At 34.9% G+C, this 57671-nt stretch carries 56 protein-coding genes (2 of these 56 running past the window's edge); 15 read left to right on the top strand and 41 right to left on the bottom strand.

Annotation, left to right across the window (positions count from 1 at the left end; translation table 11 throughout):
• The 7 genes from rpe to J3U23_RS06450 all read right to left on the bottom strand — a co-directional run.
• Positions 1 to 448, bottom strand: partial view of a ribulose-phosphate 3-epimerase gene (gene rpe, locus J3U23_RS06420; RefSeq protein ID WP_267338824.1) — the 5' portion only. It extends 209 nt beyond the left edge of the window; 448 of the gene's 657 nt are visible here — the first part of the coding sequence; its start codon is at positions 446 to 448; its stop codon lies beyond the left edge, outside the window.
• Between the two features lie 28 nt (positions 449 to 476).
• Positions 477 to 1763 carry a PTS transporter subunit IIC gene (locus tag J3U23_RS06425; RefSeq protein WP_416380107.1) on the bottom strand — a complete coding sequence of 429 codons (1287 nt, stop codon included), beginning with the start codon at positions 1761 to 1763 and terminating at the stop codon, positions 477 to 479.
• A gap of 14 nt (positions 1764 to 1777) precedes the next feature.
• Positions 1778 to 2080, bottom strand: a complete 303-nt coding sequence (locus J3U23_RS06430) for a PTS sugar transporter subunit IIB (protein WP_267338825.1) — start codon at positions 2078 to 2080, stop codon at positions 1778 to 1780.
• Between the two features lie 80 nt (positions 2081 to 2160).
• Complete coding sequence (locus J3U23_RS06435; RefSeq protein ID WP_267338826.1) at positions 2161 to 2610, bottom strand: PTS sugar transporter subunit IIA; 450 nt, start codon at positions 2608 to 2610, stop codon at positions 2161 to 2163.
• Between the two features lie 10 nt (positions 2611 to 2620).
• Entirely contained in the window at positions 2621 to 2905 is a 285-nt protein-coding gene (locus tag J3U23_RS06440) for a PTS sugar transporter subunit IIB (RefSeq protein WP_267337083.1), read from the bottom strand.
• The gene (locus J3U23_RS06445; RefSeq protein ID WP_267337082.1) at positions 2902 to 4269 is read right to left on the bottom strand and encodes a PTS galactitol transporter subunit IIC; all 1368 of its coding nucleotides are present in this window, start codon (positions 4267 to 4269) and stop codon (positions 2902 to 2904) included. Before J3U23_RS06445 ends, J3U23_RS06440 begins: the two co-directional genes overlap by 4 nt.
• An 18-nt stretch (positions 4270 to 4287) precedes the next feature.
• Entirely contained in the window at positions 4288 to 4809 is a 522-nt protein-coding gene (locus J3U23_RS06450) for an RpiB/LacA/LacB family sugar-phosphate isomerase (RefSeq protein ID WP_267337081.1), read from the bottom strand.
• 288 nt (positions 4810 to 5097) lie between these two features.
• Here J3U23_RS06450 and J3U23_RS06455 point away from each other — a divergent pair, with 288 nt between their 5' ends.
• Entirely contained in the window at positions 5098 to 5853 is a 756-nt protein-coding gene (locus J3U23_RS06455; RefSeq protein ID WP_267338828.1) for a DeoR/GlpR family DNA-binding transcription regulator, read from the top strand.
• A gap of 158 nt (positions 5854 to 6011) precedes the next feature.
• On the opposite strand, the gene J3U23_RS06460 is transcribed toward J3U23_RS06455, so the two are convergent.
• Both J3U23_RS06460 and J3U23_RS06465 read right to left on the bottom strand, forming a co-directional pair.
• Entirely contained in the window at positions 6012 to 7562 is a 1551-nt protein-coding gene (locus J3U23_RS06460) for a multicopper oxidase family protein (RefSeq protein WP_081299572.1), read from the bottom strand.
• Positions 7563 to 7681: 119 nt separating this feature from the next.
• Complete coding sequence (locus J3U23_RS06465) at positions 7682 to 8050, bottom strand: hypothetical protein (protein WP_065563649.1); 369 nt, start codon at positions 8048 to 8050, stop codon at positions 7682 to 7684.
• 187 nt (positions 8051 to 8237) lie between these two features.
• On the opposite strand from J3U23_RS06465, the gene J3U23_RS06470 reads away from it, so the two are divergent.
• Together J3U23_RS06470 and folA are read left to right on the top strand one after the other, a co-directional pair.
• Complete coding sequence (locus tag J3U23_RS06470; protein ID WP_081299571.1) at positions 8238 to 9353, top strand: MJ1255/VC2487 family glycosyltransferase; 1116 nt, start codon at positions 8238 to 8240, stop codon at positions 9351 to 9353.
• 10 nt (positions 9354 to 9363) lie between these two features.
• Positions 9364 to 9876 (top strand): type 3 dihydrofolate reductase, encoded by a 513-nt coding sequence (gene folA, locus J3U23_RS06475; RefSeq protein ID WP_416380104.1) that lies wholly within the window; start codon positions 9364 to 9366, stop codon positions 9874 to 9876.
• Positions 9877 to 9916: 40 nt separating this feature from the next.
• Here the strand turns inward: folA and relA are convergent, their stop codons facing one another.
• The 11 genes from relA to trmB form a co-directional block, all read right to left on the bottom strand.
• Complete coding sequence (gene relA, locus J3U23_RS06480) at positions 9917 to 12175, bottom strand: GTP diphosphokinase (RefSeq protein WP_065563647.1); 2259 nt, start codon at positions 12173 to 12175, stop codon at positions 9917 to 9919.
• Between the two features lie 5 nt (positions 12176 to 12180).
• Positions 12181 to 13506 (bottom strand): 23S rRNA (uracil(1939)-C(5))-methyltransferase RlmD, encoded by a 1326-nt coding sequence (gene rlmD / locus J3U23_RS06485; RefSeq protein ID WP_267338829.1) that lies wholly within the window; start codon positions 13504 to 13506, stop codon positions 12181 to 12183.
• 15 nt (positions 13507 to 13521) lie between these two features.
• Positions 13522 to 14010, bottom strand: coding sequence for a pantetheine-phosphate adenylyltransferase (gene coaD / locus J3U23_RS06490; protein WP_267338830.1), 489 nt, complete (start codon positions 14008 to 14010; stop codon positions 13522 to 13524).
• A 214-nt stretch (positions 14011 to 14224) separates the two neighbouring features.
• The gene (galM, locus tag J3U23_RS06495; RefSeq protein ID WP_267338831.1) at positions 14225 to 15220 is read right to left on the bottom strand and encodes a galactose-1-epimerase; all 996 of its coding nucleotides are present in this window, start codon (positions 15218 to 15220) and stop codon (positions 14225 to 14227) included.
• Positions 15211 to 16368: a galactokinase gene (gene galK / locus J3U23_RS06500; protein WP_267330441.1), complete on the bottom strand. Its 1158-nt coding sequence runs from the start codon at positions 16366 to 16368 to the stop codon at positions 15211 to 15213. Before galK ends, galM begins: the two co-directional genes overlap by 10 nt.
• Positions 16369 to 17418, bottom strand: a complete 1050-nt coding sequence (galT, locus tag J3U23_RS06505; RefSeq protein WP_065563642.1) for a galactose-1-phosphate uridylyltransferase — start codon at positions 17416 to 17418, stop codon at positions 16369 to 16371.
• Between the two features lie 50 nt (positions 17419 to 17468).
• Positions 17469 to 18485, bottom strand: coding sequence for a UDP-glucose 4-epimerase GalE (gene galE, locus J3U23_RS06510; RefSeq protein WP_065563641.1), 1017 nt, complete (start codon positions 18483 to 18485; stop codon positions 17469 to 17471).
• Positions 18486 to 18521: 36 nt separating this feature from the next.
• On the bottom strand, positions 18522 to 19796 hold the full coding sequence (locus tag J3U23_RS06515) for an MFS transporter (protein ID WP_256122109.1): 1275 nt from the start codon (positions 19794 to 19796) through the stop codon (positions 18522 to 18524).
• 432 nt (positions 19797 to 20228) lie between these two features.
• Positions 20229 to 21389 carry a histidine-type phosphatase gene (locus J3U23_RS06520; RefSeq protein ID WP_267338832.1) on the bottom strand — a complete coding sequence of 387 codons (1161 nt, stop codon included), beginning with the start codon at positions 21387 to 21389 and terminating at the stop codon, positions 20229 to 20231.
• Positions 21386 to 22111: an oxygen-insensitive NADPH nitroreductase gene (nfsA, locus tag J3U23_RS06525; RefSeq protein ID WP_065734698.1), complete on the bottom strand. Its 726-nt coding sequence runs from the start codon at positions 22109 to 22111 to the stop codon at positions 21386 to 21388. The genes J3U23_RS06520 and nfsA overlap by 4 nt, the downstream gene beginning before the upstream one ends.
• A gap of 18 nt (positions 22112 to 22129) precedes the next feature.
• Entirely contained in the window at positions 22130 to 22831 is a 702-nt protein-coding gene (trmB, locus tag J3U23_RS06530) for a tRNA (guanosine(46)-N7)-methyltransferase TrmB (protein ID WP_220225683.1), read from the bottom strand.
• Positions 22832 to 23092: 261 nt separating this feature from the next.
• Between trmB and J3U23_RS06535 the strand changes: the two genes are divergently transcribed.
• Positions 23093 to 24040, top strand: a complete 948-nt coding sequence (locus J3U23_RS06535; protein WP_086319756.1) for a ribose-phosphate pyrophosphokinase — start codon at positions 23093 to 23095, stop codon at positions 24038 to 24040.
• Between the two features lie 72 nt (positions 24041 to 24112).
• Positions 24113 to 24697 carry an aminoacyl-tRNA hydrolase gene (gene pth / locus J3U23_RS06540; RefSeq protein ID WP_065563637.1) on the top strand — a complete coding sequence of 195 codons (585 nt, stop codon included), beginning with the start codon at positions 24113 to 24115 and terminating at the stop codon, positions 24695 to 24697.
• Positions 24698 to 24789: 92 nt separating this feature from the next.
• Here the strand turns inward: pth and J3U23_RS06545 are convergent, their stop codons facing one another.
• The 3 genes from J3U23_RS06545 to J3U23_RS06555 form a co-directional block, all read right to left on the bottom strand.
• The gene (locus J3U23_RS06545; protein ID WP_267330444.1) at positions 24790 to 25239 is read right to left on the bottom strand and encodes a DUF3597 domain-containing protein; all 450 of its coding nucleotides are present in this window, start codon (positions 25237 to 25239) and stop codon (positions 24790 to 24792) included.
• 583 nt (positions 25240 to 25822) lie between these two features.
• On the bottom strand, positions 25823 to 27004 hold the full coding sequence (gene uxuA, locus J3U23_RS06550; protein WP_065734695.1) for a mannonate dehydratase: 1182 nt from the start codon (positions 27002 to 27004) through the stop codon (positions 25823 to 25825).
• Between the two features lie 75 nt (positions 27005 to 27079).
• Positions 27080 to 27841: a GntR family transcriptional regulator gene (locus tag J3U23_RS06555; RefSeq protein WP_267337070.1), complete on the bottom strand. Its 762-nt coding sequence runs from the start codon at positions 27839 to 27841 to the stop codon at positions 27080 to 27082.
• 278 nt (positions 27842 to 28119) lie between these two features.
• On the opposite strand from J3U23_RS06555, the gene J3U23_RS06560 reads away from it, so the two are divergent.
• From J3U23_RS06560 to rpmE, 8 genes are all read left to right on the top strand, one after another.
• Positions 28120 to 29589: a mannitol dehydrogenase family protein gene (locus J3U23_RS06560; RefSeq protein WP_267338833.1), complete on the top strand. Its 1470-nt coding sequence runs from the start codon at positions 28120 to 28122 to the stop codon at positions 29587 to 29589.
• A gap of 16 nt (positions 29590 to 29605) precedes the next feature.
• A complete protein-coding gene (gene uxaC / locus J3U23_RS06565) occupies positions 29606 to 31012 on the top strand; it encodes a glucuronate isomerase (protein WP_065734692.1) in 1407 nt (468 codons plus the stop codon).
• Positions 31013 to 31047: 35 nt separating this feature from the next.
• The gene (locus J3U23_RS06570) at positions 31048 to 32313 is read left to right on the top strand and encodes an MFS transporter (protein WP_065563631.1); all 1266 of its coding nucleotides are present in this window, start codon (positions 31048 to 31050) and stop codon (positions 32311 to 32313) included.
• A gap of 265 nt (positions 32314 to 32578) precedes the next feature.
• Positions 32579 to 33040, top strand: a complete 462-nt coding sequence (locus J3U23_RS06575) for a DUF721 domain-containing protein (protein WP_065734691.1) — start codon at positions 32579 to 32581, stop codon at positions 33038 to 33040.
• Positions 33041 to 33088: 48 nt separating this feature from the next.
• Complete coding sequence (locus tag J3U23_RS06580; protein ID WP_065563629.1) at positions 33089 to 33496, top strand: YhcB family protein; 408 nt, start codon at positions 33089 to 33091, stop codon at positions 33494 to 33496.
• A gap of 78 nt (positions 33497 to 33574) precedes the next feature.
• Positions 33575 to 34948 (top strand): Do family serine endopeptidase, encoded by a 1374-nt coding sequence (locus J3U23_RS06585; protein ID WP_065563750.1) that lies wholly within the window; start codon positions 33575 to 33577, stop codon positions 34946 to 34948.
• Positions 34949 to 35061: 113 nt separating this feature from the next.
• On the top strand, positions 35062 to 36114 hold the full coding sequence (gene degS, locus J3U23_RS06590) for an outer membrane-stress sensor serine endopeptidase DegS (RefSeq protein WP_065563628.1): 1053 nt from the start codon (positions 35062 to 35064) through the stop codon (positions 36112 to 36114).
• A gap of 141 nt (positions 36115 to 36255) precedes the next feature.
• A complete protein-coding gene (gene rpmE / locus J3U23_RS06595) occupies positions 36256 to 36471 on the top strand; it encodes a 50S ribosomal protein L31 (RefSeq protein WP_065563627.1) in 216 nt (71 codons plus the stop codon).
• Positions 36472 to 36544: 73 nt separating this feature from the next.
• Here rpmE and metJ read toward each other — a convergent pair whose 3' ends face one another.
• On the bottom strand, positions 36545 to 36862 hold the full coding sequence (gene metJ, locus J3U23_RS06600) for a met regulon transcriptional regulator MetJ (RefSeq protein ID WP_065563626.1): 318 nt from the start codon (positions 36860 to 36862) through the stop codon (positions 36545 to 36547).
• A 171-nt stretch (positions 36863 to 37033) separates the two neighbouring features.
• Here metJ and metB point away from each other — a divergent pair, with 171 nt between their 5' ends.
• Positions 37034 to 38218 (top strand): cystathionine gamma-synthase, encoded by a 1185-nt coding sequence (gene metB, locus J3U23_RS06605; protein WP_267338834.1) that lies wholly within the window; start codon positions 37034 to 37036, stop codon positions 38216 to 38218.
• Positions 38219 to 38560: 342 nt separating this feature from the next.
• Here the strand turns inward: metB and J3U23_RS06610 are convergent, their stop codons facing one another.
• A complete protein-coding gene (locus tag J3U23_RS06610) occupies positions 38561 to 39964 on the bottom strand; it encodes a glycoside hydrolase family 1 protein (protein ID WP_267331806.1) in 1404 nt (467 codons plus the stop codon).
• A 10-nt stretch (positions 39965 to 39974) separates the two neighbouring features.
• Entirely contained in the window at positions 39975 to 41819 is a 1845-nt protein-coding gene (locus J3U23_RS06615; RefSeq protein WP_267338835.1) for a beta-glucoside-specific PTS transporter subunit IIABC, read from the bottom strand.
• Between the two features lie 256 nt (positions 41820 to 42075).
• Here J3U23_RS06615 and J3U23_RS06620 point away from each other — a divergent pair, with 256 nt between their 5' ends.
• Positions 42076 to 43239 (top strand): MFS transporter, encoded by a 1164-nt coding sequence (locus J3U23_RS06620; RefSeq protein ID WP_267338836.1) that lies wholly within the window; start codon positions 42076 to 42078, stop codon positions 43237 to 43239.
• Positions 43240 to 43298: 59 nt separating this feature from the next.
• On the opposite strand, the gene J3U23_RS12085 is transcribed toward J3U23_RS06620, so the two are convergent.
• The 15 genes from J3U23_RS12085 to J3U23_RS06700 all read right to left on the bottom strand — a co-directional run.
• On the bottom strand, positions 43299 to 46178 hold the full coding sequence (locus tag J3U23_RS12085) for a DNA translocase FtsK 4TM domain-containing protein (protein WP_416380105.1): 2880 nt from the start codon (positions 46176 to 46178) through the stop codon (positions 43299 to 43301).
• A 105-nt stretch (positions 46179 to 46283) separates the two neighbouring features.
• Positions 46284 to 46805, bottom strand: coding sequence for a gamma carbonic anhydrase family protein (locus J3U23_RS06635; protein ID WP_065734685.1), 522 nt, complete (start codon positions 46803 to 46805; stop codon positions 46284 to 46286).
• Positions 46806 to 46807: 2 nt separating this feature from the next.
• Positions 46808 to 48049 carry a Bcr/CflA family multidrug efflux MFS transporter gene (locus J3U23_RS06640; RefSeq protein ID WP_267338837.1) on the bottom strand — a complete coding sequence of 414 codons (1242 nt, stop codon included), beginning with the start codon at positions 48047 to 48049 and terminating at the stop codon, positions 46808 to 46810.
• An 82-nt stretch (positions 48050 to 48131) separates the two neighbouring features.
• Entirely contained in the window at positions 48132 to 48821 is a 690-nt protein-coding gene (rsuA, locus tag J3U23_RS06645) for a 16S rRNA pseudouridine(516) synthase RsuA (protein WP_220225696.1), read from the bottom strand.
• Positions 48822 to 48836: 15 nt separating this feature from the next.
• On the bottom strand, positions 48837 to 49568 hold the full coding sequence (locus tag J3U23_RS06650) for a class I SAM-dependent methyltransferase (protein WP_267338838.1): 732 nt from the start codon (positions 49566 to 49568) through the stop codon (positions 48837 to 48839).
• Complete coding sequence (gene prlC / locus J3U23_RS06655; protein ID WP_267338839.1) at positions 49555 to 51582, bottom strand: oligopeptidase A; 2028 nt, start codon at positions 51580 to 51582, stop codon at positions 49555 to 49557. The genes J3U23_RS06650 and prlC overlap by 14 nt, the downstream gene beginning before the upstream one ends.
• 89 nt (positions 51583 to 51671) lie before the next feature.
• A complete protein-coding gene (locus J3U23_RS06660) occupies positions 51672 to 51929 on the bottom strand; it encodes a BolA family protein (protein ID WP_065734681.1) in 258 nt (85 codons plus the stop codon).
• 76 nt (positions 51930 to 52005) lie between these two features.
• Positions 52006 to 52278 carry an STAS domain-containing protein gene (locus tag J3U23_RS06665; RefSeq protein WP_065563615.1) on the bottom strand — a complete coding sequence of 91 codons (273 nt, stop codon included), beginning with the start codon at positions 52276 to 52278 and terminating at the stop codon, positions 52006 to 52008.
• Between the two features lie 6 nt (positions 52279 to 52284).
• Positions 52285 to 52926 carry a phospholipid-binding protein MlaC gene (gene mlaC / locus J3U23_RS06670; protein ID WP_065563614.1) on the bottom strand — a complete coding sequence of 214 codons (642 nt, stop codon included), beginning with the start codon at positions 52924 to 52926 and terminating at the stop codon, positions 52285 to 52287.
• A 2-nt stretch (positions 52927 to 52928) separates the two neighbouring features.
• Complete coding sequence (mlaD, locus tag J3U23_RS06675) at positions 52929 to 53501, bottom strand: outer membrane lipid asymmetry maintenance protein MlaD (protein WP_065563613.1); 573 nt, start codon at positions 53499 to 53501, stop codon at positions 52929 to 52931.
• 11 nt (positions 53502 to 53512) lie between these two features.
• Positions 53513 to 54292: a lipid asymmetry maintenance ABC transporter permease subunit MlaE gene (gene mlaE / locus J3U23_RS06680; protein ID WP_065734680.1), complete on the bottom strand. Its 780-nt coding sequence runs from the start codon at positions 54290 to 54292 to the stop codon at positions 53513 to 53515.
• The gene (mlaF, locus tag J3U23_RS06685; RefSeq protein ID WP_081299570.1) at positions 54292 to 55110 is read right to left on the bottom strand and encodes a phospholipid ABC transporter ATP-binding protein MlaF; all 819 of its coding nucleotides are present in this window, start codon (positions 55108 to 55110) and stop codon (positions 54292 to 54294) included. Before mlaF ends, mlaE begins: the two co-directional genes overlap by 1 nt.
• Positions 55111 to 55374: 264 nt before the next feature.
• A complete protein-coding gene (locus J3U23_RS06690; protein WP_416380108.1) occupies positions 55375 to 55974 on the bottom strand; it encodes a methionine ABC transporter permease in 600 nt (199 codons plus the stop codon).
• 98 nt (positions 55975 to 56072) lie between these two features.
• Complete coding sequence (locus J3U23_RS06695; RefSeq protein ID WP_267338842.1) at positions 56073 to 57116, bottom strand: methionine ABC transporter ATP-binding protein; 1044 nt, start codon at positions 57114 to 57116, stop codon at positions 56073 to 56075.
• A gap of 13 nt (positions 57117 to 57129) precedes the next feature.
• Positions 57130 to 57671 carry the end of an amidohydrolase gene (locus J3U23_RS06700; protein ID WP_267338843.1) on the bottom strand. It continues 595 nt past the right edge of the window, so only the last 542 of its 1137 coding nucleotides appear in the window; its start codon lies off the right edge, out of view — the gene reads right to left on this strand; it ends in the stop codon at positions 57130 to 57132.

The raw sequence follows: 57671 nt of genomic DNA on the forward strand, positions 1-57671 counted from the left end.
AATGTTGCCCACCTTCACCCGGATTAACGGTCATCAGTAAAATCATGTCAATATCATCTAATAGGTATCTAATATTTTCTTCACTGGTGCCGGGATTAAGAACGATTCCGGATTTTATACCTGCTTTACGGATTTTGTTAAGACAACTGACATGACGGTTAGTTGCTTCTTGATGAATTGTTATAATGTCTGCCCCTGCAGCGATAATACTGTCTAGATGCACTTCTGGATTTTGTACCATAAGGTGGACGTCGAGTGGTAGATGAGTCATCTTTTTCAACGCTTTAATATGATCGGCACCAAAAGCAATGCGTTCAACAAAATGCCCGTCCATGACATCTACATGTAAAAGATCAACCTGATTTGTTTCTAATTCGGCTATTTGCTGTTTTAACATGCCTAAATCAGCAGCAAAAACAGAAGGCGAAAGTTTTAATTTGTTACTCATATTTCATTTCCTTATTTATAAAAATAGTTTAGGAAAAAAGTTCTAATAATCGATGTACTAATGAAACCAATATGCTGCCCGGATTCCAGCCAAAATGACCGCCATCGGTTACTGTTGCATTCGGATTAGAGGTAAAAATATCGAGACCTGCAAACTTCATCATTGCAGTTGCTTCCGGCGCAAAATAGTTAGCGCTAAAGCAGACAAAATACATGCAAATGATTGATAATATTGTGCTACGAAATACGTTCCCCTTACTGGCTAAAACGATCATTGGTGTTAAATAACAGACTTGAGCAAGTAAGCCTAAAGGAAAGAAGGTCATATTAGGTATCATAAAGGCAAAGGCGATAACAAATGGAATTGTGATTGCAGTTACGGTTATACAAGCAGGATCACCTAGCCCTAAAGCAATGTCCATACCTATATAAAATTTTCCGTCACTACCACTGACATGTTTTCTGATAAATGTGCTTGCAGCATTGCCTATTGGTGTGACTCCCTCCATCATTAAACCTACCATTCTAGGAATGAGTATCATGACCGCAGCAAAACCCATACAAATAGTGAGAATAGTAGGGATATTTTGTTGGGTTAATATGCCTAAAAAAGCCCCAACAAAGATACCAATAAAGGTTGGATCCCCAAAGATCCCTAACTTACTTTCGATTTTATCCATATTTATCTCAAGGTTTTTAATAAAAGGGATAAAATCAATCACTTTATTTAACACAACAGCAATTGGATAAATTAAAGCGACAAAAGCTAAGGTGGTACAGGTAGTGCCTTCTAATCCAAAATAGTTTTCCCATTTTGGTGCTACCCATTTTGCACAAAATAAGGTAATCACTGATAAGCCAATTGTGACTAAAACACCAATAACTATATTGTTAAAAAGCGCAATGGCTAAAGCGCCGGGAATCATAAAATGAATAAAGTTCCACACGTCAACATTAATGACATTCACCACTTTTATTTTAATTAACACAATGTTTAAAAGGATAATTAGTGGGATACATAGCACCACAGCAGGAATAGACCAAGCCGCCCCACCAATTGCTGCAAATCCAACATCAATTGTGGTAAAGCCTGAACCAAGCTTTTCATAATAGGCTATAACAGGATTTATGGTTGCCATTAGTAGGTTTAATACCAGCACTAACCCCTGAAAACCAATTCCAACCAATAAACCTGATTTAATTGCCGCACCAATCCTCATGCGGAAAAAAAGCCCTAATAACATTATCACTATGGGGAGTAATACGACTGCGCCTAGTTTTGATACCGTTTCAAAAAAATTTTGTAATAATTCAATCATAATTATGCTCCTTATGCTTTAGATATAATCTCTTGGCATAGTTGCACCAGCTTGATTGTTACTAAATCAACATTAACGCCGGAAATAAGACCAAAAACACTCATATGCGGAATTGTTAGCGTTTTTTTATAGTTAGCAGTTGTAAGGGCTAAATCAAAATCTTGCTGTTTCCCTTCTAATTCTCCTAAAGTACATTTACTAATTTTTGCGGGTATTGCGGCACTTTCTAAAATCTTTTTTACTGCATCTACTGCAACTGTTGATGTTGCAACGCCACTACCGCAGGCAACGATGATATTTATTTGTTTGGACATAATTTGTTCCTTCATTTTTTATTCATTACCCTTTAGGGGATAAATGAAGAATAAAAAGCTGTAATAATTGTTTAAGTCATTCATTTTGTTATTTGTTGACTAATTAATAGTTCTACTTGCTGGCAACTTAAGTTTTGACAGTTTTCAGTAAACTCCTTGTTTTGAAATAACGTAAATAACCGCTGCAATATGGTTAAATGCTGATTGCTAGTCGATAAAGCGAGGTTAAAGATTAATTGGCAAGTGACGTTTAAATCAGAATCTTCCATTTGCTGAAATTCAACCCCTTTCCTTGAACGTACTAAACTGATTGCATCATTTTTTACTAATTGATAATTTGCATGGGGTATGGCAATGCCTATACCATTGCTCATAAGTAATCCGGTGGGATACGATTTTTCCCGATTTATACATGCTGCAATATATTCAATTTGAATATAATCTTTTTCTAATAAGTAAGAGCCTGATGCGTTAATAGCATCTTGATAGGTAACGATGCCTTCATCAAGATCATGAACTAAAATATGCATAGCCCACCTCTTATTTAGTCAGTTCTTGTTTTACGGCTTCAAAGATTGCATCTTCACCGATTCCCGTTAATAAACCGGCACCAACAATCACTTTAGTTGTAATATCCGGATTATCGATTTTGGTGGAAGACACCACTAAATCGTAACTGTTGAATGTATCGGTAGAACATGCCATAAGTGATGATTTATCGACTTGTGCATCAATCTTTTGTTCTTTAAGATAGTCTTGTAAAATTGATACCATGATTGATGATGAAGCAATCCCGTTTCCACAAACAACTAATACTTTTTTCATTTTGATACCTCGCTATTGATAGTTGAATTTTTCTCTTTTTTCTTTAATAGGTAACCTACAGAGAGCAGGATTAAACCAATTAATACATAACCCAGAACGCCTATATGGCTGGTTGCGGCAAATAGCCCTGTGAATGGATTTGCTGACGGATTTAATGAGGTGTACATAACTGATGCATCCGGATTGCTACCAAATTCCTGAAATACTTCATTAGTTGCAGGCGTCATCCATGATGCAATATATAAACCACCACCAAACAGGAAGATAGATGTCACCCAAGTTCGGATAATATTGCCTTTAAATACAGGCACCATACAGGCAATAAAGAACACGAATTGTGATAAATCGCCTAACGGCATCACTTTATTTCCCGGTAAAATAACGGCTAAAATCACAATAACCGGAATGAGTAATAAAGCTGGAGCGATAACGGCGGGATTTCCAACAATCAATGCGGTATCCATACCGACGGTAATATCACGGTTTGGAAATCGTTTAACTAGTTTCTTGCGAGCGACGTTGGATAAAGGGACTAAACCTTCCATCATTATTGATGTCATTCTTGGTAGTAGAAGCATGACTGCTGCCAAATACATGCCAAGTTGAAGGCTGGATATGATTGTATGATATGGACTTTGCCAAGAATAACCACAAAAACCAAGCAAAACGCCAATAATAAAACCAACAATAGTTGGATCACCTAATACGCCAAAGCGTTTTTGGATAGTTTCAGCAGTGATACTGATATTTCTAAAACCAGGTATTCGGTCATAAATCCAATTGAATGGATAAGCAAATATCAGATAAGTATTTGCGACAGGGTGTGAAATGGAAACACCTTCCGGTAAATTATAGAATTTTTCATTATTTTTAGCGCCAAGGTCTGCGGCAATTAATGCCCAAACATGAAATAGTGCGGCTGTTAGTACGCCATATAAAAAACTGCCTGAATAGACGCCAACAATTGCCCCCATTGATGCATTTTGATGTAGATTAAATACATCGACATTGACACAATCGGTGATTTTTAAAATCAACAATAAAACATTGACTGCAACACATAATGGAATAATTATTGGTCCCATACTCGATCCAAATCCCATTACCGCTGTTGCTGCACCGCCAACATCAATTGCGCTCAGTGAAGAGCCGGTACTTTCAGCAAGTCCGGTGACAGCGGGCGCCATTTTATCCAACATAAACTTTATTGTCATACTTAAAGCAATAAAGCCAATACCCACTTTCATGGCTGAGGATATACATTCTGAAATAGGCCGCCCAAGCGCGGCCATTAGTATAAGAAAGATGATAGGGATAAAAATAAAATTACCTAAATCGTTGATAAATTGTGTGATTAATTCCATGTGTTACTCCTTTGATGCTTATTCATCGGCTCTAAAACCCATATTCCAAGCGATATGGGCTGGTTTAACTAATAAGGCATTGTCATTGCGTTCAGCTTGCAATAGGTTTTTTTTCGAATTTTCACGAGCAGTGGCAAAGTCAAAAGGTTCATCAAACCAAGCATCGAGTATCATTTTTGTATATTCCAACCCATTAACACGACATCCCAGTCCAATTATTTGTGCATTATTACTAAGCCTTGCACGTTTAGCAGAATAAGGGTTAGTGACAGCAGTTGCCCGTATTCCCCAATGTTTGTTTGCCTGACAAGTAAATCCAATTCCTGTACCACAAATGTATACACCTAGACGGCAAACATCTTTTTGAATAAGTATCGACATCTCATCTGCCAATTTGGCAAATGTGTTAATCCCATCTTCTTTGACTTTGACAGGGTCATATACCACTTCGGCATTTTTTTCCTCAATGAGATAATTTTTAAGCGCTTGTTTATATTCAAATCCAAGATCGTCGCTAGCAATTGCAATTTTGGTTTTCATTGGTTTTCCTTGTGTTAATTAATTGATAACCAATTTTATAATTGGTTTTTGTTGGCAAGTCAATGTGATCAAGATCACATAATTAATAAGATATTGTTTTTAAATAAAATAAAAACCAATATAAACCAATCTTGCATTTGTTGTTTTATGGCTTTTATTTACTTTTTTTAGAAAATGATGCGATATTAATGAGGCATAAATGCAACATTATTGTAGAATGTCGATAATAATTGAGTATGATTAGTGTTAATATTGCGACCGAAATTTGACACTTAGAGATAGCTAACTATGCAATTAATGAATGAGAGAAGAGAATTAATTTTAGAAGATTTGATTACAGCCGGCACCGTATATGTTAGTGAATTAGCACGCAAATATGATGTAAGTTATGAAACTATTCGAAAAGATCTATCGCAATTAGAAGAAAAAGGCTTTTTAGTGAAATGCCATGGCGGAGCAACGCTAAAGCAAGGTGCGATTGAACATCCATTTCAGATTCGAGAAAAAGAAAATGCCAGTTTAAAAAAGAGTATTGCGCAAAAAGCTTTGAGCTTGCTCCCGGATAATTGTTCGATGATTATTGGCACAGGAAGTACAACATTAGAGCTAGCTAAGCTTTTATGTTTTCGTTCTGGTTATAAGATTTTTACCGATTCTTTGCCTGTTGCTAATACCTTGATTGCCTCAGATAACCAAGTGTTTTTATTTGGCGGTGAACTGCGCAATAAAAGCTCATCGGTATTTGGTGGGTGGGCGCTTTCGATGATCAGTGAAATTCAAGTTGATGTCTGTTTTTTAGGTACTGACGGTTTTGCTAATTTAGCTGGTCCTTCAAGTCCATCTTCATCTGATGCCTGTATTGATAAAGCAATTATTGCCCATGCAGATAAACGCTATATTTTGGGTGACTATACTAAATTTAACCGAAAAAGCCTGTTTAAAATTTGTAATTGGGATGAGATAACCGCTTTAATTACTAACGATGCTGCTGATGTTATTAAAGTAGCCGAATTACAAAAACAGACTAATGTGATTTTATGTTAATCAGATAGTTAATTTTTTTTGGATTAAAAATTTCTAAAGTCATTCATAATTATAAAAAGGAGATTGCATGAGTAAAAATTGCAATCTCCATTGAATTAAATATAGTATTTTCCTCATTTTTTATTAATAATTTTTTGCATCCAATAAAAAATGAATGTTTATTCTTTAACCATTAATTGCCCCATCATACCCAGCGTTTCATGCTCTACAATATGACAGTGATACATACGTAGTCCCGGCATATTTTGCTGAATTTTAATAACAAGCGTTTCGTGCGGGCGTAAGTTAGTGGTATCTTTCAAAGCAACAAACTCGGGTGTAGTTTTAGTGCCATTTAATTCACGAGATTGCACAATAAATTGCGCTCCATGTATATGGAAATTGTGATCCATATGTGAGTTATTAACAATTGTCCACTCTTCAACATCGTGAAGTTTACTTTCCAAGTCGATTCGTGACATATCATGCCGTTTGCCATTAATTAAAAATAGCATACCACCTCGAGGCTCACTTTTATCCATTACTTCAGTATATTCAAGTGATTTTTTGGCGACGGCTTCGCCTAAAGTGGGTACTTGTTTTAGATGCGTTGGTAGAACTGTACTGGCCGTTTGAGTTAACTGGAGCTGTGAAAGAATGATGTTTGGTTCCGGCGGTACATTTCCCATTTTGCCACGATCGTAGCCGATGTTTTGCAGATAAAGACTGGCGGTTTTTTTCGGAACGATAACCACTTCAGCCCGTTCTGCCGGAGTAAGTAATAACGGTTTATTGAGTTGATGCGGCTCGGCAATGAAACCGCCGTCGGTAGCAACTAAAAAGACATCACAATCCGGTATTGATAGATTTAAATATCGGCCAGAACACGCATTCCAGATTCTGACTCTGGTTGCTCCTTCTACTTTTATATTGGGTTGGTAAGCGCCATTGATTAACACAAATTGTCCTTCCCGCCCATTCATCCAGTCGGTCATGGAATTTTCGGCGATTTCGCCGTTTTCAGTTAATTTTAAGTCAGAAAAGAACCAATGTTGCTCCGGTAGCGAAGCAAGCGGATCATTTTTACTGCGCACAATAAAGGTACCGGCTAAACCACGAAAGACTTGTTCTGCAACGGTATTATGTCCATGTGGGTGATACCAATAGGTTCCGGCTGTGCCTTCCGGTATGGTAAATTCATAAACTCTGCTGCCACCTGCCGGAATAGCATCTTGCGGGTTGCCGTCTTGATCTGAAGGAATCAGCAAACCATGCCAATGAACGGTTGTTGGCTGTGAGAGATCATTTTTAACGGTTATTTTAACATGATCGCCTTCAAATACTTCGATTTTCGGACCAGGAATCATGCCATTATATGCCCAAAATTCGGTGGTAATTTCCGGTGTTAAGGCTATTTTAACCGGTTTTAAATGTAGCGTTGCTTCAAATACGCCAGCTTGGGTGCTGGTATTTTTTAAATTAGTTAACTCGGGTAAGTTTTTACCGTGTGGTAGCGCTGTAGTCGATAACAGTTTTTGTGGCATGTTGTTATTCATGTTCATATTCATATTCATATGATCGTGCATGTTGTCCCCCTTATCACAATTATCAGATTTAACATCACAAACCATGTCAGACATTGGTGAATTATCCAATTTGGCTATGGCTTTAGTTGCAATTAAACCACCGACAGCAGCGGTAATATTCATTATAAAATTTCGGCGTTTCATAGTATTCCTATAATTATTTATTACGTTAAACAATAACCTGCATACAACCGTCAAGACTATAAAAAGTGAGATTGTGTTATTGATTTCCAGTACTTATTACTAATATTTAACTGCGTAAATTAGATAAATTTTGGTGGCTTTAACTCAGGAATAAATTCTTTATATTCAGGAATAAATTTAGTAAGTAGATATTGTTCACTATGAATCGGATAATCAAAATTAACAATATAATTAGTTATAATTGTACTGCAAGTGGCACAATGATTAACCGATTTACCAATAAAAGATTTTGTTGATTTAGAAGTCGGCAAATCTGTATTTGCATAATTAAGATTTGCGTTCACCTGAGATGATATTAAATTTGGTGAATGATGATCTGAACAAGGTTTAGATATAATTAGAGAAAAATGCCCAATAGAAGAAAAAAGCAAAAATATTGCCAATATAATTAAAATATAAAATTGCTTCTTGTTAATGATTTGCGACATTATTCATCACACAATTAATCTCCTCGAATCCATTTTACTAAAAATAGCAGCAAATTTATACAGTTTTAACTCTTGATATAAAAATTTGATTTTAATACCAAGGAATTAAAGCTGTTCAAACGTTTAATGATAAATATCACTTACTCATTTATTTGTTATAATCATAAAATAAATAAGCCAAATATAAATGGTTCTGGTATCATATTTGCATAAAAATAATATTCTGATTAAAAACGATATGAAAATTCTTTACGGAGTTCAAGGAACAGGAAATGGCCACATCAGTCGTAGTAGAACTTTAGCGAAAGCTTTAAAAAAGGCTGGTGCTGATGTTGATTACATTTTCAGTGGTCGTGATCCTAAAGATTATTTTGATATGCAGGCCTTTGGCAATTATCGAACATTTAGCGGTCTATCTTTTGCAACACTTAATGGAAAAATTAATTATCGAAAAACTATCCAAAAAATTCGCGCCTTTAGGTTAATTAAAGATGTTCGTGATCTCGATTTATCAAAATATGATTGCATTATTAGTGATTTTGAGCCAGTAAGTGCATGGGCTGCACATTATCAAAATCGAGAATGTTTAGGGATTAGTAACCAATCTGTCTGCCATTACCTTAAGCCAAAAGAATACGGCATGATAGCCAATGTTATTATGAAATATTATGCACCTGTTACAAAACCAATTGGCTTACATTGGTTTCACTTTGGTCATAAACTAATTCCACCAATGATTGATTCATTTGAAACTGTACCAACTGAAGATGGTAAAATTGTTGTGTATTTACCTTTTGAAGATTTAAATGAAATTGCAGAATTAGTTACTCAATTTCCACAATATCAATTTTGTTGTTTCCATCCCGATGTAAAACAAGTTACAGAGCGTAAGAATTTATTATTACAACCGTTAAGCCGAGATAATTTTACGCAAGCTTTGCTTAGTTGTTCTGGGATTATTTCAAATACTGGATTTGCATTAATATCTGAAGCGTTATCTTTAGGGAAGAAGATTCTAACTAAGCCAGTAGCAGGTCAATTTGAACAAGTTTATAATGCTCAATGTTTGCAATCTTTGGATATGGCAACTGTGATGGAAAATCTAAATAGCATGAAGCTTAAATATTGGGTTAGCTTGCCTTCTCCGAAACCAGTTGTTTATCCAGATGTGGCGACCGAGTTAGCTAATTGGATTGTTTCAGGTCAAAAAGAATCATTACTATCTTTAAGTCAAAGACTTTGGCAGCAGACTATATTCCCTGACAATGTGAATGAGCGTATAAAATCCTTAGGGTATGTGTAAAGGAACTAATATGATATTAAGTATTATTGTTGCCATGGCGGATAATCAAGTTATTGGGTTAAATAATCAAATGCCGTGGCATATGCCAGCAGATTTAGCATGGTTTAAAAAAAATACATTAAATAAGCCAGTTATTATGGGGCGAAAAACGTTTGAGTCTATTGGTAGACCATTGCCAAATCGCCATAACATTGTCATTAGTCGTCAAGCTGATAACAAAGCTTCAATAAACTCTGATGTTAGCTGGGTTCAATCGGTTGATGAAGCAATATCGTTGCTTAATGAACAGTCGGTTGAAGAGGCATTTTTTATAGGTGGGGGTAATATATATAGTCAGGTATTACCTTTAGTTAATCGTCTTTACTTAACTCATATTGATGCTCAATTACAAGGTGATACGTATTTTCCAGATTATTCTCAAATATCATGGCGACAAATTCACTCAGAACAACATAAAGCTGATGAAAAAAATCAATATGATTATCAATTTGAGATTCTAGAAAAAACGAACCAATCAAAATAAATGAGTTGCCACCTAGAATTAGTGGCAACTTAATCAATAGCTACCCTTGAAACCGTTTTGCCTCAATTACATCTGGAAGCTGTTTAATTTTGTTTAATACTCTTTCAAGTGAATCTTGATCAAAAATTTGCATATCCATATCAATAGTCGCAATTTGTTGTTTCATTTCAATTCGGCTTGAGACACCTAAAACATTTACTTTCTCGTTAGCCAATATAGTGGTGATATCTCGCAATAAACCACTCCTGTCGTTAGCTATGATTCTAACAACCATTGTATAACTTGAATTGTGATTGCCACTCCATATAGCGCTAGTAATGCGCTCTGGAGCATGATTTTTTAACTCTTGCAATTGTTCACAGTCAGCTCGATGAATAGAAATACCTCGTCCTTGTGTTACAAAGCCAACAATCGGATCGCCAGGAATAGGTCGACAGCAATTAGCAATGGTGTAAAGTAAATTGTCGACACCTTCAATAATAATTTCACCACCTTTTATAGCGGTCGATTTTCCTGTATTTTTAGCTTGAGATGTTGATTTTTGGGTAATTTGTTTTAGAACAGCTTCATCTTCTTCTTCTGCTGTCGGTTTATTAAATTGGGCATTAATGAAGTTAACAAGTTGATTAATCCTAACATCACCACTACCTATCCCAGCAAGTACCTCATCAAAAGAGTGGGCATTGTATTTACTAATAAGAATTTTTTCGACACTTTTTAAGCTAATATTTAATGGCTCTAGCTCGTTTTCTAAAATTTGTTGTCCGGCAGCAATATTTTTATCTCTATCTTGCTTTTTGAACCAAGCTTGTATTTTTGCTCGAGCGCGACTGCTATTAACAAACCCCGTATTAGGATTTAACCAGTCACGACTTGGATTTGGTTGTTTCTGAGTAATAATTTCAACTTGATCACCAGTTTTCAAAATATAAGTGAACGGAACTATACGACCACCCACTTTGGCGCCAATACAACGATGTCCAACATCACTATGAATATGATATGCAAAATCTAAAGGGGTTGAACCAGTTGGTAAATCGACTACATCACCTTTAGGCGTAAATACATAAACCCGGTCATCAAAAATTTGGCTACGGACGGTTTCTTGAATTTCGCCACTTTCGGACATTTCTTGTTGCCATGTTAATAGTTTACGCAACCAAGAAATTCGTTGATCGTAAGCCGTCATCTTATCCGTACTGCCTTCTTTATATTTCCAGTGTGCGGCTACACCTAATTCAGCATCATTGTGCATTTGTTCAGTACGGATTTGAATTTCAATAGTTTTATCTTGTGGACCATAAACAACCGTATGGATCGATTGATAACCATTGGGTTTGGGGTTAGCCACATAGTCATCAAATTCTTTAGCTATATGTTTATAATGGCTATGCACAATACCTAATGCATTGTAGCAATCTTCAATTCGGTCACAAATTATACGCACAGCTCGAATATCATATAATTCTTCAAATTGTAGATGTTTGCGTTCCATTTTTCGCCATATACTATAGATATGTTTTGGACGACCATAAACTTCAGCACGAATATGATCTTTATTCATCATATCCTGTAAATTTTTAACAAATTGATTAATGTATGATTCACGATCCAATCGTTTTTCATGTAACTTATGAGCAATGAAACGATATTGATCTGGATGTAAATAACGGAAACAAAAATCTTCAAGTTCCCATTTTAATTGCCCAATTCCTAATCGATTGGCTAGAGGAGCATAGATATTAAAGCACTCTTTAGCTGCAAGGACTTGATCTTCTTTTGGGGCATTCATTAGATTACGTAAATAAGTAATACGCTCTGCTAATTTTATTACCACACTACGGAAATCATTTACCATAGCCAATAACATACGACGAATACTGTCAATTTGCTCAGTAGTTGCATGTCCATTACGGATGGCTCGTAGTTGCCTGATATCCTTCATTTTGATAACACTGGAAAGGATGTGAATAATGTCGCGATCGAAATTTTCAGGCAGATCTTCACGGCGGATAATTTTAGTATCAAGGAATGGCAGTAAAAGGGCTGTACATAAACTGTTAATGTCCATGTTCAAGGTTGATAAAATCTCAACCATCTCAATTGCATTTTGGAAGCAGTAGGTTTGTTCAGGCGCACCAGCACTGTGTTCAAAACAAAAATCCCAGATATCCTTAAACTTTTGATAGGATTCAAAATTGGTTAATAAAAGTTCATGTTTAGCCCATTGTTCAACATCAAACTGTGTTAGAGTATAATGCTCGTCATTTTGTTGATGGGCGCCTCTAATTGATACCATAATTATTACCCTGATCTGGTTAACATCAACATTGATTCAATATGCTTAGTTTGTGGAAACATATCCAAAATAGCAATCTTTGCAATATTGTATCCTTCCTCAATAAAGAGTTTGCAGTCCCTAGCTAATGTAGCAGGATTACATGAAATATAAACTATTTTTGATGGTGATAATTTAACAATTTCTGCTGTAGCATTATAAGCGCCTGCTCTTGCAGGATCTAATAATACTTTGTCAAATACTGTTTGATTCCATATCGAAAATTGTTGTTTATCTTCTAAATTACAGGTAAAAAATTGGGTTTTAGCCTGAATTTTATCTTGATTTAAGTTGGCATTAAGTTTAGCTTTTTCGACTAATTCCTCTACGCCTTCAACACCGGTAATAGATTGGCAATATTTTGCTATAGGTAATGAAAAGTTGCCCATGCCGCAAAATAGATCAAGTATTTTGTCATTTGATGATATATCTAACCATTCAAGTGCTTTATTTACCATCTTTCGATTAATCTGGTTATTTACCTGAATAAAATCGAGTGGGCTAAAGGTTAGTTTTAATTGATCGATAAGGTAGTAATGTTCTTTATTGCCAAAAACATGAACCAGATTATCACCATGTAAATAGAGTGATATGTTATGAATTTCAGCAAACTGTTTTAATAAATGACTATCTTGCTCAGTCAATAGCTCAGTATGCCTTAACACTGTAATTATTCCACTATCAACTGCAATTAATTCAATATGGCCAAGTGCTTTTTTCTGTTTGATTTGTCTTAAGCAAGATTGTAATGGAATGAGTAAATCATCTAGCTGTTCAACTAATACTGGGCAGTGGTCAATATTTATAATTTTGTTCGATTCGGATTGTCTGAAACCTATAAGTAATTCACCTTTGAAGAAATTAATTGATAATCGAGCACGTCTACGATAATGATAGGGTTGATCAGCAATGATATTAGGTGCGTTATCTTCCAACAAAGCCCCAGTTTCTTTTTGTATTAGCTTAATTAGTGCTTCATATTTTGCTTGTTGTTGTAGATCTGGAGAAATATGTTGTAATTCACAGCCACCACATTGGGTAAAATACTTACATTGTGGTTTAACCCGATATTGACTGTAATTATGGTACTTTATTACTTTGGCTTTAGCGTAATTTTTTTTATCTTCGGTTAATTGAATATCGACGGTCTCGTCCGGCAAGGCTGATTTAATAAAGATTGTTTTACCTTTATGATTTGCTACCCCTTGTCCAAAGGCATCTAATTTTGTAACTGTAACTGTCAGTTTTTGAGAGGCTAGTTTTTTTTTCGGAGGAGTATAAAAATTGACCATATTAATAAATCGATATTATGTTAACCGTTTCAATAACTCTTTTTTAACATGAAAGGGTACTAAATTGGATATATCACCACCATGGTAAGCAACGTCTTTAACGATGGTAGATGAAATAAATCCCATTGCAATTGAAGGCATTAAAAAGATGGTGTCTAAATCTGGTTTTAATGCTCGATTCATTTCTGCGAGTTGTCTTTCATATTCAAAATCATGAGTTGTTCTCACACCTCTAACAATAACTGTTGCTCCGTGTTTCTGGGCAAAGTCAGCCATAAGATTATTAAAGCCAATCACTTCAACATTCAGTAAATGTTCCACTGGTGTTGAGGCTAAGTTAACTCTTTCTTCTAAAGTAAATAGCGTTTTTTTATTAGGGCTTTCCGCTATTGCGACAATCAAACGAGGAAAAAGTTGTGATGCACGGGTAATCAGATCAATGTGACCATTAGTAATTGGATCGAATGTTCCCGGAAAAATAGCCGTGAGATTTTTACTTTTCATTTATCTTATCCATTAGCGAATAGGAGAATATGATACCTAATTTTGACTTGGATTGTTAGTTTAACCGTACAAAATCTTCGTTTTTTATGTTCAAAAACCCCGTTCCTCAACTTTTTTTATTATCATAAATCTATTTGAGGTATGGTTAAACTTGTAGAATTTTTATTATTGATGAAGTTATTTATTTTTCATCAATAATAAAAAGAGAAATTTATCAGCTTATAAAAAACTGATAGGTAATTTGGTGATGGTAAGTTTGTCCCGGTTCTAAGAAGCAGCTTGGTTGTGGCCATGTCAAATGATGAGGGCTATCGGGTAAAAACTGAGCTTCTAATGCTACTCCTGCAAAATTAGCATATTTACCATTGTGACGATTTGGGGTGTTGGCTAAAAAGTTACCAGTATAGACTTGTAGGGCAGGATAAGACGTTGTTACGTCCATTGTCACTTTTTTGTCTGACGATATAAGTTGAGCTGCAATTGGTTTTGATTTATCTAATAAGTAAGCATGGTCATAACCGCCTGTGATTTTTCGTGCTGGGCTAGTTAGCAAATTATCGGATAGAACTCGTAACTGTCTTAAATCCATATCGTCTTGAGTAACATCAAGCAAATCATTGCATGGAATACCATTGGCATCGACAGGTAAGTAATAGTTAGCATTTACTTTTAAACTGTGTGCAAGTATATCGTTAGTTTCACCATCTAAATTAAAATAGGCATGGTTAGTTAAGTTAACTGGCGTACATTTTGTTGTGCTCGCATTATATTCGACGATGACTTGATTATCGTCAGTTAATGTATAACTAGCGGTAACTTTAAGTTCGCCAGGAAAGCCTTGGTCACCATCTGGAGAAATTAATCCAAATGTAACTTGTTGTTCCGATTGTGATTCAATTTTCCATATTTTTTTATCAAAGCCTGATTTGCCACCATGTAACTGATTAACGCCTTGATTGGCAATAAGCTGATAATGTTTTCCTGCTATATCTATTTCAGCATTTGCAATGCGATTGGCATATCGTCCAACAGTAGCACCTAAATATGCATCTTGTTGTTCGTATTGTTCGAATGATTGGCAACCAAGTATTAGTTCTCGGTTTTCTCCTTCAACTTGCATGGTACAAGAAAGCCAAGTTGCGCCCCAATTGGACAATTTAATTTTCATGCCTTGGCTATTTTTAAGGGTGATAATTTGTTTTACAGACATAATTTATGAGCCCCTTCACTTGGCTGACAGATATAAAAATCTTCCTTAATATTAAATTTCTTATGATAGTTTTGGCTAACCACATCTTTTACCTCATCAACTTTGTTCTTAGGAACTAAGGCAACAACACAACCACCAAAACCACCACCCGTCATCCGTACACCACCTTCATTTCCAATAACGTCTTGTATAATTTTAACCAGGTAGTCTATTGCAGGTACTGTGATTTCAAAATCATCGCGCATCGAATTGTGGCTTTCAGCCATTAATTTTGAGAGTAATGGATAATCTTCATTAGCAAGCGCATAAGCGGCTTTAAGTGTACGTTCATTTTCGGTAATGACATGATGAGCACGTTTAAATACTAGCGGATCGAGTGAGGATTTGATCTGTAGTAAATCAACCAATGATGCATCACGAAGGGCATTTACACCTAGCGCTTTGGCTGCGGCTTCGCATTGCTTACGACGAGTATTATATTCGCTATCAACTAATCCACGTTTAATGTTGGAATTAATGATTACAACTGCTAGATCTTTGGGGATAGAAATAGGTAATGCTTCTAATGATCGACAATCAATTAATAAAGCATGTTGTGCTTGGCCAAGCGCGGATATTAATTGATCCATTATGCCACAGTTGCAACCAACATATTTGTTTTCTGCCTCTTGACCGATTAAGGCTATTTTTTTGCCATCAAAAGGTAGATCGTAAAGCACCTGAAACATTTTACCAATTGCAACTTCAAGTGAAGCGGATGAACTTAATCCTGCACCTTGTGGCACGTTACCACTGATAGCTAAATCAACACCTCTAATATCCTCTGAATATTTTACGATATATTGAATTACACCCCGGACATAATTCGCCCATTGGTAATTTGGATGTTTTTCAATTGAAGGATTAAGTAAAAATTGATCCTGTTCATTATTATAATCAACCGCTATTACCCTAATTAAGTTGTCAGAACGTTTGTGACAGCTAATTACAGTTTCATAATTGATGGCACAAGGTAATACAAAACCATCATTGTAATCTGTGTGCTCGCCTATCAAGTTTACTCTGCCCGGTGCTTGTACAATGGTATCGGGTTTATAACCAAATTGATCCTCAAATGCTTGCGCGGTTTTATTGATTAATGCTTTCATTTATTTATCCTTCTTATCTTTATAATGCACATCACTAACGTTGCGCAGTCTTTCGGCTGCTTGCTCTGGCGTTAAATCTCTTTGTACTTCAGCTAACATTTCATAACCTACCATGAATTTTTTTACGGTAGCTGAACGTAATAGCGGAGGATAAAAATGGGCGTGTACTTGCCAATAATCAGTATTTCCTTCCACAAACGGTGCACCATGCCATCCCATAGAGTAGGGGAAAGAGCAATTGAATAAATTATCATAATGACAGGTCAGTTTTTTTAATGCTAAGGCCAAATCTTTTTGCTCAGATTGGTTAAGCATTGTTAATCTAGCAATATGTTTCTTTGGCAATAGTAGGGTTTCAAATGGCCAAATAGCCCAAAAAGGAACGACGGCTAACCAATGTTCTGTTTCTACCACAATGCGTTCTTTATTGGTCAACTCTTTTTCTACATAGTCTACTAATAAATTTCGTCCATTTTTTTGAAAATAGTTGCGCATATTGAGATCTTCTCGCGCTATTTCATTAGGGATAAAACTATTAGCCCAAACTTGTCCGTGCGGATGAGGGTTTGAACAGCCCATTGCTGCCCCTTTGTTTTCAAAAACTTGTACCCAAGGGTACTTTTTTCCTAGCTCTTGTTGCTGGGTGATCCAAGTTTTTATCACCGTTTCAATTGCAGGTAAATCAAGTTCAGGTAGAGTTTTACTGTGATCTGGTGAAAAACAGATAACTCGGCTTGTTCCTCTGGCACTTTGGATTTGAAATAGAGGATCGTTACTATCGGGTGAATTAGGCGTATCTTCCATTAATGCAGCAAAATCATTCGTGAAAACGTACGTTCCAGTGTAGTTAGGATTTATATCGCCAGTGACACGTTTATTGCCCGGACATAAATAACAATTAGGATCATAATGGGGTTTCTGTTCTTCATTTAAGGTTTCTTGTTGACCTTGCCAAGGGCGTTTTGCTCTGTGGGGCGAAACTAACACCCATTGTGCGGTCAATGGGTTATATCGGCGATGAGGATGATCAACTGGGTTAAAAATATCCATATTTGCCTCTTTAATTATAGTTTTACTGCGATTTTGGTGTAAACATTACTTTAATCAGGATAACCTTGCGGATTCTTTGATTGCCAATTCCATGAATCTTTTACCATATCATCAAGGGTTAACTTTGTTTTCCAACCTAATTGTTGTTCAGCTTTTTTCGCGTCAGCCCAAAATGCAGGTAGATCACCGGCTCGCCTTGGTGCGAAATGCCAATTAAGTGATTTTCCTGATGCCTTTTCAAAGGCTTTAATCACTTGCAGTACACTGAAGCCTACACCAGAACCTAAATTATAGATATGAACTCCAGCTTTATTTCTATCAGTTTTAAGTGCTGCAATATGACCATCTGCTAAATCCACAACGTGAATAAAGTCACGCACACATGTGCCATCAACTGTTGGGTAATCATTACCAAATACTGATAGCGATTCTCGTTTGCCTATTGCAACTTGGGTAATGAAAGGCATCAGATTATTGGGCACGCCAAGCGGATCTTCTCCCATTAAACCGCTAGGATGAGCACCTACAGGATTGAAATATCGCAGTAAAGTTAAGGACCAATCAGGTTCAGCAATAGCTAAATCCATCATACATTGTTCAACCATAAGCTTACTTTTTCCATACGGGCTAGTTGGTAAACCTTGTGGTAATGTTTCGACGTAAGGAACTGGCGCTAGCTCACCATATACGGTAGCTGAAGAACTAAAGACTAATTGTTTAACGCCAGCATCACGCATTGCTTTCATTAAAACAATACTGCCATAAACATTATTTTCATAGTATTCAAGTGGTTTATATACTGATTCACCAACGGCTTTCAATCCTGCAAAATGAATAACAGCTTTAATATCGTGTTCTTTAAAAATTCTTGCAAGCAAATTTCCATCACAAACATCACCATGATAGAAATCGACTGATTTTCCTGTGATGGTTTTTATTCTTTCTAATACTGAGGCTTTACTATTAAATAAATTATCAATAATAATAGGAGTATAGCCAGCAAGAATTAATTGAACACAAGTGTGACTGCCTATATACCCACAACCACCTGTTACTAATATTTTCATTTTGATACCTTAATTTTTTGAATTGTTATTATTTAACTATTCTTCAATTTCAACGTTGCTTTTCTTTTTGAAAAGATCCAAAGGTCCACGTCCTGATAAGGTGAAAGCAGAAATAAGTGTAAAACTTAATGCAATTAAGCCAAGCACTAAATATGCCCCTTCAAATCCAATTTTAACATACATTAAACCAGCAAAGGTGGACATAAACATTATAGATAATTGTTTTGCAAAACAAAAAGCAATTAAGTAAACCGTTGCTGATAATCGAATTGGGAAATGTTTTGTAATATATTTAAATGCACCAACTAACAATAAAGGTGCTTCGAACATATGTAAGGTTTTTAAAATAATAACTTCAACTGCGCTACTAGCAAATGCTGAACCTGTAATACGAATTGACATAATTGCACCAGCAACGAGTAAAGTATTTTTGCTTCCGATTTTCATGACAATAATTGGAGCAAAAAACATTACAGTCGCATTTAAAAATTCACCCAGTGTTGTGACGTAGCCAAATGCTTCACGACCAACTTGTTCACTTGAGAAAAATGAGGTGAAGAAGTTAGCAAATTGCTGATCAAATACATCATAAGTACAAGCCACACCAATAATGTAGAGCATAAAATACCAAGTTTTAGGCATTTTTAGTAAATTAACCGCAAGTTTTAAATTAAATGGTTCAGGTTTATTTAGTCCCATTTGGTCGACAACATCTGTGGTTGCTGTTTTAGCTGGATCGGCTATTTTGACTAAAATAAGTAACACTAAGGCAAAGCCAGAACATAACCAAAAAACAGCATTAATATCCTTAGAAATCATGATTCCAACAAATGAAGCACAAATCGCCCAGCCGAAGCAACCAAACATACGGCAACGACCAAATTCAAATCCACTACGTCTACTGATTTTTTCAACCAATGCTTCAATTGCAGGAGCACCACCACTAAAGACCATACCAAGATATAAGCCGCCTGCAGTAGCCCCTAGAGTAACATTTAGTTTAAGTAAAGGACCTAATATAAATATAAAGAATGGTCCAAATAAAACTAAAAGGAAGGTGATAATCCAAAGAAGGTGTTTTCTTAAACCTAACTTATCGGATATCAACCCAAATAACGGCTGAAAGAATAGTGCAAATAATGAGATAAATGAGAAAACATATCCAGTATCCGCTTGATCTAAACCTATCATTTTTAACCAAACTGGGAAAAATGGAAAGTAAGCTCCCATAATGAAAAAATAAAGAAAAAAGTAGAGGCTAAATACCCAATAATTTTTGTTATGCATTGCAGATTTAATTTTCTGATTCATAGTGAATTTCCTTTGCTAAGCTTTAAATGATTACCTAATCATTCAGAAATCGTTTATTTAAGAAATAAACTAAAAGCTATAAATTGCTCAGGATAATAACATTAAAAAAATGCAAAAAAAGTGATCTAGTTAACATTTTGTGAAATCGATTACATTTTTATTAAATTATTTTGGATTAGTTAAATAACATTCAAATAAGTTATATCAAAATTCAATATGTGCCTAATTGAAATAGTAATTCATAGTATTTTAATTAAGTTTTAAGTAACAAATTTTATACAATGAATAGATGCTTATGAAAATTATTATCTATTTTGTGGTATCGATTACATTTTGAGGCGAAATTAAAATAACAATTTTAAATGTGTCTGATATTTATAGATTGCCTAATGATTTGAAACTTAAAGTCATATCGGCAATCTAATCTGAATTTTATTGAAACTCTTTTAGCCTATTTTCAAAATGTTGCCATGGGTAGAATCCATCACTGTTTTGTTCTGCATTAAGCAACTTAAGTTGATAATGTTGTGGTGGATTATTAATATCAATAGCTTCACCAGTAAATAGCTGATCAAAACTTTGGTAGACATATTCAGCTTTGAAGAAGTATTCACCTGATGGTAGATGGCGGTAACGTTGAAATATAACCATTCCGCCAATTGGTGTATTTTCAAATTGATTAGGCAGTTGATATTCAGCAAAATCCAAAGCACCGAGCAGTGCAGCAATAGTACTATCATGACCAACCAATAAATTGACTTTATGAGATTGACTGTGTATTAAATCATCTATCTTATTGATTAATAATTTACTAATACTTCGTGCAATCGTTTTAGAGTGAAAAACTAAGTTAATATAGTGGTTACGAATTTGTATTATTTGTTGCCATTGTTCTTGGCTGGTTATTCTTCCCCAAGCAATTTGTTCTTTAGGAAATGCAGAGTAATACTGTAATAAAAAAGCATCAACGGCACAGATTCCAATTGCTAATGGTCCATGTAATTCGGGTTCTTCATTTTTCACAAAATGAAGCTCATAAGGAATATCAGCAAAATCACATTTAAGTTCAGAATATAATTGCGAATTTTTATAATCTAATATATCCGACACGATTTGATAAGCCGGCGCTAAATTTTTGAAAATTGATGCTGCTTTGTCTGCATCATTAATATCTTTTAAGACTTTTTGTTTAATTTCTGGGGAGTCATCTTGTACACTTGGATCAAAAATAGGATCCATTTTTTCGATGGTATATTTGTGATGAACAGGTATGTCATAACCAGCATAAGCACCGCCAACTAAGAATTGAGCCGTAGCTACTGTTCTTTGAAGGCTATTTGCATAAACATATATATCAGGATTCTCTGGTGAGAGCTTAATATTTTGTTGCTCTAGCCATTGTGATAGATAATGTCCAAAAAACGTTTCTAAAACGGCGCCTCGTGTTGTTAGATAACCATAAGCATGATCCCAAATTGGCCATTTAAAAGGGCTTGATTTTTCTAAGAACGCTATCGTGTTTTCTAATGGAGTACGTATGCCATGGCGACTTAGTATAACGACTTTGTCTAACTGATATTGAGTGTTGTTCATTTAGTTATCCATCCTTGTTCATGCAAATAAGTTAAAATGAAATCTCTTTGCCCTTTGATAATTGTTTCAGCAATTTTATCACTCCAACCACTTGCTTTTTGATTTGTCTGTCGATGACTATAGTATTCACTCATTTGAGTATCGTATTTTGCTAATAGTTGATCATCTATTGGTTGATAGTAATTTTCAAAAAACACTAATTCTTTCGGTAATCTTGGTTTTATTTCTGGATTTTGATCAGGATGACCGATACAAAGCCCAAATAAAGGAAGGACATATTTAGGTAATGCTAGTAATTCGGTAACTTTCGAAATATTATTGCGTAATCCACCAATGAAAACTGTCCCTAAACCTAATGACTGTGCTGCAATAACGGCGTTTTGCGCCATAAGTGCCGTATCGATACAGCCAACTAAAAGCTGCTCAGCTTTTTCAAGTGGAATAGTTGAATCAATTTGAAAGTGGCGATTAAAATCGGCACAGAATACCCAAAATTCAGGAGCTTGATTAATATAACTTTGCTCTCCTGAATAATGTGCTAGCTTTGAACGATTATCGCTGTCTGTAATTCGGATAATTGTGGTGCATTGTAGAAAATTAGAGCTCGGAGCCGATTGTGCCGCTTGAAAAATTGATTCCAACTGTTCATTAGTCAGTGGTGTTGATTTGTAAGACCGAATTGAGCGGCGCTGACAAATTAAATCGATTGTTTCATTTTGCATATTGGCTCCTAGGCACCATTATTTTTTTATAAATTGCAAATCCCAAACACCATGCCCTAGATTTTGCCCACGTTTTTCAAACTTGGTAATAGGTCTGTCATCAGGTCTCGGGATATAGTCATTTGTTGTAGATAAATTTTTAAACCCATCAGCTTGACTTAATACTTCAAGCATATGCTCAGCATAATGTTGCCAGTCAGTAGCTAAATGTAATACACCATTAACTTTTAATTTTTCATGAATTAATTTAACAAATTCAGGTTGAATAATTCTGCGTTTATTGTGCCTTGCTTTATGCCAAGGGTCAGGGAAGAAAATTTGAACTTTATCTAATGATTCATTAGGTATCATATTTTCTAATACTTCAACTGCATCATGACACATTACTTTTAAATTGGTTAATTTATTTTCTTCGATTGCCATTAAGCAAGCGCCTACGCCAGGTCGATGGACTTCAATACCTATAAAATTTTTGTCTGGTGAGGATTTTGCCATCTCAATCAATGATGCACCCATACCGAAACCGATTTCTAGAACCAGCGGTTTGTCATTTTCGAAAGTGATTTGTGAGTGTGCATTATATTCAATGCCATATATAGGCCATAAATGAGTTAAAGCCTGTTGCTGCCCTTTAGTTAAGCGGCCTTGTCTCAATACAAAACTACGTATTGTTCGTTTAGATTCTGTCTCTTGATTATTCGTTTTTAATTGTTCACTCATTGTGTGTCTGCTGTTAGTATTAAATGATTTATCAAGGTAATTATTCACCTTTGTGGTACAGTATTTTAACCGATTTTTAATCTACTTCAAAAAAACATCATATTAACTTATATTTCTATATATTATTGTGATAGATATAAAATATTTGTAATAATTTTTTATAATGTAGTTGAGGATGATCTGTAAATGATTATATAATTATCACTCCGATTTAACCGATTACGTTTTATGTAATCATGATTACATGCTTGAGGATTTCTCGTGCCTGATATGAAGCTTTTTGCTGGTAACGCCACACCCGAACTAGCAAAACGTATAGCTAATCGTCTTTATACTTCTCTTGGTGATATTATTGTTAGCCGTTTTAGTGATGGTGAAGTCAATGTCCAAATTAATGAAAATGTCCGTGGTGAAGATGTTTTTATTATCCAATCAACTTGTGCGCCTACAAATGACAATTTAATGGAATTATTAGTAATGATTGATGCGATGCGTCGAGCATCTGCCGGTCGTATTACTGCTGTTATTCCTTATTTTGGTTATGCAAGACAAGATCGTCGAGTGCGTTCAGCCCGTGTACCTATTACAGCTAAAGTTGTTGCAGACTTTTTATCAACTGTTGGTGTAGATAGGGTTTTAACGGTTGATCTTCATGCTGAACAAATTCAAGGCTTTTTTGATGTACCTGTTGATAACGTATTTGGTAGCCCTGTAATTTTAGAAGATATGTTACAACGTGATTTTGAACGCCCAATCGTGGTATCACCAGATATTGGTGGTGTTGTTCGTGCACGTGCAATTGCAAAACTTTTAAATGATACTGACATGGCCATTATTGATAAACGTCGTCAACGTGCAAATGAAGCAGAAGTGATGAATATTATTGGTGATGTAGCCGACAGAGATTGTATTTTAGTTGATGATATGATTGATACTGCCGGAACACTTTGTAAAGCGGCTGATGCATTGAAAGCTCGTGGTGCAAAACGTGTTTTCGCTTATGCAACTCACCCTATTTTCTCAGGAAAAGCGGTAAGTAACATTAAAGATTCTGCCATTGATGAAATTGTAGTTTGTGACACAATTCCATTAACAGCAGAAGTGAAAGCATTGAAAAATGTACGCCAACTTACATTATCAGGTATGCTTGCTGAAGCAATTCGACGTATTAGTAACGAAGAATCAATTTCAGCAATGTTCCATCAATAATCTTTTTTTCTGAATTAGATAAATGCCCCTTCTAGGGGCTTTTTTGCTAATAATAATTGACGACAGACTATTATGACAACAATTAAACTTATTGTAGGTTTAGCTAATCCAGGTAACGAATATGCTGCAACTCGCCATAATGCAGGTGCTTGGTATGTAGATCTTCTTGCTGAACGTTATAACCAACCGCTAAAAATTGATCCTAAATTTTTTGGATATAGCTCACGGATTAATATTCATGGTCATGATGTCCGTTTGTTAGTACCAACTACCTTTATGAATTTAAGTGGTAAAGCTGTTCAAGCAATGGCTTCTTTTTATCAAATTCAGCCTGATGAGATATTAGTTGCTCATGATGAGTTAGATCTTAATCCAGGTATTGCTAAATTAAAATTTGGTGGTAGTCATGGCGGTCATAATGGATTGAAAGATATTGCAAATAAACTTGGCAATAATTTGAATTTTTATCGGTTAAGAATTGGTATTGGACACCCTGGTGATAAGAATAAAGTAGTTGGTTATGTATTAAATAAACCATCTAAACCAGAACAAGATTTAATTGATAAAGCAATCGATGAATCAGTATATTGCACAGATATCTTACTGAAAGATGGAGTAGAAAGTGCAATGAATCGTTTGCATTCATTCAAAGCTTAAATTTGCTAAGATTAATATTTTCTGTATTCAACTAAATTAAAAAAAATCCACCTGATTAACAGGTGGATGACAAATCACGTATTCATTCCAGACTAAGAAAATAAGTGAGTAACGTTACCACCTTTTTCAGCAATTTTCTTCATAACTTCTTTAATCAACCATGTATTCATTGCTGCTGTATCGTCTGTACTACCGGTATAATTAAGTTCAGTTGCTAATTTTTTACGTGCATCTAAACTGTTATCAATACCTAATAATTTCAATAAATCAACAATTGATGTCTTCCAGTTAAGTTTTTCAGGAAATTTTTTAGCTAAATTATCTAAAATTGACATCACATCGATTTCAGAAATCGGATTTTTATTTTCTGATGTATTTTGTTGATTTTGGTCTGTATTACTATCTGTGTTGTTACTTGATGTGTTGCCTTTAACGGTGTCAGTGATTTTATCAACTTGCTCTTTCACTGCATCTTTTGCATGACCTACAGCGGCTTGTGCGCTTGGAAATATTTTAGAAAAAATATTATTTAAGATACCCATTTTACACCCCTTATGTTTAAACTGCTTATTGAAAAACTGCTTAACGATATAGATGTAGAAAATATCCCCTAAAGTATAGCTGTTAAATATAAATTGTGTCAAAGCAACAATGAATCAATAGCATTTTTTGTAATAATGCTATTAGGGTTTTAGAAATATATTTTTATTCAATAGCTCATATTTTCAAATTAATTAAAGCTATCGACAATCAAAAAACTTATTATACCAATTTGAGAAAGTATTGTGATATACATCACAAATTCAATAAATAATTCAATACAGCGACTAAAAATAATAGTAGTATTTGGTTCACCAATTATTGGTTATATTTTATTTGAATAAATAATTGGATAGACAGTAAAATTTCTTTCTTTAATATGATGTTTTTTAAGCAGTGCTTATTCGGCTATCTTTTTGGTGTTGCTTTAAATAAAAAATATCGATAATAAATATTTAAAATCATGATTTAAATTAAAGACATTCTAACTATATAAGAACAATAGCGTGTATATCACGCTATTTTTATGTTCAAATTAAAAAAAGCCCAATATTATGGGCTTCTCTAGTCAAAGGCGATTAGTCTTTATTCAAAAAATGCACGTCTAATCGCATATTCAACGCCGCGAATTTCCGCTAAACCTCTTAAGCGTCCTATTGCAGAATAACCTGGATTGGTTTTCTTTTTAAGATCGTCAAGCATTTGGTGACCATGATCAGGACGAACTGGTATTAAACGTTTGATTCCCGCTTTTTTACGTCGTTCTTCTTCAGCAATAAGCACTTTAATTACGCCATACATATCAACATCACCTGCTAAGTGATCACCTTCGTGGAAAGATAATGGATTATCTTCACGAACTGTTGCGCGCAAATGAATAAAGTGAACTCTATCAGCAAATTTTTCAGCCATTGTAACTAAATCATTATCGCTACGAACTCCATAAGAACCAGTACAGAAGCAGAATCCATTATGAATGCTATCAACTGTTTCTTTTATCCACTGCATATCTTCAATAGTTGAAACAATGCGTGGTAAACCTAAAATAGGTCTAGGAGGATCATCAGGATGAACTGTCAGAACAACGCCAACTTCTTCGGCGACTGGAACGATAGCTTTCAAGAAATAAGCATAATTCTCACGTAATTTAGCTTTATCAATACCGTCATATGTTGCAAGATGTGCTCGAAATTGATCTAGTGAGTAACCTTCTTCGGCGCCTGGTAACCCAGCGATAATATTTCCAACAAGTTTATCTTTATCGGCTTGCGTCATATTTTCAAAATATTTTTTTGCTGAAATCTGATCTTCTTGTGAATAATCTTTTTCGGCATTAGGTCGCTTTAAAATATGAATATCAAATGCAGCAAAAGCAATTTGATCGAAACGTAGAGCTCTTGAACCGTCAGATAATTCATAACCTAGATCGGTGCGAGTCCAGTCTAATACTGGCATAAAATTGTAACAAACAGTATCAATACCACAAGCGGCTAAATTACGAATTGATTGTTGATAATTGGCAATATGTTGTTCAACGTTGCCAGAATGGGTTTTAATTTCTTCGTGAACAGGAATACTTTCAACAACTGACCAAGTTAGACCTTTGTCTTCAATCATTTTTTTTCGTTTTTTAATTTCGTCGATTGTCCAGATTTCACCATTGGGAATATGATGTAAAGCTGTAACAATTCCTGTTGCCCCTGATTGTCTAATATCGTCCAATGATACAGGGTCGTTAGGTCCAAACCAACGCATTGTTTGTTCCATTTAAATTCTCCTCAAAGATACTTCATTTACAAAATTATTCTAAAATGAAGATCCATAAACAATGCATATTTGTTTCTATTGGTTAACGATAGTGACCGGTATAGAGTCAAATAAATAACCATCAAAATTTGGATCTTCACTGTCAGAAACAGTCATTAATGTTTGTTTAACATTTTCTAAGTGCTGCCACATAGCATGGCGTGCAGCCATTGCATCTTTCAACTGTAATGCCTGTAGAATTTTTTCATGATCATATAACCATTTTTTTCGATAACTATGATCGGTTATTCTACTTTGTAGTTGGTCCCACATTTTACTTGATGAACGTTTTGTCCATAGATCTTCTAATAACCGCTCAAGTATTGAGTTCTTTGTGGCTCGAGCTATTGCAATATGAAACATTTCATCAGCACTATAGTCATCAAGCACATCTTGTTCTAAAATTTGACGTTCTTGTTCTAATATAGCTCTTAACTCTACAATATCAGCTTTTACAATTTGTGAGGCAGCAAAAGCAGCAATATTACTTTCAATTAATTGTCTCGCTTGTAATAATTCAAAAGGACCAAAATCCTCTTCTTCTATTTCCCTGTCTTTTTCAGACAAGAACTCGCTTGGTAAACCAATTACATAAACACCAGAGCCTTTTTTTACTTCAACTAATTTTTCAAGCTCTAACATAATTAATGCTTCTCGAACTACCGTTCTGCTAACATCAAAGGTCTCAGCAATATCTCTTTCTGGTGGTAGACGGTCACCAATTTTAAAAGTTCCACTTTTTAATAACAATTTTAACTCATTACCAATTTCTTGATAGAGTCGATTGCCTCTTGGCATAATCTTTAATCCTCAGAATACTATTAAGTTTATTGAAGATAATTATACGCTAATTATTAAACTCCTCTAAGTTAATAATAAAAGAAATCCATTACATCTTTAAATTGGTTTACCAATATTGTCGGCCATTATAAAGATTTTAGCAAACATCCCTATAAAATAAACCAAAAAATGTGACGTGAATCACAAAAATTGAAAAATAAAGATGAAAATTTTGTCAACAAATGAAAATATGTCTAACCAATAAATATTGCAGTTAGTTAATTACGGTGTATAAAATGTTGAATTTATTAGAAATACCACAATCAATCAAAAATAAACCTTTGTACAATAGGGAGAAAATGACCGCTCGTATTGTACATATAGGTTTTGGTGCATTTCACAGAGCACATCAGGCACTATTTACTGATCGTTTATTGAATAAAGGTAATAGTGATTGGGCTATCTGCGAGGTAAATATTGTTGGTGGTGAAGAGTTAATCAATGATATTAGAAAACAAGATCATCTATATACAGTGCTTGAAAAAGGCGCGACATCTAAACAAGCCTATATTATTGGAAGTGTAAAAGAATCATTATTAGCACCAACAGACGGTATTGAAACAATTTTAGAAAAAATGGCTGATCCTATTGTCGAAATTGTTTCATTAACCGTAACTGAAAAAGGTTACTGTATGTTGCCTGGTGGGACTGGTTTGGATTTGAATAATGAATTAATCAAAGCAGATTTAGCTTCTCCAAGTAAACCTATGTCAGCGCCAGGTGTTATTGTTGAAGCTTTATATAGAAGAATGCAAAGAGGATTGAAATCGTTTACGGCTTTATCATGTGACAACATGCCAGAAAATGGTTTAGTTTTGAGGAAAGCTATTTTAGATTTAGCGAATGCACGCGATCTTGAGCTGGCTAAATGGATTGAAAATAATACAACTTTCCCTTGTACGATGGTTGACCGTATTGTTCCTGCTGCAACATCTGAAACCTTAGAAGAAATTCAAGATGTATTAGGTGGAATGTATGATCCGTGTGGTATTGCTTGTGAGCCATTTATTCAATGGGTTATTGAAGATAATTTTGTGACTTCTCGACCTAATTGGAACGAAGCTGGTGCTGAATTTGTTGATAATGTAGTGCCATATGAAGAAATGAAACTTCGAATGCTAAATGGTAGCCATTCATTTTTAGCCTATTTAGGTTATTTAGCTGGTTATGAGCATATCAATGATTGTATGAATGACGAAAATTATAAAAAAGCGACTTTATCGTTAATGATGCAACAGCAAGCACCAACCTTAAATGTTCCACCGCACGTTAATTTACAACAATATGCTGAAAAACTTATTGAAAGATTTAGTAACCCATCCCTAAAACATAGAACATGGCAAATCGCTATGGATGGTACACAAAAACTACCGCAACGCATACTTGATTCTATCCGTTGGCATATTAAACATAATTCTGATTTTTCATTACTAGCTTTAGGGGTAGCTGGTTGGATGCGATATGTTGGTGGTATTGATGACCATAAACAAGTAATCGATATTCGCGATCCAATGGTTGATGAGTTGAAAAAACTTGTTGCTGAGAGTGATGATGGGGTAGAAAGAGTTAACTCGTTATTAAGTTTAGAAGCTGTTTTTGGATCAGATTTACCCGCCAATTCATTATTCAGAGAAAAAATAACAGAACATTATCTTTCTTTAATGAAAAAAGGTGCCAAACAGACTATTAAGGATTTAGCTTTATAAATTGGAAAGAAAAACAATGAAAAAATTCTTAGATGATAACTTTTTGTTACAAACTGATGCGGCACAAAAGCTTTATTTTGATTACGCTGAAGATCAACCTATATACGATTATCATTGCCATTTACCACCAAAAGATATCGCTGAAAATAAAAATTTCCGTAATTTAGCTGAAATTTGGTTAGCTGGTGATCATTACAAATGGCGAGTGTTACGGACAGCTGGAATTGATGAAAAATATATCACAGGTGATGCATCTGACTATGAAAAATATCTTACTTGGGCAAAAGTTGTTCCTTTAACGCTTGGAAACCCGATTTACCATTGGACTCATCTGGAGTTAAAAAGACCATTTGGTATAAAAAATATTCTTCTTAACGAAAAAACAGCTGATAAAATTTGGTCTGAGGCTAATGATAAATTAGCGACTGCTGAATTCTCAACCAGAGGTATTTTGACACAAATGAATGTCAAAGCAGTAGGAACAACTGATGACCCTATTGATTCACTTGAATATCACAAACAAATCGCTTTAGATGCTTCATTTAAAACTAAAGTAAGACCAAGTTGGCGACCAGACAGAGTTTTTAAAATAGAACTAACAGGCTTTGTTGATTATATTGTTGAATTAGGAAAAGTAACTGATATCGAAATTAATAGTTTTGAAAAATTACTTTGTGCGTTAACCAAACGATTAGATCATTTTGAACAACATGGTTGTGAAGCTGCAGATCATGGCATCGAAATTCTCCGTTATGCTGATATTCCTTCGGAAAAACAGCTTGATCAAATAATAGCAAAACGTCTTGCTAATCAGTCCCTTTCTGAACTGGAAATTGCACAATTTAGTACGGCAGTACTTGTTTGGTTAGGTAAGCAATATCATAAACGTAATTGGGTTATGCAATTACATTTAGGAGCTTTGCGTAATAATAATCAACGAATGTTTAAAATGCTTGGTCCTGATGCTGGGTTTGACTCGATTGGTGATAGACCCATCGCCGAACCACTTTCTTCATTATTAGGTATTTTGGACTTAACTGATGAACTGCCTAAAACTATTTTGTATTGTCTAAACCCTCGTGATAATGAGGTCTTAGCGACTATGGCTGGTAACTTTCAAGGTTCAAATATTGCAGGAAAAATTCAATTTGGTTCGGGCTGGTGGTTCAATGACCAAAAAGATGGAATGGAACGTCAGATAATGCAACTTTCTCAAATGGGATTATTAAGTCAATTTGTCGGTATGTTAACTGATTCCCGTAGTTTTTTATCATTTACAAGACATGAATATTTTAGACGAATTCTTTGTAATATGGTGGGGAATTGGATGGAAAATGGAGAAATTCCTGAAGATTTTGAATTAGTTGGCAACATGATTAGAAATATTTGTTTTAACAATGCAAATCATTATTTTTCTAAATAATACGAATTAACAATAAATAAGATGAAGGAAATAAAATGAGAACAATTCCAAAATTTCGGTGGTACATGATTTTACTTGTCTGTGCTATTACAATAATCAATTATCTTGATCGAACGGCATTAGGGGTTGCCGCGCCGACAATTTTAGAAACCACAGGTATTACTAAAGAGCAATATTCTTGGATTGTTAGCGCATTCCAGTTAGCGTATACAATAGGTCAACCTATCATGGGCTTTTTTATTGATACTATAGGTCTAAGACTTGGGTTTGCTATCTGTGCGGTAATTTGGGGATTAGCAACCATGGGTCATGCATTGACAGGTACATGGCAAGGTTTAGCTTTCATGCGCGGTGTAATGGGCTTTAGTGAAGCATCAGCTATCCCAGCAGGAATAAAAACTGCCTCTATATGGTTCCCTGCAAAAGAAAGAGGGATCGCATCAGGTGTGTTTAATATGGGGACATCTTTTGGTGCTATGTTAGCTCCCCCTCTAATCGCTTGGTGTATTTTATTCCAAGGTTGGGAATTTGCTTTCGTTGTTTCTGGTTCGTTAGCATTAATTGCTGCTCTTGCTTGGTTTATTTTTTATCGTGACCCTAAAGATTCAAAAATATTGTCTCCTGAAGAAAGAGAATATATTGAAGCAGGTCAAGAAAAATATTTAGACAATGATAAAGAAAAAGTATCTTTAAAAACGATCCTTACTCAGCGTAATTTCTGGGGTATTGGTATTGCACGTTTTCTTGCAGATCCAGCTTGGGGGACAATCAATTTTTGGGTGCCAATTTTCTTCGTTGAAACATTACACTTTAGTTTAAAAGAAATTGCTATGTTTGTTTGGCTACCGTTTTTGATGGCTGATCTAGGCTGTTTAGCAAGTGGTTTTGTTGCGAAGTTTTTTAATGACCGTGGAATATCATTAATCAATTCAAGATTGATCACCTTTACCATCGGCGCTGTGTTAATGATGACCATTGGTTTTGTTAGTATTGTTGAAAACCCATACTTAGCGGTATTTTTAATCAGCCTTGGTGGTTTTTCACATCAATTGTTATCTACTGTTGCATCAACTTTAGGCGGCGATTTATTTAAGAAAAATCAGGTTGCTACAGCAGTTGGGATGGCCGGTGCTTGTGCTTGGACAGGTCAATTAATATTTAACCTTTTCATTGGTGCATTTGTAGGCATAATTGGTTTTGGTCCTTTCTTTATTGCATTAGCTTTCTTTGATGTAATCGGTGCAATTGTGCTTTGGACATTTATTCGCGAGAACCAAGTTAATCAAAGTACCACTAATTAATCATAACTAGATAACTAACAAATAATTAATAATAACTAACATAGGTAGGATCAAAATTTTTGATTCTACCTATTTTTTTGAAATTGATTAATTATTTTAATTAGCCTTATTATTTATTTCATTTTTAATAGTTCAAATAATGTGTAAATATTATTTTTTTACACGACTTTTTTGAATAGATCAGGTAAATTATTGAGTATTGAGTTATTTATATTATAAATAGATTTGTTTTAATTTTAGCAAGAACTAAGGATGAGCCTAATTCATGCGTGATAATGAGCCAAAAATGTTGACCAGCCTTTTGTCACAAGGGGCTCTATTATCCCAAATAAAAGAAAGAACATTAGCACTGAGTCAATTAACGAAGGTTATTGATGAATTGCTTCCAGCACCGTTGAATCAGCAATATAGAGTTGCAAATTATCGTCAAGGTATTCTTATTCTTGAGGTTAGTTCAGCTAACTGGTTAACAAGAATAAAATACGAACAAAGTAATTTGATTTCAGGTATACGTCAAAAAATCTTACCTTCGTTATCCTCTATTCAATATAAGATTAATCCCACTATTGCGACAAATAACTCACAATTAGTTAATTTTTCAAATAAGAATGCTAAAATTAATAATGTGATTACGATTCAAACAGCAATATATTTAAATGCTTTGGCTGAGCAAGCACCTGAAAAACTAAAAAAACAATTGATAAAACTTGCTAACCATGCAAAATAAGCTAAACAATATTTAGAAATAATAAATGAGAAGATACAGGAGTGAAATATGGATAAAAGTATGATGACCTATATTATCATCGGCCTAATAATTGGTTTTATTGTGGGTATAATTTTCATCAATTTTGTTTCTCAAAAAGGACGTAAATATGCCAAAGTTAAACGCGAATTGGAACAAGCCCAAGAAGAATTAGCATCTCAAAAACAGATGATGGTTAAACATTTTTCTCATAGTGCTGAAATATTGGATAATATGGCCAAAGATTTTCGTCGCTTATATCAACATATTGCTGAAACCTCTGGGCAATTTGTAACTTCTGATGATATGCCTATGATTGATTTAGAAGCCGTCAATAATGATATCAGTGTCAAAAATGAATTAACACTTGAAAAGCAGCCTAAAGACTATTCAGATAATCCTTCAGGATTATTCAAAAATGATGAAGTGAAATCTTAATTAATTTTCAACATTTCTTAGTTTTATTAGGCTATTTATGTTTTAAATATCAAATTTCTTAAATAAGAGAGTTTTATGATGAGTCATTCTTTACGAAAACCAAAAAAATTATTAAGTATAATTGCATTAAGTTTAGGTTTAAGTTTAGCTACATTATCTAATGCCAATGCGGCATTCCCATTTTTACCAACGGATAATAACCAACAACAACCATCGTTGGCACCAATGTTGGAAACCGTTTTACCTTCGGTAGTAAGTATTAAAGTTGAAGGCACTGCTCAAATGCAAAATAATATGCCGGAAGAATTTAGACGATTTTTCGGCTATCCGGATAGTCAATCTAGGCCTTTCTCGGGATTAGGTTCTGGTGTCATTATTGATGCTGAAAAAGGTTATATTGTTACCAATAATCATGTAATTGATAGCGCCGATAAAATTACGGTAGTAATAAATGACGGTCATGAATATCAAGCAAAACTAATTGGTAAAGATCCACAAAGTGATATTGCTTTATTAAAAGTGGATAATGCAAAAAAATTAACCTCAATCAAACTTGCTGACTCAGATAAAACGCGAGTTGGTGATTACGTTGTTGCGATTGGTAATCCATTCGGTATCGGTCAAACTGTTACTTCAGGTATCATTTCTGCGTTAGCTCGTAGTGGGTTAAGTATGGATGGCTTTGAAAATTTCATTCAAACTGACGCGTCAATTAACCAAGGTAATTCCGGTGGTGCTTTAGTTAACTTAAATGGTGAACTAGTTGGGATAAACACTGCTATTATTGCGCCAAGTGGGGGTAATGTAGGAATTGGTTTCGCTATACCTAGTAATATGGTTAGAAGTTTGACTTCTCAACTTATTGAGTATGGTGAAGTTAAACGAGGTGTTTTAGGTATAAAAGGTAATGAATTAACATCAGATATTGCTAAAGCTTTTGACCTTGAAGTACAAAAAGGTGCTTTTGTTAGTGAAGTTATAGATGATTCTGCTGCAAAAGAAGCAGGAATTAAATCTGGTGATGTCATCATTTCTATGGACGGTAAACCGGTTGATAGTTTTGCAGAGTTACGCGCAAAAATCGCGACAACTGGAGCTGGTCGTACAGTTAAATTAGGTTTGATTCGAGATGGCAAAGAGATTTCTGTTGAGGTTAAATTGAAAAACGGTGATGCATCCAGTACCGAAGCAAAATCTTTACATCCAGCACTTGAAGGTGCAACACTTGTTAATGGTGATATAAAAGGACAAAAAGGTGTATTAATTGAGAGTATTGTTAAAAACTCTCCTGCTTCACGTTTAAGTTTACAAGAAGGTGATCTTATCACAGGGGTCAATAAGTCTAGAGTTAATAGTATTTCTGAACTACGTAAAGTGATTGATAGCAATCCTTCTGCAATCGCTTTAAATATTGTCCGAGGAGATAGCCGTCTATATCTTATCTTACGCTAAGTAATTATATAGCTAAAAATCGTCGATGCTTTGCATCGACGAAAACTTCATTTTAACCATCGGTTAGATATGATAGAATCCTATCAACTATTCTCATCTTTATAATAATAATTATGCTTAAAAAGTTTCTTTGGCCAATATTAATTGGTGGTGTGTTAGCGATAGTATTACTCATTATTTTCCCTTCTTTAAGAAATGGAACGCAATCAGATTTTTCGAGATCTATTTTTAATGAAGAACCTATGAGTTATTCTGACGCGGTTAAGATTGCTGCTCCAGCAGTAGTAAATATCTACAGTCGATCGATTAATTCTGTTCCAAAACAATCACAAGATGGCCCAATTACACCGCTAGGTTCTGGTGTAATTATGAGTGAGTATGGCTATATCATTACCAATTATCATGTTGTTGATGGAGCTGAACAAATTATTGTTGCCTTGCAAGATGGTCGAATTTTTGAAGCATTACCTGTAGGTTCCGATAAGTTGGTTGATATTGCTGTGCTTAAAATAGAGGCAACTAATATCCCGGTCATACCTATTAATTCTAAACGAGACCCAAAAATTGGTGATGTTGTTTTAGCTATTGGTAATCCATACAACATCGGTCAAACGATTACCCAAGGTATTATTAGTGCGACAGGGCGTGACGGATTAAGCCCATATCGTCGACAAAACTTTATTCAAACTGATGCATCAATTAATCATGGTAATTCAGGTGGAGCTTTAGTAAATACTAAAGGTGAGTTGGTAGGCATTAATACATTAACATTTGCTAAAAATCTCGGTAATGATGTTCCTGAAGGAATTGGTTTTGCCATCCCAACAGCATTAGCCGTTAAAATAATGGATAAATTAATTCAAGATGGGAAAGTAATTCGAGGTTATATTGGCATTGATGGGTTAGAATTCGCCCCAACGCAAAATCCTAGTGATTTACCGAAGGTATTAGGTATATTAGTTACCAATGCTGAAGGACCTTCATTACAGGCCGGCGTTGAAGCAAATGATATATTAATTATGGTTGATAATAAACCAGTAAAATCCATAGTAGAAACTATGGATCAAATTGCAGAGTTGAAACCAGGAACAATCGTCCCCATATTAGTTTTGCGAAATGGAGAAAAGATTGAACTTCAAGTAACTATCGGGCAATTACCGGTTTAGATTGGTCGATTATTACTTGATTATCTTTCATATAGGACGTATAATTCGCACCCTTATCATGTTATTTAACACTCGTATGGTGTATAGATTTTGCGATTAAGCCATTTATATAGCGATACGAACAAACTTTAGAGGTTTATTATGAAAGAAGGTATCCATCCAGAATACACTGCAATTACAGCAACTTGTTCTTGTGGTAACACAATTAAAACTCATTCAACTATTGGTCATGATATTCATCTTGACGTATGTGGTGAATGTCACCCGTTTTATACTGGTAAACAACGTGATGTTGCAACTGGCGGACGTGTTGATAAATTCAAACAACGTTTTGCAATGGTTGGCGGTAAAAAATAGTTTTACTAAACTAACGTTGTCAAAAAGGCGCTTTAAGCGCCTTTTTTGTATCTACTATTCTATTTTAATTCAATCATTCGTCGATTAAATCCGGATCGATGCCTAAATCTCTCATCATTTTTTGTGCTTGTTGTGGAATGCCATCATCACGATCTTTCTGAAGATCTTCATCACAAGGCAGTGGTTGACCAGTATAAGCGTGTAAAAAGGCTTCACATAATAATTCACTATTCGTTGCATGACGTAAGTTATTGACTTGTCGCCTTGTTCGCTCATCAGTTAATATTTTAAGTACTTTCAACGGAATTGAGACTGTAATTTTTTTTACTTGTTCACTTTTTTTACCATGTTCAGCATAAGGGCTGATATAATCGCCGTTCCATTCCATCATATTTTTCACCAAATCACATCACAAATAATGTGGGTAATTTTAGCGTTTTTTTTATTTAGCTGCAATCTATACACCAAGATAGTTAGACGTCTAGACATGTTGACGTCTTTTTTTATTGTGCTATTCTTATACAATTATTAGATATATAAAATGCTTGGTAGGAAGGTTGTTATGGCTAGTGATTCTAAAAATCTAAGACAAGGTACTAATTTTAGCCAAGGCACGATAGCTGTTCGTGGTGGAATTAATACAGATGATCAATTTGGTAGCGTAGTTCCTGTTATTACGCCTTCAACATGTTATCGTTATGAAGAGTTTGCAACACCGAGGAAGTTTGATTATGGTCGCAAATCCAATCCAAGTAGACGATTAGTCGAAGAAACCGTTGCTAAATTAGAAGATGGGGCGGATGCTATTTTAACTAATTGCGGTATGTCAGCAATACATCTAATTAGCGTTGCCTTACTTAGTCCAAATGATGTTGTTGTTGCGCCTCATGACTGTTATGGTGGTAGTTATCGATTATTTAATAGCTTGAGTCAAAAAGGCTATTTTAAAACAAAATTTGTTGACCAATCTGATTCTGTTGCTTTGAAAGAAGCACTTAGCTTAAAACCTAAATTAGTCTTAATTGAATCACCAAGTAACCCTTTGTTACGAGTTGTCGATATAGAAGCGATCACTCGACAAGCTCATGAGGTTGGTGCTTTGGTTTTAGTCGATAACACTTTTATGACACCAATTTTACAAAAACCATTGGAGCTTGGTGCTGATATTGTTAGCCATTCTTGTACTAAGTTTTTAAATGGCCATTCAGATTTACTCGCTGGAATATTGGTGTTTAAAGATCAACAATTAGCAACGGATGTACTATGGTGGGCCAATAATATCGGAACATCTACTTCGTCATTTGATAGTTATTTGTTATTGCGTGGTTTAAGAACGCTAGCAGCAAGAGTTAAATTACAGCAAGAAAATGCGCAAAAAGTGGTAGAATTTTTAGCAAATCACCCTAAAATTGCAAAAGTTTTTCACCCATCATTACCTTCAAATCTTGGACATGATATTGCGAAAAGACAACAAAAAGGTTTTGGTTCACTGCTAAGTTTTGAATTAGCCGGTGATGCTAATGTTATGCCGAAATTTTTAAATGCACTCAATATATTTACATTAGCCCAATCACTTGGTGGTGTGGAAAGTTTAATCTGTCATCCTGCAACTATGACTCATTCAGGAATTAGTGCTGAAGCACGTAAAACCGCAGGTATATCCGATCAATTATTACGTATTTCGGTTGGTCTTGAAGATATCAGTGATCTTCTTAATGATTTAGAACAAGCACTAGCTCAAATCTAAATTTTATCTGCTGATCAATAGGATTGAGAAATAATTGATTTTATCAATCCTATTTTCCTTTACTTTCATAATAATGCACTATTTTACTTTTTGACTAACTAAAGTGGTTAAATTAGTGTTTATATTTGCCTCAAAAACCCCGTTCCTCAACTCAAAAATTCAATATCACTCCATATCTATAAATCATCTAATTTACATTAAAACTGAATTATTATCAGGCTAATACAGTGATGTAGTTCATATTTGAAGTTATGACAAAAGATTAGGCAAACAGTCATTTCCAGTATAGCTGTTTGTTTCAACAACTATCATGATGGGCTTTTTTAAAGCCCATCCCTGTTTTTAATCTTTAATACCATTATCTTTGATAACTTGCTGATACCAATAAAAACTATCTTTTTTAATTCGATTAAGTGTTTTTAAGTCATGATCATCTCGATCAACATAAACAAAGCCATAACGTTTTTTGAAACCTTGATGAGAACTTAGTAAATCAATTACTGACCATGGACAATATCCAAATAGTTCAACCCCATCTTCAATTGCATCATGACAAGCTAATATGTGCGATTTGATATAATCAATTCGATAATCATCATGTACTTTATTGTCAGCAGTTAATGTATCTGGAGTACCTAATCCATTTTCAGTAATAATTAATGGTAAATGATATTGACGATAATATTCATTTAATACTAGTCTTAACCCCATCGGGTCAATTTGTGCGCCATAAGTAGATGCGGTTAAATTTGGGTTTTTCTCAATTTTGAAATAACCATATAGATCGAAATCAATATCTTTTTCTTTAGTGCCAAATGGATGAGCATCATCTTCCGGTAAATAGCTTGCGACTAATGTTCGATAGTAATTTACGGCAATAAAATCAGGTTTAGCTTTTTTTAATATTTCGGCATCTTCTGGTTGTGTAATAGGGTAGATACCACAACGTTGCAAATAATGTTTGTAGTATCCCGGATAATCACCAAAACAGTACATATCTAGGGCATAATTAGTTTTAAAATTATCATTCATTTTAGCTGCCCAAACATCCATTGGTTTATTACTTGCAGGATAGGTCATGGTGGATGATACCGCTGGTCCTACTTTGCTTCCAGTAATTAGTTCATGACAATCATTTGTTGCCATCGCATGAGCAACAAACATGTGATAATCCATTTGAGCTCTCACTTTTTCTGTGTCGGCTGGTGCGACTTTGTACATGTTCATTCGTTCATTAACACGAATCATCAAATTTTGTTCATTATTGATTTGCCAGTTTTTTACCCGATCACCAAATGCTTTATAGCAGACCTGAGCATAGCGTCTAAATGCATCGACACAACGGCGGTCTTGCCAACCATTATATTTATCAACTAAGGCAAATGGTAAATCAAAGTGATAAAGAGTAATAAATGGAATGATATTATTTTTGATTAATTCGTTAATTACTCGATTATAAAAATCAATTCCAGCTTGATTTATTTCACCGTCCCCATCAGGAATAATACGTGCCCATGATATTGAAAAACGATAAGTTTTTAATCCCAATTCTTTAAACAAAGCAATATCACTCTCTACATGATGATAGAAATCACTGGCAACTTTGCTATCGGCTTGCACTGCAGAGCGTTGAAATGAGTTATAATCAGCAACGGTCATCCCTTTTCCATCAGCATCCCATCCACCTTCAATTTGAAAGGCAGAAGATGATGCTCCCCACCAAAAATCCTTAGCAAAAGCTTTCATATATTAACCTCTAAACTTGAATAAATAATAAATTGTCTTTTTTACTGACGTGATCTTTTTGACAATATTCTATATTTTTATATTGATCTGAATTAGCAACAATAATCGAAGTCGTTAAATCGAATTCTTTTATTTTATCAATATCAAATGAAACTATTTTGGTTCCTTTTGTAATGTGTTGACCTGCTTGTACATAGGATTGAAAATATTTACCTTGTAATTTAACGGTATCAATTCCAATGTGAATCAACAGTTCAATACCATTATCTAATGTTAGACCAATAGCATGTAAAGTAGGGTAGAGTACTGATACTGTACAATCCGCTGGTGCAACTATTTCTCCTACCTTAGGATAAACCGCGATCCCTTTGCCCATCGCTCCTGAAGCAAATACTTCATCTTTGACTTGATTTAAGGCAATGACCTCACCCTCAACAGGCGATAGAATAGTTGTATCATTGGTTAATGGAGTTTGAATTGTTTTTGATTCTTTTTCGTTTGGTATGTCATTAAATCCAACAATCATTGTCATAATGCATGAACCAAAAAATGCAAAGCCTATACCAATTAAATAGCATAAGAATGCTTTTGTACCTGCTTCCGCATAAACAGGTATTGTTAATACCCCTTGGTTGGCAAAGGCTGTACCATAAGATCCTCCCCAACCCATTAATCCTCCAGCAAGTGCACCACACACAACTGCACAAATCATTGGTTTTTTCAATCTTAAGTTAGCGCCATAAATCGCTGGTTCGGTAATGCCGAACAAGGCTGTGATTGTTGCCGATGCGGCAACGGTTTTTAAATTTTTATTTTTGGTTTTGAAAAATACACCTAATGCGGCTCCAGCTTGTGAAAAGTTCGCCGCTCCAGCGAAAGCAAGTAAGTTCTGGCGTCCAGTTTGAGCTACGTCATTAATGCCGATTGGTACAATAGCACGATGTGCGCCAAAGATGACTAAAATACACCATACACCACCAATAAATGCTCCTAATAATATAGGGCTAACGCCCATAATGTAGTAATAGATCCAGTTTATAAATTCGCCAATATAGATGCCAATAGGACCGAAAATAAGTAAAGTAGCTGGTATCATGATAAGTAATGAAAAAGTTGGCACCATGATAATTTTTAATACTTCAGGGATAATATATTCCAAAAATCTTTGTACATAACTTAAAATAAATACCGCTAATATAATTGGGATAACGCTAGACGTGTAACTTGCTTTGGTTAATTCAATGGTAAACAGAGTGACTTCAGTTTTACTAGCCATTAAATTGACAATTGATGGATAACATAATGTTGCACCAATTATCATCGATATAAATTCATGAGCTTTAAATACTTTAGCAGCGGTATAGCCAAGTATTATTGGCATGAAGTAGAAAACTGCATCTGATGCAGCATGTAAAATCGTGTAGGTGTTATAAGTTTTGATATCAGTTTGATAGTAATAATTACCTATCATAACCGCTATAGCTAAAATTCCCTTTAACATACCTGATGCTGCAATAGCTGGGATGATTGGTGTAAAAATAGCTGCAAAAGCATTAAGTATTTTTACCCCTAATGAAACTTTAGGTTCCGTTTGATTACTTTGTTCTAACTCGCCAATTAGAGGGAGGAGTTGCTCATAAATTTTGGTGACTTTATTGCCTAATACTACTTGGTATTGTCCACTACTTTCAACAACGGAAATCACACCTTCTGTCTGTAATAATTTTTCGCGATTAGCTTTTTTACTGTCATTTAATTGAAACCGTAAGCGAGTAAAGCAGTGTGTTAAGTTGATAATATTCTCTTTACCGCCTACTAATTCAAGTATTTGCTGTGCAATTTTTTGATAGTCCATTATTTTCTCCATTACTTAAAGAATGGTTATTCATTGATAAAAAAGCTTAATACACTAAAAAAAATCATTATTATATAAATCATAAAGTTAAGATGTTTGTATTATGAATTTAGTAAGATCAATTTTTATCACTTTTTAATTCACTTCAAGCTAGCATAGTTTAAAAAATTAGACAAGTTTGTCATAATTATTGCTAAATAATTTATTTAGATATATTTTTAGAACAAAAAATTATCAGTATTAAAATTGTGGATAAATGAAGTCAGCCAAGAAGAAGTCTTATTTATTGTTGTGTATTGTGTTTTTTTTCTGGTATGCACAATATATCTATATTCCTTATCAAACCCCTTATCTTGCGGCGATAAATATATCGACTACTATGATCGGAATGGTGGTTAGTGCTTATGGATTTTCGCAATTATTCTTAAGATTGCCGGTTGGTTTATTAGCCAATGTAAAAGAGAAACATAAAATTTTTATTGTATTAGGCACCTTTTTTGCTGGAATTGCATCGGTAATTCGTATTATTGAACCGAATGGAGCTGGTTTTCTCGTTGGTAATATAATTTCAGGTTTCGCCAGTGCAATGTGGATCTCTTTTATGGTGCTTTTTTTAGGTTTTTATCCCAAATCTAAAAAAGGGTATGCAACTAGTTTAATTATAATGGTTAATAATCTAGGTGTGTTTTTAGCCTTTTTAACAAGTACATTATTGTATGATTATATTCATATGGTAGGAATTTGTGTGCTTAGTTGCTTTAGCGGGTTATTGGCTTTTATTTTAGCAATAAAGCTAAAATATCCGGAAAAGATCCATCATGATTTTAACTATCATCTTTTGTTTAGCGCATTATGTAATCGAAAATTATTGTTTTTCTCATTTCTTGCTTTAATTCAGCAAGGGATTCAAATGTCTACCACAATGTCTTTTACTAATCAGATATTGAGTGATTTGGGTGGAAGTGCTTCTTTAATTGGCATTTCTTCAATTGTCTATATGTTATCTTCAGTTCTATTTGCTAAATTGGGGGCGACTAAGTGGATTAATCTGATGAGAATTTCAAGCTGGGTAATTTTATCTTTTCTATTACTAGCACTTTATTGTATTTTAGTACCTCAGGTCTCTTCTGTTTATATTATTCTTCTATTGCAAATTATCCCAGGTATAGGGACGGGTATACTATTTTCGTTTTTAAATTTTGAAGCGATGATAGATGTGCCATCGTATGCCCGTTCTGCTGCCATGGGATTATTTCAAGCTATTTATGCACTAGGTATGACGCTATTTCCAATTGTTGTTGGAATAATTAGTTTGAAATGGTCGATGATAATCGCCTATTTTGCCTTAGCCGGTATAGCAATAATAGGCGCAATTTTATCAATGATTTACTGGTTAAAATTTAGAAAGCAGACCACTTAAAATTTTATATAGTGACACACTATCTTATTAGTTAAATGGTTTTACTATTGAAATTTAGCCTAATAATCATTAGGTGATGCTTGTGCAAGTACTTCGCGATTACCATTATGACTTGGCGCACTTATAATGCCTTCAACTTCCATTTGTTCTACTATTCGTGCAGCGCGATTGTAACCAATTCTAAATTTGCGTTGGACGCTAGATATTGATGCTCGACGGGTTTCAACCACAAATGCTACTACTTGATCGAAAAGTGGATCGAGTTCTTCGTCGGTCATATCGAAGCTATTACCTTCATTATCATCAGTTGAAACTGTTACATTTTCGATATATTTAGGTGTGCCACGCGCTTTCCAATCTTGCACAACTGCATGAACCTCTTCATCACGAACAAATGCGCCATGAACACGTATAGGAATTGAGCTGTTTGGTGCTAAATAGAGCATGTCACCCATACCTAGAAGTGATTCAGCCCCCATTTGATCTAAGATTGTACGTGAATCAATCTTGCTTGAAACAGTAAATGCTATTCGAGTTGGTATGTTGGCTTTGATTAAACCAGTAATAACATCAACTGATGGGCGTTGGGTTGCAAGCACTAAGTGGATGCCAGCCGCTCGAGCTTTTTGTGCAAGTCGTGCAATGAGCTCTTCGACTTTTTTTCCAACGGCCATAATTAAGTCGGCGAATTCATCCACCATAACCACAATATATGGAAGTTTTTCAAGCGTTGGCATTTCAAGATCCATACTATCAGTGGGTTTCCAAAGAGGATCTGGAATTGGTCGTCCCATTTCTTCGGCAAGTTTGATTTTTTCGTTAAAACCAGCAATGTTACGAACGCCCAATGCTGACATCAATCGATAGCGACGCTCCATTTCATTAACACACCAGTTAAGAGCATTAGCCGCATCTTTCATATCAGTTACTACTTGAGTCAATAGATGAGGAATCCCTTCATAGATAGATAGTTCTAACATTTTAGGATCAATCATTATAAACCTAACATCTTCAGGTTGTGATTTGTATAAAATGCTTAATATCATGGCATTAACACCTACTGATTTACCTGAACCGGTCGTTCCTGCAACCAATAAATGTGGCATTTTAGCTAAATCTGCAACCACTGATTGTCCTGCGATATCTTTTCCTAATACAATTGTTAAAGGAGATTGTGCATTTTTAAATTGTGGACTATCTAATACTTCTCTGAAATAAACAGTTTGTCGATTTTTATTTGGTAATTCAATTCCGACATACGGTTTACCTGGAATAACCTCGACCACCCGTACTGAAGGCATTGATAATGAGCGAGCTAAATCTCGGTCAAGTGTCGAAATTCTTGCTGCCTTAATGCCTGGTGCAAGTTCAATTTCGAAGCGAGTAATAACGGGGCCAGGTAAATAATCGACAACTCTAGCTTTTACTCGATAATCAGAGAGGCTTTTTTCGATTTGTTCTGACATTGCATTTAACGCCGCGTGGTCAACTTCAATTCGAGTTGTTGGTGGTGGCGTTAATAAATTTAACGAAGGTAACGGCGTTGTTGGTTTTGGTAAAGGCTTATCATTGCGTTTTAGCAAAGGATGAATAAGGCTTTCTTCCTCATCCTCATCCATAACTTCTTTTATTTCATTATTAGTTTGTTGTTCATTTGATTCGTTTACTACCTCATTTTGATATATGTCATCAATGAGAGGGTTTTCTTCTTTAAGAAGTGATATATCAACATCTTCGGGTATCTCAAATTCGGCTGGAATATCATTAGTATTATGATATTCAGGTGTAATACTTGGTGATGTTTCCGCTAAAGGTTCGATTACAATTGGATCAACTGAATCTTGAGATGCAATATGATTTAGATTAATTTTTGGCTCATTATGCTCCATAGTGAATAAAGGTTTACTTGGTGCATCGGCAATAGCGTATTTATCTTCTTCAAAAGGTTCTAAGACCTCACGACTATTAATTTCTCCATCAGATTCTGTTGAACTCATATCACTCGTGGTGCTTTCATTCATATTTTTCAAAATAGTTTCCATTCGCGCTAAAATCGCGTCAGGATCCATTTCTTTTTTAGATATATCTTTAGTCGGTTGGTTGGTTTCGTTAGGAGATGTATTTGCCTCAATAGATTGCAATAATTGAGCAGCAGTTTTTATAAATACTTCATCATCTTTTAATGAAATAGCTTTAGTTGTACTAATATCTGATTCTGTCGCCAATTTGGTTGAGTCAATATTATCGCTAGTATCAACATCAATAGGTAGATCAAACTGTGGCTGTTTTTCTGTTGTTAATTTGTCTTCTTCATTCGAATCAGCTGGTTGTGAAACTTTATCCGGAGTAAATAACCATTTTATTGGTGACAAGATGAACATAACTAAAGCACCAATTTTTTCAAACAGATAAAGCCAAGAGAAACCAGTTAAAAGCGTAATACATGCTAGTGTTGTTGCAAGCAAAGCTAGAGAGGTAGCTAAGCTACTCATAACAGGTAGAAGGCTTTCAATTACTATCGAACCTAAATAACCACCTGCTTGGAATTGTTCTGGATCGCGAATATTAAGAGCAAAAAAACCACAACAACTAAGTACAAAAGCTAAAATGCCGATAATTCGGAAAGAAACACTAAAATAGTTAATAGGATCATTGGCATGGCGGTAAAAATAACCCATTAATTGTAAACAAAAAAAGATAATAATAACCGGTAAACTATAGGCGATTAATCCAAAAAACTGAAATAAGATATCAGAAATATATGCACCAATATAACCGCCTAAGTTGCTAATAGGATAGTGCCAAGCTGTACGTGACCAGCCAGGATCTGATGGGTTGTAAGTAAACAGTGATAAAAATAAGTAAACAGACAGGCCTATTAATGATAATAGAATTAATTGTGCAACAATCTGTCTTCTTGTAATTTTAGATTTTTTCAAACACGTACCTAAAAACTATCTTAATTAAAAATTTTGAGTATTTTATCATAAATTGAACCTACTCATAGCGTGAAAGGTGTATAAAAACTAATTTATTAGCAACTATTAATTCGATAGCGTTAAGGTTTGATTAAATCTTTTTGCATTCAACACGTAATGTTGAGCATTTTTAATATTTGCTTGAATTTCTTCATCTGTGAGTTTACGAATAATTTTAGCTGGAGATCCCATAATCAAACAACCTTCCTCATAAGGCAGACTATGTGTAACTAGTGAGTTAGCACCTACTAGGCAGTTTTTGGCAATTCTAGCATTGTTTAAAATAGTACTTCCCATACCAATTAAACTATTATCCTCAATATTACAACTATGCAAAATAACATTATGGCCAACGGTGACATTCTCACCAACAATACAGGGAATGTCAGTTTCTGTATGAATAGTACTGTTATCTTGAACATTACTATTTTTACCAATATGAATCGTTGCGATATCACCTCGCAAAACTGCGTTAAACCATATAGATACGCCTTCTTCTAAAATAACATCACCAATGATGTCTGCTGATTTAGCAATAAAACACTTAGAATTAATTTGTGGTTTTAGATTTTCTAATTGATAAATCATGGTTAATTCCTTTTTATATTTTTGACACTCAAAAACAATCCGGCCGCAAAAAAGTTACAGATAACCATTGAGCCAACCATAAGCCATTCTGTTAAATTATTCGTAACAGTTGCTGTATTATGAGTTGAAACGAGTGTTGAAAGTAAGACTCCGATAGCGCCAGCGACGGCAAAGCGGATGGTGCCTGCAAGCGAGGAGGCTGTGCCTGCTATATGAGAATAATAATCGAGTATTACAGCCATGCAATTACCACCTATGGTTGTAATACAACCGATATAACCAGCAATACATGCCACTAAAAAGACAAAACCTAAGTCAAATATACTCACTGTAGCCATACCTATGGCTGTTATAAATTGGAGGAGTAAGCCTAACTGAATCATCTTAATAGAACCAACCCGTTTTACAATACGGCTATTGAGTGTATTCATTGAAACCATGACCATAACATTAATAGCAAAGTAATAGCCGAAATTGGTTGATGCAACACCATGTAAGTTCATATAGACAAATGGTCCTAAACTTAGAAATGAAAATAATCCGGCTCCGGAAAATGCACCAATCATCATGTAAGTAAACACTTGTCTATGTCTAAATAGAGCAATGAAGTTACTTAAAATTCGAATTATACTGAATTTATCACGTTTGGATTTGGCTAATGTCTCAGGGATATTGATTGTTACTAATGCAAAACAAATAATCGCCATTAAGCAAAGTGCATAGAAGTTAGCTTGCCAATCGAACCAATAAAGAATAAAACCACCAATAATCGGTGCGAGTAATGGGGCAACATTCGATATCAATGTTACAAAAGACATCATTTTAGAAAAATCATCACGATCGCGATAGATATCTTTCATTAATGCATTAATAACAATAGTGGTTGCTGATGCTGCTATTCCATGAAAAAATCGGGCTGTGATTAACTGATTTATATTAGCAGCAAGACCACAACATAATGCTGCAATTATGAAAATAATTAGTCCAGCAGTTAAAACTTTTCTTCGTCCGTAACTATCGGTGAGTGGACCAAACAAAAGCTGACCTAATGAAAATCCTAATAAATAGAAACTGATTGTCAACTGCACAGTTGAATCGGCGACATTAAATTTGTTCGCAATAGTTGGCATACTTGGTAAATACATATCAATAGATAATGGCATTAACATTGAAATGAAACCAAGAATAAAGATAAGTGCTTGTTTAGAAACTTTAATTTCTACTTGTGGTTCTTGTGTTTGCACGTTGTCATTCCTTTGGATACAAAGTTACTAAGTTTTAACTATAAAACCTAGTAAAAGAAAACATTAGTTAAGAATCAAACGGCTAATTAAACGAATTGATCTCATCTTGAGTAAGAGGGCGGTATTCGCCCTCAGGTATATCAAGAATAATATTGCCAATCTGTTTACGATGCAACTGGGTGACATGGTTATTTACAGCTGCAAACATTCGTTTCACTTGGTGATATCGGCCTTCACTTATTGTAAGTTCTGCATGGTAATCATCAAGGATAACTAATTTAGCTGGTTGAGTAAGTGTTTTTTCACTTTTTAGCTGAATACCTTGTTTAAATATCTCAATAAGATCATTATTAAGAGGTTGCTCAACGGTTACTTGATAAACTTTTTCACAATGATGTTTAGGAGAAGTAATGCGATGTGACCACTTACCATCATCGGTTAATAAAACTAGCCCAGTGGTGTCTAAATCCAGTCGACCTGCTGAATGCAGCTTTTCAGACATAGGTTCATCAATAAAATAGAGGATAGTTGGGTGATCAGGATCATCAGTAGAACAAACATAACCTTGTGGTTTATTGAGCATGAAGTAACGATTTTCGGTAATAGGTATAATTTCGAAACCATCATATTCTACAATTTGATCATCTGAGATATGGTAAGCACCTGATTTTACAACAGCTCCATTAACAGTTACCTTTTGGGCTTTCAGTTCTTTATTGACTATTGTTCGGCTTACCCCTAGATGGTGAGCTAGAAATTTATCCAGTCGCATATTCAAATACTATTCCTATAAACATGGTGTGTAAATATCAAAACGATGATTTTTAGTTTTAATTTCCGCCGTTGGTTTTTGATTGGCTAAAAATGGTGCATAATCAGGTCGTTTAACCACAACGCGTTTTTTAGCTAATCGTCTTGCGGGTTCAAGTAGGCTTTCTGCATCGAGATCGTTACCAACTAATTGTTGAAAAATGCGCATCTCTTTTTTCACTAATGCACTTTTTTGTCGGTGCGGAAACATCGGATCAAGATAAACAACGTCAGGTTTTTCTTGATGTGAATTGAGCCCAAGTAAACTTGAATTATAAATTAAATGTAACAGCTTTTGTAATTGCTGACCAATGATTGGATCTTGATAAGCACGATTAAGCCCATCTTCTAACAAGGCAGCAACAACAGGATGTCGCTCAAACATAGTAACATGGCAACCAATAGAAGCTAATACGAATGAATCTCGTCCTAATCCAGCTGTTGCATCAATAATAGTGGGTAAATAATTACCTTTAACGCCAACAGCTTTAGCTATCGCTTCACCACGACCACCACCAAATTGACGACGATGAGCCATCGCACCAGACACAAAATTAACCGCGATTGCACCTAATTTAGGTTCATCAGTTTTTTGTAACTCAAGTTGATTGTTTTGATTAACGAGAGTAAATGGAAGATCAGGATGCTCGAATAGCCACTGCTCAGCTAACTTTTTGAGCTGAGCAGTGTTAACTTTAGTGGATACCATAGTGACGAAGTAATGCCTCAAGTTGCGGTTCACGACCACGGAAATTTTTGAATAATGTCATTGGTTCATCACTGCCACCTTGAGATAATATATTGTCAAGGAAAGCATTACCTGTATTTGCATTGAAGATACCTTCTTCTTCAAAGCGAGAAAACGCATCAGCAGATAAAACTTCAGCCCATAGATAACTGTAATAACCTGCGGCATAACCTCCTGCAAAAATATGACTAAATGCGTGAGGGAATCGTCCCCAATCTACGGTTGGTACTACTGCAACTTGTTCTCTGACTTGTTTTAAAGTTTCTAAAATATCAGGTGTTTTTTCGCTATGTAATTTAAAATCAAATAAACCGAATTCTAACTGACGCAGAATAAATAATGCAGCTTGGAAGTTTTTGCTATCAAGCATTTTTTCTAGCATTTCTTGTGGTAATGGTTCGCCTGTTTGATAATGACCTGAAATAAATTCTAAAGCTTCAGGCTGCCAGCACCAATTTTCTAAGAATTGACTCGGTAATTCAACGGCATCCCATGGAACACCATTAATACCAGCCACTGATGACACATCAATTTCAGTTAACATATGATGTAGTCCATGACCAAATTCATGGAATAATGTGGTTACCTCATTATGAGTAAATAATGCTGGTTTATCACCGATTGGTCGATTGAAATTACATGTTAAATAGGCAACAGGTTTTTGGATATGGCCATCAGCAAAACGCATTTTACCAATACAATCATCCATCCAAGCACCACCGCGTTTATGTTCACGAGCATATAAATCAAGATAAAAGCTACCTTTTAATTCACCATTGGCATTATATAAATCATAAAATTTTACCTCAGGTGCCCAAACTTCAACATCATGACGCTGTTTTGCAGTAATGCCAAAAATACGACGAACGACTTCAAATAATCCACTAATAACTCGCTCCTCTGGAAAATATGGACGAAGTTCTTCATCATTTATGGTATAAAGATGTTGTTTTTGTTTTTCGCTGTAATAAGCGATATCCCATGGTTTGATATCACTTGCACCAAAATATTCATAAGCATATCTTTTAAGTTCGGCTAATTCTTTTTCACCTTGAGGTTTAGCTTTGGTTGCTAAATCTGTTAAAAATGCGGTAACTTGCGTTACAGTTTCAGCCATTTTAGTTGCTAATGACTTATCGGCATATGTGTCAAAACCAAGTAACTGAGCAAGTTCAGCTCGAAGCGATATAATTTGTTTAATGATTTCTGTATTATCCCACTTACCGGCATTAGGTCCTTGGTCAGACGCTCGAGTATTGTATGCTTGATAGAGTTCAAATCGTAAATCTCGATTATCGCAATAAGTCATTACCGGTAAATAACTTGGAATATCGAGCGTTAATAACCAACCATCTTGCTCTTTTGCCTTAGCTTGCTCTTTAGCTGCGGCTAAGGCACTTTCAGGCATTCCGGATAAATCTTCAATATTCGTGATTAATTTTGACCAGCCCATAGTGGCATCTAATACATTATTACTATATTGAGATGATAATTCTGAAAGTTTGGCAACAATTTCACCATAACGTTTTTGCTTATCATCCGCCAATCCAATACCCGATAATTCAAAATCCCGCAATGCATTGTTGATTACTTTTTTTTGTGCTTTGCTTAAATTTTCGAAGTGTTTGCTATCTTTAAGTTGTTTATAGGCATTATATAGTGGTTTATGTTGTCCTACCCAAGTACTGTATTGAGATAGCAAAGGTAAGCAAGCTTCATATGCTTCACGTAGTTCAGGGCTGTTTTTCACTGAATTAAGATGACTAACCGGTGACCATGCTCGGCTAAATTTTTCATCCATTTCATCAATGGGTTGAACAAGATTATCCCAAGTGTATTCACTATTTTGTTCAAGCACAGATTTAATCGTTTTACGACAATTGTTTAATGTCTCTTTAATCGCTGGTAAAACATGCTCAGGTTTGATTTGTGAAAATAGGGGTAATGATGAATTACTTAATAGTGGGTTAGTCATTCTGGAATACCTTATGCAATGATTATGTTTATTTATAAAACATGTGGCTAAAAAAACTTTATTCAAGTTTTTATGTTCATGGAGGGTAATTATAAACCCATTAATTTTCGCTCACGTTGCCATTCAGTCGGTGTATAGGTTTTGATTGATAATGCATGGATTCGATTATCATTAATAAATTCCGCTAATGGTGCATAAATAGCTTGTTGTTTTTTTACACGGCTTAATTCAGCAAACATTTCACCAACGGCAATAACTTGAAAATGGCTGCCGTCGTTTGTCATTACATGCACATCGTCGAGGTTAAGTGAATTTTTTAATTTAGCTATAATTTCTTGTTTATCCATTATTTAAACTCAGTATTAACTATTTTATAAAAAAAGTTGAGGAACGGGGTTTTTGAGCTCTCAAATTGCATCATTTTTAATGATTAATCACTGTTTGCAAATCATAAAGCTCAATTAGTGTTTGTAATTGTGGGCTGATCCCAGTCAATTTTACATTATATTGATTACAAAAATAGACAAGCGTCGCGAGTCCAGAAGAGTCAACCCGTGTTACTTTAGATACATCAATATGGCTTACATTGCTTAATAGTGTATCTTGAGCAATCCATAAATCATTTAAAGAGTGAAAATCAAGTTCACCGATTAAATTAAGTGCATTTTGTTGTTTTTCTGCTTGGATTCGCGACATAATGAACTAACCTTTTTGTTTAGCGTTTGGATCAATTTTGCGATTGGATAGATCATTTAATTGTTTGGTTAATGCATCTATTCCATTTTGGCGAAGAATAGCTGCCCATTCGTTTTGTTTAGTTGTAACCATGCTTACTCCTTCAGCTGTTAAGTCATAAGCTTTCCATTCACCTGTTACTGTATTTTTTCGCCATTGGAAATCGATACGAATAGGTTGTTGATTTTTATCTGGCTGATTTAAAAGCACGCGAATTGAAATAAGTGATTTGTTAGTTAAATCTTTTGGTGCTTCAACTTGGTAAGTTTGACCGTTGTACATAGAAAGTGCTTGAGCAAAAGCTTGAACTAAATAGTTTTCAAAAGCTTTGAAATAAGCTGTTCGTTGTGCGTCAGTTGCTGATTTATAAGCATCACCTAAAATTAATGCGCCTGCATATTTAACTTGGACATAAGGCAATAAATCCGCTCTTACAATATCTTTAAGTTTATTTGGATTTGACTTAATTGATGCTGATTGAGCTTTCATCGTACTAAATATTTTGTCAGCAGCAACTTGCATATCGTTATAAGGATCGTTTGCAAATGCTGAAGAACTTATTACTAATGCAAGTACTAAAAAAAGGGCTTGTTTAAATTTGGTTAACATAGTTACTCCTTACTATCATTGGTATCTTGTTTTTTATCTGATGATCCGCCAGTGCTATATAAAAATTGTCCAATCAAGTCTTCGATCACCATGGCTGGTTTTGTATTGTTAATGACATAACCATCTATAAGATAAGCTGGTTTATTATTACTATTACTCGTTGTTGTAGTGGTATCAGAATCTAATGAATCAAGTTCATGTTCAATGCTTTGATCTAATCCAAAATTGATATCAATAAATTGTTCACCTAATAGGCCAGAAGTTTTGATTGAAAGTGAGCTAGAACTTGGAATTCTATTGTATTGAGCATCTAAATCCATAGTGACATAAGGTTTATACGTTGCACCTTTTTCTGATTTAAGACTAATATTACTTACACGACCAATCACTACACCGCCAATTTTAATTGGTGATCTTACTTTTAATCCACCAATGTTATCAAATACAGCATAAACACGGTAGGAGTTATGACGAGCGAAAGACGTTGGATCGGTAACCCTAAAACATAAAAATAGCACTGAGCAGATAACCAGCACCATAAATAACCCTACTGTAATTTCAACTTTACGACTCATGTTTAATGACCTCAATTACTAAACATTAATGCGGTTAAAATAAAATCTAACCCCAAAATAACTAATGATGAATAGACAACGGTGTTCGTTGTTGCCCGACTGATTCCTTCTGATGTTGGCACACAATCATAGCCATTAAATAGAGCAATCCAAGTACTAGCGATTGCAAATGCAAAGCTTTTAATAAAACAATTGCCTAAATCGTGCCACCAATCGACATTACTTTGAATGGATGACCAAAAAAATCCTGCATCAATACCTTTCCAATCAACACCTACTAATACACCACCTAAAATGCCAACAGCGACAAAAATTGCTGTTAGAAACGGCATACAAAAAAATCCAGCCCAAAATCTTGGCGCGATAATTCGTCTTAATGGGTCGATCGCCATCATTTCCATGCTTGATAATTGTTCGGTGGCCTTCATTAGACCAATTTCAGCGGTTAACGCTGAGCCGGCACGGCCTGCAAATAGTAATCCTGCAACTACAGGTCCAAGTTCTCTCAACAGCGCAAGTGCGACTAGCATTCCTAAACTGGCTTCAGCACCAAAGGTGGTTAAAATAAAGTAACCTTGTAGTGCTAGTACCATTCCTATGAAAAGACCTGATACAATAATAATTGATAGCGATTGTACACCGACAAAGTAAAATTGTTTAACAAGTAATGGGAATTGTTTGCCAAATTGAGGTTTACCGATAAGTGCACCAAATAGCATTACGCCTGAGCGACCTAGCATCGCGATAATATTGATTATTGATCGCCCAAGTTTTGCAATTAAGTTTAACATTAGTTTGCACCTCTACTTAGGTCTAATTTGTAATCATCCGCAGGATAATGAAATGGTACTGGGCCATCGGCTAATCCTTCAAGGAATTGTTTTACTCGTAAATCATCATTATTTCGTAATTCTTCAGATGTACCGCCAGCAATAATATGTTGTTCAGCAACAATATAAGCATAATCAGCAATACTTAATACTTCACTAACATCATGACTAACAACAATACAGGTTAATCCAAGTGATTGGTTAATTTCAGATATAAGTTTGACAATTACGCCCATGGATATAGGATCTTGCCCAGCAAAAGGTTCATCAAACATGATTAAATCAGGATCGAGTGCTATTGCTCTGGCTAATGCTGCCCGCCGTGCCATTCCACCAGATAGTTCTGAAGGCATCATATTAGCTGCACCACGAAGTCCTACTGATTGTAATTTCATTAATACCAAATTATGTAAAATAGGTTTTGGTAAATTAAAATGTTCTCTTAATGGATAAGCAACATTATCAAATACTGATAAATCAGTAAATAGAGCCCCAGATTGGAATAACATACTCATTCTTTTACGGACTTCATATAACCTTGAACGAGTCATACTAGGTATATCTTCACCATCAAATAGAATTTGACCTGATTGTGGCTTAAGTTGCCCGCCAATCAGTCTTAATAGTGTAGTTTTACCTATTCCCGATGGCCCCATAATTGCGGTAACTTTGCCTTTGGGAACCGTCAAGTTCATATTTTTATAAATTGGACGAGTCCCACGATAAAATGACATATCGTGTATTTCGACCAGATTTTGTTGTAATGTGTTGGTCACAATGAGTTCCTACACTACCATAATTAAATGTCGGTTATTTTACTTGATTATCACAAATAAACAAATGTATTAACCAAGTAGCTGATTTAGTGATGGTAATCATAAAATATGCTGAATTTATTTGTTCGTCATTTTATGCTAAAACTTTTTTAATATTTTAACTATATGAGAATATTGAATTATATTTATTGATTTTTTGTGGTAAATAGTGGCGTTTTGAAATAAACGCCAGTATAAAGTGTTGCAATAGGGTTTAATTACTTGGGATCATTCGTGTCTTGCCTTGCGTGCCAAATAATTACCAATGCTTTGTACAATTTGTATTGCAATAACTAAGATCACAACACAGATATAAATGACGGTATCATCAAAACGTTGATAACCTTGCGAATAGGCGACATCTCCAATCCCACCTGCGCCAATAGCCCCTGCCATTGCTGTTGCCCCAATCAAACCAATTGTGGCGGTAGTGAAAGTTAAAATCAATGAACTAAATGCTTCAGGTAGCATAAAGTGCCAAATAATTTGTACTGGCGTTGCGCCCATCGATTCAGCTGCTTCAATAATACCATTTTTTACCTCTAATAATGAGTTTTCAACAAGCCGAGCAATATAAGGAGCAACATAAAAAGTTAAGGGCACAATTGCAGCTGTCGTACCGATTGATGTGCGAACTATAAAGTAAGTAAATGAATGAAGTGAAAAGAGTAAAATAATAAAAGGTAATGAGCGAACAAAATTAATAATTGGGTTAATAATCTGATAAACCCGTTTATTTTCGAGTAAACCAGATGGTCGGGTGGTGACTAAGCAGATCGCTAATGGAACGCCGATTAATGCGCCTAATATTAATGAAAAAACAACCATATATAATGTGTCTAATGATGCTTGTGCATATTGCTCAACGGTTACTCTGGTTAGAAAATTAGTATTTATATAATTGATAAAATCGTTGACTATTTCCATTAGTTGTTCTCCCAATGTTTGATTTCTGTAACGTTAACCCCATTTTCGCGAAGAAATTGCACTGATTGTTCGATATTATTATCACTTCCTTTTAATTGAACAAACATACTGCCTAATACCGTTTTTTCGATTTCAGACATATGGGCAAATAAAATATTCACTACTACTTTCTGCTGTAAGATCAATGCATTCATAACTGGCTCTGAGGCCGAACGACCTAAAAATTCAAGCTTAAACAACTTAATATTATGTTTATCACCCTCAATTTTTAACAGATTTTCAACAACACCTTCAGGGATTTGGTCATTAATAACTGAACTAACAAATTTTTGTGTGGTTTTATGCGTTGGATGACCAAAGACATCAAGTACATTGCCATGTTCGATAATTTTACCTTTTTCCATAACTGCTACTTTGTGACATATTTGCTGTATTACATGCATTTCATGGGTAATTAGAACGACAGTTATTTTATATTTATCATTAATTTTTTTTATTAATTCCAAAATAGCTTGAGTAGTTTGTGGATCGAGTGCCGATGTGGCTTCATCACAAAGTAAAATATCGGGATCGTTCGCCAAGGCCCGAGCAATTCCAATACGTTGTTTTTGTCCACCTGATAGCTCTTTAGGATAGCTATTAGCTTTATCGCTTAATCCAACAAATTCGAGCAGTTCATGAACTTTCTGTTTAATTGTTTGTTTATCTTTTTTGATGAGGACTAGAGGGATCGCAACATTTTCATATACGGTTTTGGATTCAAGTAAATTGAAATGTTGAAAAATCATGCCTATTTTACGGCGAACTTGGCGTAATTGAGAGTTTGATAACTGATTCAATGATTGGTTTTGAATAACAACATTGCCTTGAGTTGGTTTTTCAAGAAAGTTTATCAGACGAACTAGCGTACTTTTTCCTGCACCACTATAACCAATAATGCCGTAGATATCGCCTTTTTGGATAGTTAAGTTAATGTTTTGTAATGCTTGGGTGGTAACTCCATTTCGTTCGTATTGTTTCGATACATTTTCAAATTTTATCATTATGTGATACCTATCAATGTTGTGCTACTTCAATTAATCCTTGCTTAGCGAGATTGGCTAAATAGTTGGCTGCTGGCATTATCATGTCAGTATTAACTAAAAATTTTGGATGATGTAGGGCGTAAGGGCTTTGTGAACCAAGATTGATAAATGCGCCAGGTACATGATGCAAATAGTGGGCAAAATCTTCACCACCAAGTTGCGGTTGAAAATCAACAACGTCATAACCTTGTTGTTTGGCAATCTTTTGACAAAAATCGACCCACTTAGCAACATTTATGATTGATGGCGGGCCATCAAACCATCTCAACTCTGCTTTGGCTCCCATGCTAAGTGCAATATTTTCAACAATGCTTTTTAATTGTTGTTTGACTTTTAACCTTATATCAGGAGTTAGCGTTCTTACAGTGCCTTCCATCTCAACAATTTCAGGAATGACATTCCATGTGTTCCCTCCTAAGAATTTTGTAATGCTGACAACCACAGCATCAAGCCCACTTATTGTACGACTTGATATTGTTTGGATAGCACTAATAATTTGTGAACCAATAACAA

It is taken from the genome of Gilliamella sp. B3367, from assembly GCF_026536825.1.
Lineage (GTDB): Bacteria > Pseudomonadota > Gammaproteobacteria > Enterobacterales > Orbaceae > Gilliamella > Gilliamella apicola_E.

What these genes read in the sequence shown, in the direction of transcription:
- J3U23_RS06430 (WP_267338825.1), bottom strand. Translation starts at nt 2,080, where the DNA reads ATGTCCAAACAAATAAATATCATCGTTGCCTGCGGTAGTGGCGTTGCA.
- J3U23_RS06435 (WP_267338826.1), bottom strand. Translation starts at nt 2,610, where the DNA reads ATGCATATTTTAGTTCATGATCTTGATGAAGGCATCGTTACCTATCAA.
- J3U23_RS06440 (WP_267337083.1), bottom strand. Translation starts at nt 2,905, where the DNA reads ATGAAAAAAGTATTAGTTGTTTGTGGAAACGGGATTGCTTCATCATCA.
- J3U23_RS06445 (WP_267337082.1), bottom strand. Translation starts at nt 4,269, where the DNA reads ATGGAATTAATCACACAATTTATCAACGATTTAGGTAATTTTATTTTT.
- J3U23_RS06450 (WP_267337081.1), bottom strand. Translation starts at nt 4,809, where the DNA reads ATGAAAACCAAAATTGCAATTGCTAGCGACGATCTTGGATTTGAATAT.
- J3U23_RS06455 (WP_267338828.1), top strand. Translation starts at nt 5,098, where the DNA reads ATGCAATTAATGAATGAGAGAAGAGAATTAATTTTAGAAGATTTGATT.
- J3U23_RS06460 (WP_081299572.1), bottom strand. Translation starts at nt 7,562, where the DNA reads ATGAAACGCCGAAATTTTATAATGAATATTACCGCTGCTGTCGGTGGT.
- J3U23_RS06465 (WP_065563649.1), bottom strand. Translation starts at nt 8,050, where the DNA reads ATGTCGCAAATCATTAACAAGAAGCAATTTTATATTTTAATTATATTG.
- J3U23_RS06470 (WP_081299571.1), top strand. Translation starts at nt 8,238, where the DNA reads ATGGTTCTGGTATCATATTTGCATAAAAATAATATTCTGATTAAAAAC.
- folA (WP_416380104.1), top strand. Translation starts at nt 9,364, where the DNA reads ATGATATTAAGTATTATTGTTGCCATGGCGGATAATCAAGTTATTGGG.
- relA (WP_065563647.1), bottom strand. Translation starts at nt 12,175, where the DNA reads ATGGTATCAATTAGAGGCGCCCATCAACAAAATGACGAGCATTATACT.
- rlmD (WP_267338829.1), bottom strand. Translation starts at nt 13,506, where the DNA reads ATGGTCAATTTTTATACTCCTCCGAAAAAAAAACTAGCCTCTCAAAAA.
- coaD (WP_267338830.1), bottom strand. Translation starts at nt 14,010, where the DNA reads ATGAAAAGTAAAAATCTCACGGCTATTTTTCCGGGAACATTCGATCCA.
- galM (WP_267338831.1), bottom strand. Translation starts at nt 15,220, where the DNA reads ATGTCTGTAAAACAAATTATCACCCTTAAAAATAGCCAAGGCATGAAA.
- galK (WP_267330441.1), bottom strand. Translation starts at nt 16,368, where the DNA reads ATGAAAGCATTAATCAATAAAACCGCGCAAGCATTTGAGGATCAATTT.
- galT (WP_065563642.1), bottom strand. Translation starts at nt 17,418, where the DNA reads ATGGATATTTTTAACCCAGTTGATCATCCTCATCGCCGATATAACCCA.
- galE (WP_065563641.1), bottom strand. Translation starts at nt 18,485, where the DNA reads ATGAAAATATTAGTAACAGGTGGTTGTGGGTATATAGGCAGTCACACT.
- J3U23_RS06515 (WP_256122109.1), bottom strand. Translation starts at nt 19,796, where the DNA reads ATGAATCAGAAAATTAAATCTGCAATGCATAACAAAAATTATTGGGTA.
- J3U23_RS06520 (WP_267338832.1), bottom strand. Translation starts at nt 21,389, where the DNA reads ATGAACAACACTCAATATCAGTTAGACAAAGTCGTTATACTAAGTCGC.
- nfsA (WP_065734698.1), bottom strand. Translation starts at nt 22,111, where the DNA reads ATGCAAAATGAAACAATCGATTTAATTTGTCAGCGCCGCTCAATTCGG.
- trmB (WP_220225683.1), bottom strand. Translation starts at nt 22,831, where the DNA reads ATGAGTGAACAATTAAAAACGAATAATCAAGAGACAGAATCTAAACGA.
- pth (WP_065563637.1), top strand. Translation starts at nt 24,113, where the DNA reads ATGACAACAATTAAACTTATTGTAGGTTTAGCTAATCCAGGTAACGAA.
- J3U23_RS06545 (WP_267330444.1), bottom strand. Translation starts at nt 25,239, where the DNA reads ATGGGTATCTTAAATAATATTTTTTCTAAAATATTTCCAAGCGCACAA.
- uxuA (WP_065734695.1), bottom strand. Translation starts at nt 27,004, where the DNA reads ATGGAACAAACAATGCGTTGGTTTGGACCTAACGACCCTGTATCATTG.
- J3U23_RS06555 (WP_267337070.1), bottom strand. Translation starts at nt 27,841, where the DNA reads ATGCCAAGAGGCAATCGACTCTATCAAGAAATTGGTAATGAGTTAAAA.
- J3U23_RS06560 (WP_267338833.1), top strand. Translation starts at nt 28,120, where the DNA reads ATGTTGAATTTATTAGAAATACCACAATCAATCAAAAATAAACCTTTG.
- uxaC (WP_065734692.1), top strand. Translation starts at nt 29,606, where the DNA reads ATGAAAAAATTCTTAGATGATAACTTTTTGTTACAAACTGATGCGGCA.
- J3U23_RS06570 (WP_065563631.1), top strand. Translation starts at nt 31,048, where the DNA reads ATGAGAACAATTCCAAAATTTCGGTGGTACATGATTTTACTTGTCTGT.
- J3U23_RS06575 (WP_065734691.1), top strand. Translation starts at nt 32,579, where the DNA reads ATGCGTGATAATGAGCCAAAAATGTTGACCAGCCTTTTGTCACAAGGG.
- J3U23_RS06580 (WP_065563629.1), top strand. Translation starts at nt 33,089, where the DNA reads ATGGATAAAAGTATGATGACCTATATTATCATCGGCCTAATAATTGGT.
- J3U23_RS06585 (WP_065563750.1), top strand. Translation starts at nt 33,575, where the DNA reads ATGAGTCATTCTTTACGAAAACCAAAAAAATTATTAAGTATAATTGCA.
- degS (WP_065563628.1), top strand. Translation starts at nt 35,062, where the DNA reads ATGCTTAAAAAGTTTCTTTGGCCAATATTAATTGGTGGTGTGTTAGCG.
- rpmE (WP_065563627.1), top strand. Translation starts at nt 36,256, where the DNA reads ATGAAAGAAGGTATCCATCCAGAATACACTGCAATTACAGCAACTTGT.
- metJ (WP_065563626.1), bottom strand. Translation starts at nt 36,862, where the DNA reads ATGATGGAATGGAACGGCGATTATATCAGCCCTTATGCTGAACATGGT.
- metB (WP_267338834.1), top strand. Translation starts at nt 37,034, where the DNA reads ATGGCTAGTGATTCTAAAAATCTAAGACAAGGTACTAATTTTAGCCAA.
- J3U23_RS06610 (WP_267331806.1), bottom strand. Translation starts at nt 39,964, where the DNA reads ATGAAAGCTTTTGCTAAGGATTTTTGGTGGGGAGCATCATCTTCTGCC.
- J3U23_RS06615 (WP_267338835.1), bottom strand. Translation starts at nt 41,819, where the DNA reads ATGGACTATCAAAAAATTGCACAGCAAATACTTGAATTAGTAGGCGGT.
- J3U23_RS06620 (WP_267338836.1), top strand. Translation starts at nt 42,076, where the DNA reads ATGAAGTCAGCCAAGAAGAAGTCTTATTTATTGTTGTGTATTGTGTTT.
- J3U23_RS06635 (WP_065734685.1), bottom strand. Translation starts at nt 46,805, where the DNA reads ATGATTTATCAATTAGAAAATCTAAAACCACAAATTAATTCTAAGTGT.
- rsuA (WP_220225696.1), bottom strand. Translation starts at nt 48,821, where the DNA reads ATGCGACTGGATAAATTTCTAGCTCACCATCTAGGGGTAAGCCGAACA.
- J3U23_RS06650 (WP_267338838.1), bottom strand. Translation starts at nt 49,568, where the DNA reads ATGGTATCCACTAAAGTTAACACTGCTCAGCTCAAAAAGTTAGCTGAG.
- prlC (WP_267338839.1), bottom strand. Translation starts at nt 51,582, where the DNA reads ATGACTAACCCACTATTAAGTAATTCATCATTACCCCTATTTTCACAA.
- J3U23_RS06660 (WP_065734681.1), bottom strand. Translation starts at nt 51,929, where the DNA reads ATGGATAAACAAGAAATTATAGCTAAATTAAAAAATTCACTTAACCTC.
- J3U23_RS06665 (WP_065563615.1), bottom strand. Translation starts at nt 52,278, where the DNA reads ATGTCGCGAATCCAAGCAGAAAAACAACAAAATGCACTTAATTTAATC.
- mlaC (WP_065563614.1), bottom strand. Translation starts at nt 52,926, where the DNA reads ATGTTAACCAAATTTAAACAAGCCCTTTTTTTAGTACTTGCATTAGTA.
- mlaD (WP_065563613.1), bottom strand. Translation starts at nt 53,501, where the DNA reads ATGAGTCGTAAAGTTGAAATTACAGTAGGGTTATTTATGGTGCTGGTT.
- mlaE (WP_065734680.1), bottom strand. Translation starts at nt 54,292, where the DNA reads ATGTTAAACTTAATTGCAAAACTTGGGCGATCAATAATCAATATTATC.
- J3U23_RS06690 (WP_416380108.1), bottom strand. Translation starts at nt 55,974, where the DNA reads ATGGTTGTTTTTTCATTAATATTAGGCGCATTAATCGGCGTTCCATTA.
- J3U23_RS06695 (WP_267338842.1), bottom strand. Translation starts at nt 57,116, where the DNA reads ATGATAAAATTTGAAAATGTATCGAAACAATACGAACGAAATGGAGTT.